General features: G+C 46.0%; 51 protein-coding genes, 1 tRNA gene and 1 pseudogene (2 of these 53 cut by a window edge). 28 read left to right on the top strand and 25 right to left on the bottom strand.

Annotated features, from left to right (window positions below; all coding sequences use genetic code 11):
• The 3 genes from RIB93_RS11750 to ahcY all read right to left on the bottom strand — a co-directional run.
• Nucleotides 1–276, bottom strand: partial view of a Uma2 family endonuclease gene (locus RIB93_RS11750; protein ID WP_446372951.1) — the start only. Its footprint begins 384 nt before the window's first position; the window shows 276 of its 660 coding nt (coding positions 1–276); the start codon lies at nucleotides 274–276; its stop codon lies off the left edge, out of view.
• 56 nt (nucleotides 277–332) lie between these two features.
• Nucleotides 333–953, bottom strand: a complete 621-nt coding sequence (locus tag RIB93_RS11745; protein WP_446372950.1) for an exopolysaccharide biosynthesis protein — start codon at nucleotides 951–953, stop codon at nucleotides 333–335.
• Nucleotides 954–1,093: 140 nt separating this feature from the next.
• Nucleotides 1,094–2,371, bottom strand: a complete 1,278-nt coding sequence (gene ahcY, locus RIB93_RS11740; RefSeq protein WP_446372949.1) for an adenosylhomocysteinase — start codon at nucleotides 2,369–2,371, stop codon at nucleotides 1,094–1,096.
• A gap of 678 nt (nucleotides 2,372–3,049) precedes the next feature.
• Between ahcY and RIB93_RS11735 the strand changes: the two genes are divergently transcribed.
• The 5 genes from RIB93_RS11735 (at nucleotide 3,050) to RIB93_RS11715 (ending at nucleotide 7,419) form a co-directional block, all read left to right on the top strand.
• Nucleotides 3,050–4,747 (top strand): mechanosensitive ion channel family protein, encoded by a 1,698-nt coding sequence (locus RIB93_RS11735; RefSeq protein WP_446372948.1) that lies wholly within the window; start codon nucleotides 3,050–3,052, stop codon nucleotides 4,745–4,747.
• A 412-nt stretch (nucleotides 4,748–5,159) separates the two neighbouring features.
• Complete coding sequence (locus RIB93_RS11730; RefSeq protein WP_446372960.1) at nucleotides 5,160–5,426, top strand: hypothetical protein; 267 nt, start codon at nucleotides 5,160–5,162, stop codon at nucleotides 5,424–5,426.
• 72 nt (nucleotides 5,427–5,498) lie between these two features.
• Nucleotides 5,499–5,870, top strand: a complete 372-nt coding sequence (locus tag RIB93_RS11725; RefSeq protein ID WP_006101408.1) for a hypothetical protein — start codon at nucleotides 5,499–5,501, stop codon at nucleotides 5,868–5,870.
• 199 nt (nucleotides 5,871–6,069) lie between these two features.
• Nucleotides 6,070–6,474 (top strand): hypothetical protein, encoded by a 405-nt coding sequence (locus tag RIB93_RS11720; protein WP_446372947.1) that lies wholly within the window; start codon nucleotides 6,070–6,072, stop codon nucleotides 6,472–6,474.
• A 642-nt stretch (nucleotides 6,475–7,116) separates the two neighbouring features.
• On the top strand, nucleotides 7,117–7,419 hold the full coding sequence (locus tag RIB93_RS11715; RefSeq protein ID WP_446372959.1) for a hypothetical protein: 303 nt from the start codon (nucleotides 7,117–7,119) through the stop codon (nucleotides 7,417–7,419).
• Between the two features lie 460 nt (nucleotides 7,420–7,879).
• Here RIB93_RS11715 and RIB93_RS11710 read toward each other — a convergent pair whose 3' ends face one another.
• Entirely contained in the window at nucleotides 7,880–8,488 is a 609-nt protein-coding gene (locus RIB93_RS11710; RefSeq protein WP_446372958.1) for a cupin, read from the bottom strand.
• A gap of 285 nt (nucleotides 8,489–8,773) precedes the next feature.
• Here RIB93_RS11710 and RIB93_RS11705 point away from each other — a divergent pair, with 285 nt between their 5' ends.
• The 3 genes from RIB93_RS11705 to RIB93_RS11695 all read left to right on the top strand — a co-directional run bounded on the left by RIB93_RS11705 (nucleotide 8,774) and on the right by RIB93_RS11695 (nucleotide 10,930).
• Nucleotides 8,774–9,070 carry a hypothetical protein gene (locus RIB93_RS11705; protein WP_446372946.1) on the top strand — a complete coding sequence of 99 codons (297 nt, stop codon included), beginning with the start codon at nucleotides 8,774–8,776 and terminating at the stop codon, nucleotides 9,068–9,070.
• 511 nt (nucleotides 9,071–9,581) lie between these two features.
• Nucleotides 9,582–9,857 carry a hypothetical protein gene (locus RIB93_RS11700; protein WP_446372945.1) on the top strand — a complete coding sequence of 92 codons (276 nt, stop codon included), beginning with the start codon at nucleotides 9,582–9,584 and terminating at the stop codon, nucleotides 9,855–9,857.
• Between the two features lie 152 nt (nucleotides 9,858–10,009).
• Nucleotides 10,010–10,930, top strand: coding sequence for an SPFH domain-containing protein (locus RIB93_RS11695; protein ID WP_446372944.1), 921 nt, complete (start codon nucleotides 10,010–10,012; stop codon nucleotides 10,928–10,930).
• A gap of 139 nt (nucleotides 10,931–11,069) precedes the next feature.
• On the opposite strand, the gene RIB93_RS11690 is transcribed toward RIB93_RS11695, so the two are convergent.
• The 10 genes and pseudogenes from RIB93_RS11690 to RIB93_RS11645 form a co-directional block, all read right to left on the bottom strand.
• Complete coding sequence (locus tag RIB93_RS11690; protein ID WP_446372943.1) at nucleotides 11,070–12,854, bottom strand: iron uptake porin; 1,785 nt, start codon at nucleotides 12,852–12,854, stop codon at nucleotides 11,070–11,072.
• Nucleotides 12,855–13,162: 308 nt separating this feature from the next.
• Nucleotides 13,163–13,336, bottom strand: a complete 174-nt coding sequence (locus RIB93_RS11685) for a hypothetical protein (RefSeq protein ID WP_006101589.1) — start codon at nucleotides 13,334–13,336, stop codon at nucleotides 13,163–13,165.
• A 380-nt stretch (nucleotides 13,337–13,716) separates the two neighbouring features.
• Nucleotides 13,717–13,789, bottom strand: a tRNA-Met gene (locus RIB93_RS11680).
• A gap of 303 nt (nucleotides 13,790–14,092) precedes the next feature.
• A complete protein-coding gene (locus RIB93_RS11675) occupies nucleotides 14,093–16,681 on the bottom strand; it encodes a peptidoglycan DD-metalloendopeptidase family protein (RefSeq protein WP_446372942.1) in 2,589 nt (862 codons plus the stop codon).
• Nucleotides 16,682–17,675: 994 nt separating this feature from the next.
• Nucleotides 17,676–18,137: a tRNA (cytidine(34)-2'-O)-methyltransferase gene (locus RIB93_RS11670; protein ID WP_446372941.1), complete on the bottom strand. Its 462-nt coding sequence runs from the start codon at nucleotides 18,135–18,137 to the stop codon at nucleotides 17,676–17,678.
• Between the two features lie 179 nt (nucleotides 18,138–18,316).
• Nucleotides 18,317–19,462 (bottom strand): glutamate--cysteine ligase, encoded by a 1,146-nt coding sequence (gene gshA, locus RIB93_RS11665; protein ID WP_446372940.1) that lies wholly within the window; start codon nucleotides 19,460–19,462, stop codon nucleotides 18,317–18,319.
• 206 nt (nucleotides 19,463–19,668) lie between these two features.
• Nucleotides 19,669–20,583 carry a histone deacetylase family protein gene (locus RIB93_RS11660; RefSeq protein ID WP_446372939.1) on the bottom strand — a complete coding sequence of 305 codons (915 nt, stop codon included), beginning with the start codon at nucleotides 20,581–20,583 and terminating at the stop codon, nucleotides 19,669–19,671.
• Nucleotides 20,584–20,997: 414 nt separating this feature from the next.
• Nucleotides 20,998–22,737, bottom strand: a complete 1,740-nt coding sequence (locus RIB93_RS11655) for a protein kinase domain-containing protein (protein WP_446372938.1) — start codon at nucleotides 22,735–22,737, stop codon at nucleotides 20,998–21,000.
• Between the two features lie 36 nt (nucleotides 22,738–22,773).
• Nucleotides 22,774–23,895, bottom strand: coding sequence for a serine/threonine protein kinase (locus RIB93_RS11650; RefSeq protein ID WP_446372937.1), 1,122 nt, complete (start codon nucleotides 23,893–23,895; stop codon nucleotides 22,774–22,776).
• 337 nt (nucleotides 23,896–24,232) lie between these two features.
• Nucleotides 24,233–24,793: pseudogene (locus tag RIB93_RS11645) on the bottom strand (CHAT domain-containing protein); the annotation flags it as partial.
• Between the two features lie 302 nt (nucleotides 24,794–25,095).
• Between RIB93_RS11645 and pyk the strand changes: the two are divergent.
• The gene (gene pyk / locus RIB93_RS11640; RefSeq protein ID WP_446372936.1) at nucleotides 25,096–26,880 is read left to right on the top strand and encodes a pyruvate kinase; all 1,785 of its coding nucleotides are present in this window, start codon (nucleotides 25,096–25,098) and stop codon (nucleotides 26,878–26,880) included.
• Nucleotides 26,881–27,159: 279 nt separating this feature from the next.
• On the opposite strand, the gene RIB93_RS11635 is transcribed toward pyk, so the two are convergent.
• Nucleotides 27,160–28,770: an adenylate/guanylate cyclase domain-containing protein gene (locus tag RIB93_RS11635; RefSeq protein ID WP_446372935.1), complete on the bottom strand. Its 1,611-nt coding sequence runs from the start codon at nucleotides 28,768–28,770 to the stop codon at nucleotides 27,160–27,162.
• 255 nt (nucleotides 28,771–29,025) lie between these two features.
• Here RIB93_RS11635 and RIB93_RS11630 point away from each other — a divergent pair, with 255 nt between their 5' ends.
• Nucleotides 29,026–29,397 carry a hypothetical protein gene (locus RIB93_RS11630; protein WP_446372934.1) on the top strand — a complete coding sequence of 124 codons (372 nt, stop codon included), beginning with the start codon at nucleotides 29,026–29,028 and terminating at the stop codon, nucleotides 29,395–29,397.
• 990 nt (nucleotides 29,398–30,387) lie between these two features.
• Nucleotides 30,388–31,356: a glycosyltransferase family 2 protein gene (locus tag RIB93_RS11625; protein WP_446372933.1), complete on the top strand. Its 969-nt coding sequence runs from the start codon at nucleotides 30,388–30,390 to the stop codon at nucleotides 31,354–31,356.
• A 28-nt stretch (nucleotides 31,357–31,384) separates the two neighbouring features.
• Here RIB93_RS11625 and RIB93_RS11620 read toward each other — a convergent pair whose 3' ends face one another.
• Nucleotides 31,385–32,566 carry an SGNH/GDSL hydrolase family protein gene (locus RIB93_RS11620; RefSeq protein WP_446372932.1) on the bottom strand — a complete coding sequence of 394 codons (1,182 nt, stop codon included), beginning with the start codon at nucleotides 32,564–32,566 and terminating at the stop codon, nucleotides 31,385–31,387.
• Nucleotides 32,567–33,071: 505 nt separating this feature from the next.
• On the opposite strand from RIB93_RS11620, the gene RIB93_RS11615 reads away from it, so the two are divergent.
• Together RIB93_RS11615 and RIB93_RS11610 are read left to right on the top strand one after the other, a co-directional pair.
• Nucleotides 33,072–33,329 carry a hypothetical protein gene (locus RIB93_RS11615; protein WP_446372957.1) on the top strand — a complete coding sequence of 86 codons (258 nt, stop codon included), beginning with the start codon at nucleotides 33,072–33,074 and terminating at the stop codon, nucleotides 33,327–33,329.
• A gap of 337 nt (nucleotides 33,330–33,666) precedes the next feature.
• Entirely contained in the window at nucleotides 33,667–35,733 is a 2,067-nt protein-coding gene (locus RIB93_RS11610; protein ID WP_446372931.1) for an AAA family ATPase, read from the top strand.
• Between the two features lie 256 nt (nucleotides 35,734–35,989).
• Here RIB93_RS11610 and groL read toward each other — a convergent pair whose 3' ends face one another.
• Together groL and groES are read right to left on the bottom strand one after the other, a co-directional pair.
• Complete coding sequence (gene groL / locus RIB93_RS11605) at nucleotides 35,990–37,618, bottom strand: chaperonin GroEL (protein ID WP_446372930.1); 1,629 nt, start codon at nucleotides 37,616–37,618, stop codon at nucleotides 35,990–35,992.
• 123 nt (nucleotides 37,619–37,741) lie between these two features.
• Complete coding sequence (gene groES / locus RIB93_RS11600) at nucleotides 37,742–38,053, bottom strand: co-chaperone GroES (protein ID WP_446339129.1); 312 nt, start codon at nucleotides 38,051–38,053, stop codon at nucleotides 37,742–37,744.
• A gap of 160 nt (nucleotides 38,054–38,213) precedes the next feature.
• Here groES and RIB93_RS11595 point away from each other — a divergent pair, with 160 nt between their 5' ends.
• From RIB93_RS11595 to RIB93_RS11585, 3 genes are all read left to right on the top strand, one after another.
• Nucleotides 38,214–38,573 carry a hypothetical protein gene (locus RIB93_RS11595; RefSeq protein ID WP_446372929.1) on the top strand — a complete coding sequence of 120 codons (360 nt, stop codon included), beginning with the start codon at nucleotides 38,214–38,216 and terminating at the stop codon, nucleotides 38,571–38,573.
• A 97-nt stretch (nucleotides 38,574–38,670) separates the two neighbouring features.
• A complete protein-coding gene (locus RIB93_RS11590; RefSeq protein ID WP_446372928.1) occupies nucleotides 38,671–39,207 on the top strand; it encodes a (2Fe-2S) ferredoxin domain-containing protein in 537 nt (178 codons plus the stop codon).
• A 389-nt stretch (nucleotides 39,208–39,596) separates the two neighbouring features.
• Nucleotides 39,597–40,247 carry a response regulator transcription factor gene (locus RIB93_RS11585; protein WP_446372927.1) on the top strand — a complete coding sequence of 217 codons (651 nt, stop codon included), beginning with the start codon at nucleotides 39,597–39,599 and terminating at the stop codon, nucleotides 40,245–40,247.
• A 97-nt stretch (nucleotides 40,248–40,344) separates the two neighbouring features.
• Here the strand turns inward: RIB93_RS11585 and RIB93_RS11580 are convergent, their stop codons facing one another.
• Together RIB93_RS11580 and RIB93_RS11575 are read right to left on the bottom strand one after the other, a co-directional pair.
• Nucleotides 40,345–40,938 carry a hypothetical protein gene (locus RIB93_RS11580; protein ID WP_446372926.1) on the bottom strand — a complete coding sequence of 198 codons (594 nt, stop codon included), beginning with the start codon at nucleotides 40,936–40,938 and terminating at the stop codon, nucleotides 40,345–40,347.
• Nucleotides 40,939–41,188: 250 nt separating this feature from the next.
• Nucleotides 41,189–42,382, bottom strand: coding sequence for a DNA double-strand break repair nuclease NurA (locus RIB93_RS11575; protein ID WP_446372925.1), 1,194 nt, complete (start codon nucleotides 42,380–42,382; stop codon nucleotides 41,189–41,191).
• A 431-nt stretch (nucleotides 42,383–42,813) separates the two neighbouring features.
• On the opposite strand from RIB93_RS11575, the gene RIB93_RS11570 reads away from it, so the two are divergent.
• Nucleotides 42,814–43,887 (top strand): radical SAM/SPASM domain-containing protein, encoded by a 1,074-nt coding sequence (locus RIB93_RS11570; RefSeq protein WP_446372924.1) that lies wholly within the window; start codon nucleotides 42,814–42,816, stop codon nucleotides 43,885–43,887.
• A gap of 152 nt (nucleotides 43,888–44,039) precedes the next feature.
• Here RIB93_RS11570 and RIB93_RS11565 read toward each other — a convergent pair whose 3' ends face one another.
• The 3 genes from RIB93_RS11565 to RIB93_RS11555 form a co-directional block, all read right to left on the bottom strand.
• Nucleotides 44,040–44,669, bottom strand: coding sequence for a class I SAM-dependent methyltransferase (locus tag RIB93_RS11565; RefSeq protein ID WP_446372956.1), 630 nt, complete (start codon nucleotides 44,667–44,669; stop codon nucleotides 44,040–44,042).
• A 390-nt stretch (nucleotides 44,670–45,059) separates the two neighbouring features.
• On the bottom strand, nucleotides 45,060–45,848 hold the full coding sequence (locus tag RIB93_RS11560; protein WP_446372923.1) for an HAD family hydrolase: 789 nt from the start codon (nucleotides 45,846–45,848) through the stop codon (nucleotides 45,060–45,062).
• Nucleotides 45,849–45,968: 120 nt separating this feature from the next.
• Complete coding sequence (locus tag RIB93_RS11555; protein ID WP_446372922.1) at nucleotides 45,969–47,288, bottom strand: D-alanyl-D-alanine carboxypeptidase; 1,320 nt, start codon at nucleotides 47,286–47,288, stop codon at nucleotides 45,969–45,971.
• 253 nt (nucleotides 47,289–47,541) lie between these two features.
• On the opposite strand from RIB93_RS11555, the gene plsX reads away from it, so the two are divergent.
• The 7 genes from plsX to psbM all read left to right on the top strand — a co-directional run bounded on the left by plsX (nucleotide 47,542) and on the right by psbM (nucleotide 53,197).
• Entirely contained in the window at nucleotides 47,542–48,630 is a 1,089-nt protein-coding gene (gene plsX / locus RIB93_RS11550; protein ID WP_446372921.1) for a phosphate acyltransferase PlsX, read from the top strand.
• Nucleotides 48,631–48,743: 113 nt separating this feature from the next.
• Entirely contained in the window at nucleotides 48,744–49,742 is a 999-nt protein-coding gene (locus RIB93_RS11545; protein ID WP_446372920.1) for a beta-ketoacyl-ACP synthase 3, read from the top strand.
• A 6-nt stretch (nucleotides 49,743–49,748) separates the two neighbouring features.
• Nucleotides 49,749–50,615, top strand: coding sequence for an oxygenase MpaB family protein (locus RIB93_RS11540; protein ID WP_446372919.1), 867 nt, complete (start codon nucleotides 49,749–49,751; stop codon nucleotides 50,613–50,615).
• Between the two features lie 138 nt (nucleotides 50,616–50,753).
• Nucleotides 50,754–52,220 carry a DASH family cryptochrome gene (locus tag RIB93_RS11535; protein WP_446372918.1) on the top strand — a complete coding sequence of 489 codons (1,467 nt, stop codon included), beginning with the start codon at nucleotides 50,754–50,756 and terminating at the stop codon, nucleotides 52,218–52,220.
• 235 nt (nucleotides 52,221–52,455) lie between these two features.
• Entirely contained in the window at nucleotides 52,456–52,752 is a 297-nt protein-coding gene (locus RIB93_RS11530) for a 2Fe-2S iron-sulfur cluster-binding protein (protein ID WP_446372917.1), read from the top strand.
• A gap of 65 nt (nucleotides 52,753–52,817) precedes the next feature.
• Nucleotides 52,818–53,033 (top strand): hypothetical protein, encoded by a 216-nt coding sequence (locus RIB93_RS11525; protein ID WP_446372916.1) that lies wholly within the window; start codon nucleotides 52,818–52,820, stop codon nucleotides 53,031–53,033.
• Between the two features lie 47 nt (nucleotides 53,034–53,080).
• The gene (gene psbM / locus RIB93_RS11520) at nucleotides 53,081–53,197 is read left to right on the top strand and encodes a photosystem II reaction center protein PsbM (RefSeq protein WP_446372915.1); all 117 of its coding nucleotides are present in this window, start codon (nucleotides 53,081–53,083) and stop codon (nucleotides 53,195–53,197) included.
• A 200-nt stretch (nucleotides 53,198–53,397) separates the two neighbouring features.
• Here the strand turns inward: psbM and RIB93_RS11515 are convergent, their stop codons facing one another.
• Nucleotides 53,398–54,246 carry a universal stress protein gene (locus RIB93_RS11515; RefSeq protein WP_446372914.1) on the bottom strand — a complete coding sequence of 283 codons (849 nt, stop codon included), beginning with the start codon at nucleotides 54,244–54,246 and terminating at the stop codon, nucleotides 53,398–53,400.
• Between the two features lie 184 nt (nucleotides 54,247–54,430).
• On the opposite strand from RIB93_RS11515, the gene RIB93_RS11510 reads away from it, so the two are divergent.
• The 4 genes from RIB93_RS11510 (at nucleotide 54,431) to RIB93_RS11495 (ending at nucleotide 56,533) form a co-directional block, all read left to right on the top strand.
• A complete protein-coding gene (locus RIB93_RS11510) occupies nucleotides 54,431–54,724 on the top strand; it encodes a hypothetical protein (RefSeq protein ID WP_446372913.1) in 294 nt (97 codons plus the stop codon).
• Between the two features lie 47 nt (nucleotides 54,725–54,771).
• Nucleotides 54,772–55,335: a tetratricopeptide repeat protein gene (locus tag RIB93_RS11505; protein ID WP_446372912.1), complete on the top strand. Its 564-nt coding sequence runs from the start codon at nucleotides 54,772–54,774 to the stop codon at nucleotides 55,333–55,335.
• A gap of 212 nt (nucleotides 55,336–55,547) precedes the next feature.
• Nucleotides 55,548–55,817: a hypothetical protein gene (locus RIB93_RS11500; RefSeq protein ID WP_446372911.1), complete on the top strand. Its 270-nt coding sequence runs from the start codon at nucleotides 55,548–55,550 to the stop codon at nucleotides 55,815–55,817.
• Between the two features lie 32 nt (nucleotides 55,818–55,849).
• The gene (locus tag RIB93_RS11495; protein ID WP_446372910.1) at nucleotides 55,850–56,533 is read left to right on the top strand and encodes a Crp/Fnr family transcriptional regulator; all 684 of its coding nucleotides are present in this window, start codon (nucleotides 55,850–55,852) and stop codon (nucleotides 56,531–56,533) included.
• A 406-nt stretch (nucleotides 56,534–56,939) separates the two neighbouring features.
• Here RIB93_RS11495 and RIB93_RS11490 read toward each other — a convergent pair whose 3' ends face one another.
• Nucleotides 56,940–57,671: the end of a GumC family protein gene (locus tag RIB93_RS11490; protein ID WP_446372909.1), read on the bottom strand. The gene runs 1,566 nt beyond the window's last position; 732 of the gene's 2,298 nt are visible here — the last part of the coding sequence; its start codon lies beyond the right edge, outside the window; its stop codon occupies nucleotides 56,940–56,942.

The following is a 57,671-nucleotide window of genomic DNA, read 5'->3' as shown; positions in this document are numbered from 1 at the left end:
AGTTTTCCGTTCAGTATCTAGCACGACAAAAAAGTCGGGTCCTCGGAAGTGTTCCGATTTGCGTTGGCGGGGACTGTAATAGATGGTGAGATTGCCAGCGACGTAGAAATCATCTCTATCTCGCCATAGCCATTCTAAACTTTTGAGGAGTAAGATAATTTGTCGCAGATGCAGTTCAGTTTCCAAGGGGGGTTCATCACTATAGAGGTCACTTGGAGGAAAGATAACATCTTGTGAGATGTCTGGGGAAGGAGCGAGTTCTTGAATGTGGGACATGGCGCATTAAAGGGAGAACAGCAAATTGCATTTTTATTTATTTTAGCTAGCATTGTTCAACGCAGAACATCTTTGAGCCAATCCACCAAACTTGCACCGCCCAACCAAACGGCAAGTAAAACAGAAATTGAGAGAATTCCGCCCAGTAAACAAATAACTAATCCGCCTAAGCTAATTGCCCCATCATCTTCAATTAAGCCAAAACCTGTGACAAAAATACCGATCGCGGGTAAGGTATTGGTTCCGGGGATGGGAATCATCATCGAGATGGACATTAGCGCGATCGCCACCCCAATTACCACACGACCCGTTAGACTGGTACAGAGATAAGCCAGACGGGGACGTGCGATCGCTTCAATCTTCTTTAACCAAGGAATCCCCCCTTTAACCAGTCCCTGCACTGTTTCCAGTTTCATCCTGCTATTCATGACTTTCTGGGGTAACCAGGGACGTTTGGCTCCAATGATAAGCTGAAAGGCTAAAATCAGCATGATGATGCCAAAGGGGATCGAATAACCCGGTGCTGGAACGGGTAAAGCTGAGGGAAGTGACAGGATAACAAACAAAAACCCAAAAATTCGCTCCCCCGCGAAAGACAGAATATCTGCCAGTTTCACCTGAGGCTGTCGATCTTCTTCAAAAAAATAACGTTGCAGTTCAACCGAAAGTCGAGCCATTTTCCTGAAACCTTCGATAAAAATTGAGAATTTGCTGAATTATATCCCCGATTTCTGGAGATCCCCGACTTCTTCAAGAAGTCGGGGATCTGGTTTTGAGGATCAAGTCAGGCATGATACCACACCCGAAAAATTCCGAACTAGGTTCCTGATGTCCACGAGTTCATATACTCAACTTGCTCAGTGGTTAAGGTATCCAGTGAGATCCCCATTGCCTGCAATTTCAACCGTCCAATTTCCTTATCAATCTCCGTTGGAATGGAATGTAGACCCGGTTCTAGTTTGCCTTTATTCTGCACCAGATATTCACACGCCAAAGCTTGATTGGCAAAACTCATATCCATCACCGCACTGGGGTGTCCTTCGGCGGCAGCTAGGTTAATTAACCGTCCTTCACCCAATACGATAATAGATTTGCCGCCCTTCAGGAAATACTGTTGGGTAAAGTTGCGAACTTGGCGATATTCCGTGGATAACTCTGCCAAGGATTTCAGGTCAATTTCAATATCGAAGTGACCGGAATTACACACCATTGCGCCATCTTTCATCACTTCAAAATGTTCTGGGCGAATGACGTGCTTGTTTCCGGTAACGGTAATAAATACATCACCATGGGAAGCGGCTTCAATCATCGGCATTACCCGGAAACCATCCATGACGGCTTCAATCGCCTTAATCGGGTCAATTTCAGTGACAATCACATTCGCGCCCATACCTCGCGCCCGCATTGCGGCACCTTTGCCACACCAACCATAGCCCGCAATGACAATGGTTTTTCCAGCTAGCAGAATGTTGGTGGCGCGGATAATACCGTCGAGGGTGGATTGTCCGGTACCGTAGCGGTTATCAAAGAAGTGCTTGGTATCAGCGTCATTCACGTTCATCGCGGGGAAGGTGAGAACTCCCTGATTGAACATTGCCTGCAAGCGGACAATTCCGGTGGTGGTTTCCTCGGTGGTACCGATAATATCACCAATCTGGTTTTGCCGTTCCTTCACCAGAGTCGCTGTCACATCACTCCCATCATCAATGATCAGATTGGGTTTGTGATCCAGGGCAATTTGAACGTGGCGGTTGTAGGTGGCGTTATCTTCGCCTTTGATGGCAAAGACAGGAATACCGTAATCGGCGACTAAACTAGCGGCGACATCATCCTGAGTAGACAGGGGATTGCTGGCAATCAGCAGCGAGTCAGCCCCCGCATTTTTCAGCGCGATCGCTAAATGAGCGGTTTCGGTGGTAACGTGGCAGCAAGCAATTAGGCGAATCCCGGCTAGGGGTTTGGTTTGGGCAAAACGTTCCTGTATTTGCCGCAAAACGGGCATTTCCCGTCCCGCCCATTCGATGCGCTGTTTTCCACCAGGCGCTAGGGATATGTCTTTGACTTCGTGTTTGAGCGCAGTAGATGTTGCTGTCATAGATTTGATTGGTTTTATTTAATTTGCATTGTCATCTTACCTAACTTAGCCGATCTCCCATAAGATAAGTTCGGTTATCGCCGGGGAGGGTGGGTTTTGTTGTTCGGTTATCGGTGGGGAGGGCGGGTTTTGTTGTTCGGTTATCGGTGGGGAGGGCGGGTTTTGTTGTTCGGTTATCGGTGAATATCTGAATTTAGTCCCTAAACCCGCCCCTACAATTGTGCCTATGTGCCTAAACCCGCCCCTACAATTGTGCCTAAACCCGCCCCTACAATTGTGCCTAAACCCGCCCCTACAATTGACTTCTTGGTGGCTGGTGAAGGACAGAGGCTTGGGCGGGGGGTAACAAGGGTGGGACAGGTTCTGGGGGTTCCTCTGGTTCTTCTACACATAAATGAAATAGATATTTGATTTGATGGATTAGGTTAGCACCCAGAGAGTTCCTTCAAACTACCTCCTACGATGGAGGATAACTCGAAAAGAGTGATTGTTAATATTTGCTTGTGACTGGCTCGAATACTATAACTTTTTTTGATCAAGAATTTGTATCCGGCTCAAACAAGGTCATATTGCCAGTTTTACAAGCTTTTACCCCTAATTGGCTACTGTTAAATTTTTTTTTAGTCTATATACTGAATTGTTAAGAAAAATAACAAGCAAACAATCAGGATGAGGAAAATGCGAATTTCAGCTTGGACAATTGCCGGATCAATTGCGTTAGCGGGCTGGGTTGTCTCTCCAGTTCAGGCTCAGATACCCGGTTTACCCAATGTGAACATACCGACTCCGAATCCCCTCAAGCAGTCATCAGAGGATACCGTTGATTCGGGTTGTGTTCGACTTGATGGTCGCTGTTTATTCGAGATTGCCGCACCAAAATCCCAGTTCCCCCAACGCATGCAAGAAATTGAACAGCGATTACAGGATATCAGCCGTACTTACTTCAAAAACCAGAACGCTGAATTAGAGATTCGTCAAGAACTAGACCAACAAAGCAATTTACCCGAAATTTACATCTCTCTTCTAGATGAGCAAGACAATCGGTTCAAAGAAGTTCGCTTGATGAGCGTTACCGATCAAGATGCTGATCTCACAGGAGTGCCGATAGAGACTAGAGCCGACGAAATTATCGAACAGCTTGAACAACAACTTCCCCAGGCAAAACAGGAACGACAACCTGATGTTTTGACGGATCGAGTGGGAGTTGCCGTTGGTACTGGCGTAGCCATGATTGTTGCCAGCTTACTCATTTATCGTTGGGAACGCCGCTTAAAACGCTCCAAACAACTGTTAGAGCCTTCCCAATCGAACACCACGCCAATATCCACTCAACTTACCCAAAATCAACAGCGAAATGTCAAAGAAGTTTTACATCGCCTGCTGCAACTGACGCAAGGGGTTATCTGGGTGGGAGGAAGTCTATTCATTTTAAGTCTATTTCCTTACACACGACCCATACAGATCTTAATCCTTGCCAGTTTCCGGATTCCAATTCGCGTGGGTGTTGTTGGCTTGGGGACTTACGTGATCATCCGGCTATCTTATGCCTTAACCGATCGCTTTTCATCTGCGATTGCTAGGAATCATTTATTGACACCAGAAAGCGCCCAGCGATCGCAGTTGCGTGTGTCAACGGTGTCTGGGGTAACCAAAAATATTATCACCTTGAGTTTTAGTGCGATCGGACTTTTAGTGGCGCTAGCGGCAATTGGGATTGACATTGGTCCGCTGTTAGCTGGTGCTGGGATCATCGGTTTAGGCTTGTCTTTGGCATCGCAAAATTTGATCAAAGATGCCATCAATGGCTTCTTCATTCTCCTAGAAGATCAGTATGCCGTTGGTGACGTGATTACCGTGGGAGATGTTGGCGGGTTTGTGGAAATGATTAACCTCCGGATTACTCAGTTGCGGGATGCTGAGGGACGATTAATTACGGTTCCCAACAGTGAAGTTAGAATTGTGGCAAATCTTTCGAGTAATTGGTCACGAGCAGATTTAAATATTCCCGTTACCTATCAAGCCGATGTTGATAAAGCATTGGATTTGGTCAGACAGGTGGCACACGAGATGCTTATGACCCAAATGTGGCGGGAGCGTATCCTGGATGAACCCGACATTTTAGGGGTAGATAATTTTGGCGATCGCGGTTTTATTATTCGCGTGTGGATTAAAACCCAGCCTTTAAAACAATGGGAAGTAGCGCGAGAGTTTCGTCGTCGTCTAAAAGTGGTGTTTGATGAAGCGGGAATCTTGCTTTCAGTGCCTCAGCAAGCGCTCTGGTTTAATAACACGTTACCGATGCAATCGTTGTCGAATGGTCACTCAAATGGTAAGAGTCACCACGACGTTCAGCCAGAGTATGCTGAGATGGAATAGACTATCACTTCAGCAACACAGTTAACGGTCAAAATAAATTCTGCATTCTTAGGAAGACGTAGCATGGCTACGTCTTTTATTTACTGTAAAATCTATTCCACTATTGTAGGGTGCGTTAGCGAAGCGTAACGCACCAAGGGTATTAGCATAAAACTGCTCAGAGCCAAGAGAAATTTAACTCCAAAACTGTATCTCCGACAAGGATCAACCAGGTTTAATCTCTTCCTTGCATCCCGATAAGGGCGGGTTTAGTAAAGTTATCGGTTTGTAGAGAAACGTTATCAGTGAAACCCGCCCCTACACCTCCAATCCCCAAAACCCCTCGTCACTACAGTACAAATGTACTATAATGGAACTATCAAAGATTTTACGCCGTGAACGCCTGACCCCTAAACCATTCAAGACTTTCGCCATGATTAAGCATTACATCCTCAGCATCAACCCCAACGCCGAGTACGAGTGGGAACAACGCATCCTACGCCACCCAATCACCGCAGAACGCCCGGATTTTGCCAGTTTAATCGCCCAAGCCGTGGGGGATGAAGCGGGATCGTACTTAGTGGAGGTGAATATTGAAGTCAACCTTTTAGAGAAAGCCCCAAATCCTCAGCCTCAGAGGAATTCCCTGGATGGAGCCACCAAGACAGTCAAGTCCCAAGCTTCGGAATGGGTGGCGTAGTCAGTTAACTGTCTAGCGGATAACCGGATAAAGGATTGTCCAGATTGATACTTTCATACAGGAAGATTGACGATGAACATGAGTCAGTACCCCGCCGCGATCGCACAAGCCGCTCAAACCGTTAATGATTTGGACTCGCAAATTCAGGCGGTGCAACTTAATATTCATCGCCTAGAAGCCAGTATTGACAAGCAAATTGCCTTCGATTCTGAGTTAAAAAATGACTCACAACGCAAGGCGCGTCGATTTGAGCTACTAGAGGTGAATTTGGAATATCAGCACGCCCTCAACACTGTAATGCGGCTAACCAATCAAAAGGCGAACGCTGTGGCTAATTTGGAATACTTGCGGAATCAGTTCAGTGTTGCCAAACTGGAAGCTCGACTGGCAATCGCCCGCCAGCTTAATGGTTCAGATATTGGTGATCTGTTGCTGGGCGTGTAATAGCCGAAATACGTGAGCAGCTTTGTCGGTAGAGAAGCTGAGGGAGATGTTTACTGTTCAGTGATTTCTGCCTTATTGCCTTAGTAGGGGACTCTTGATGAAGGGTTCCCTACTGATGGTAGTTCAACGGTGCAATAGACGAAAATAGTTATAGTTGCAAAACCCTGTTCCAGGCTGGGTAAGTTGCCCAAAATAAACTATGACTATTGTGACCTCTCAAGAAATTGCCCGATTCCGCTCTCAGCTTTCCCATAACCCCGAAGCGATGCAAGCGCTTGATGCGATTGAGGATTGCGAGGGGGATTTAGAAGACGCCGCGATCGCACTCGCGATTCGAGCCGGACAACAGCCCCAAAGTGACAATGCTCGATGGTTAGACGATTTAGCCAAAAAATGCCGTGCGGTTATTTGTAAGCCGGAATTTCGCCAAGATTTGCTCAATGGCTCTTATTCTCAGGTGATTGAATACTTAGCCGGGACACCCCTACTTCCGGCGATTCTAGCAACACCAGTCCTGATGTCGGCTCTCAGCCAAGGCGTGACTAACTTTTGCGAACCGATTGATGCTCACTTTGAACAGGTTTATGGCGATCGCTCTCCTTAATTCGGTGCATCCCAATGCCAGTCAACGCAACGCCAGTGCATCAGTCAGGGGAAGAAGGAAGCCAGTTCTGTGATATCGCGATCGCACCAGGTCACTTTAAAATCACTAGAACACTGTGAGCTAGACCAATACTCCCCCATTTTACAGTCGGTAGTATAAAGGCGTTGCACTAGACTAGACGACCCACGACCTCCAGTGGGTCTTTTTCTGTTCGTTCATAGTTACGCTTGTAGTTGCGCTGTCTTCGCCGGTTCATAATTGCGCGGTCTTTTCCATAAACCGCCCTATTCCTTTTATTTCTTCTCAACCTGTTGTATCACAGCTAGCATAACTAGCGACAGATATTCCGATTCAGGCAGAAGCATTTTTGCCAGCCACTTCAATAATCTACTAATTCAATTCATTGAGCATCAAGTTGACCCAAATAAGATTCAAGTTGCCGCCACAACGCACTCGCCCCAATTACTTAGACTTTTCAACAATAGCCAATTGTAAGCAGATTTACAGTTGTGGCAATAGTCATTAAGTCGCTATCGGTAAATCCGCGATCGTTTGGGAGAATCGATGTAATTTGTCTTATGGAGTAACAAATTTTATAATAGATCAAGCTGATGAGCATAAATGTGTGATTTTATGAGAACTATGATATTGGATGAATTTACTCAATTAACGGCGAAACAGGAAAAATGTCCTTCTCAATTACCCAAAGCATTGCAAGCGTTGTGGTATGACAAAAGAGGGGATTGGCACCGAGCGCATGATATCGTGCAGAATGCCAGCGATAGTGATAGTGCATGGGTTCATGCTTATCTTCATCGCGAAGAAGGTGACTTAAGCAACGCCCGTTATTGGTACAGACGCAGTGGACAGTCACAATTTAACGGTGAATTGAGCCAAGAATGGGAATTCATCGCGTCTAATCTGTTGGATAAAGTCAACGCCTAAATTCTAGGGCTGGGTTTAACCACTGTAGGGGCGGGTTTAGCCATTCAATTCAGATATTTACCGATAAATGCACAACAAAACCCGCCCTGATTCAGGTTCGTACTAAGAGCTTTAGCTCTTAATCCTGTTGGGTTTTCTTGACAGCTTACTTCTTTCACCCTCAAGACATCATTTGGCATAAACTTAATTCACTGTTTTTGCCCAATACCTCAAACCTCTATAATTGCATTTTCATTTGAGAGGTAAACAATCAACCCAAAGAGCCAACGTGATCCCCTCCAGTCTTCACACCCTTCAACCGAAAGCTGAAAGCCTCATTCTACCATCGCTCTCTGTCTCCTGATGGGTACAAACCAGCTTAAGTTGACACCAATGGGCAATGCCGTGTCCCTACAATAGGTTGCTTGCGCCTGATTTAACCGTCAAATCTATGCCACTATTTTAGCTGTGCCACGCCAGATTAAAAGTTTTTAGCGGTGTGAGTAATCGGATCAAACTCAAATCGTTGCTGATACTCCGTTTTTCCATAAAGATTAAATGTAATCGTCGGTTCCTCTCCCATCACTTCTACATGGTGAATCGCATCAGGCATAAAGCTGATAATATCGCCAGGAACCAGAATCTGTTCACCTACCTTTTCGATGCGATCGGGAAATTCTGAATCCATAGTCCGTCGCCAAAATGTATTTTTTTCTTCACCACTAATTAACGCTACCACTCCCCACGCCGCATGATTGTGAATCGGAGAGACTCGTCCGGGTAACCAAACCACCGTCTGCACGGTTAAGGAGAACTCTGGTTCATCATACAGCATCAAGACAGACCACCCTGTATCGGGATTAGGTTCGCGATATTCCCCCTGTAACCAGTAGGAACTCGTCAGTAAACGGCGGACTAACGGGCGAATTTTTTCTAGGCGTTGGCGATCATCTTTGGTGGATTCGAGAATATCTTCTACATCGGTGAGAAATCGATAAAGTCGATAATAGCCTGTAGATGTTTCACTCTCTTGGAGATTACAGGCTAGACAGTCTCCATTCTCTGTTACTAACCAATCACTACTTTCCATCATTTATTTTATAACTAGAGTATAATCAGGGGCAATTTTTTATCAGGTTTCGCCATACCGTCAATTTTGACAAATTAATTTAGGGAGAATCTGAGTTTTTCCTGAGAAAATCTCGGTTTATCCTGAACCTCCCTCATCCAACCAGCAATCTTTGAGCACAGTCTCAGCGAATCCCAAGCTGTTTTTAAGGATAATTTAAGTTTCTTAGGGTTAAGTATTGCCTAAGCCCCGGCAGACTTCCGGGCGATGACGTACCAATCCTTGTATCATAGAAGCCAGAAGAGAATGAAAGTTAACTACATTGCGACACTCACCATTGCCTCTATTCTAGGTCTGGGGCTAGCAACGGGCTGTGGTAATCCCTGTGCTGCTAAACCTGGTCCTGAAGGCGGGACTGAAACTCAAGCGAATCCCTGTGCGGGTAAAGAGAACCCTTGTGCGGGTAAGGCTAATCCTTGTGCGGCGAAAGAAAACCCCTGCGCGGGTAAAGCGAATCCTTGTGCCGCGAAAGAGAATCCTTGTGCAGGTAAAGCGAATCCTTGTGCCGCGAAAGAAAATCCCTGCGCGGGTAAGACGAATTAATCAGCATTTAGATTGACGACTTCCGTTACGCTTGCTTTACTATTGAACCACCATCTCTAGGGGTACGACATGTCGTACCCCTACTCTTTTTAGAATTGCCTGTTGCCTATTCCTTAACATCCATCCTGTTACATTTGAAGTGAAGCATGGGGAATATAAGTAGTCGGACAAAAGAAAACAGCACTGTAATAGTTTTGTAAACAAGCCTCAAACCCTTACATAAACGTAGCTTGCTTCTCAAGGGTAGCGACTATGACGAATGACGTAGCTTGCTTCTCACGAAGCGAGTTCTTCACCGTTCACGTTAATTATGTCCACCTACTTAGCGATACACGCCTGTGGACGCAACACCGACTTGTGAGTGTTCATACACATCTATTTGTTGTGTATGAATGAGTATAGATAATTGAGATAAGAATTAAATTAAACATTGTTTCTGGTTGTTCAATAGGACAGCATAACCGCTGTTAATTTAGGCTAATACCAGAATGGATTATCTCCCTCAAAACTCATGAAAACCCTAACAAAGTGGATAGCAATAGGCACACTCGAACTTATCTTCTGTTTTTGGATTTTAGGTAATGCCGCAAATCTAGTTAGTTCTCCCAGTGACCAAAAAGTTTGGTTAGGCGTCAGTTATTACGTCGTCGGATTACTCGTTGTACCGGGAGTTTCTGTCAGTCATGTCGCCGCAAGACTTCATAATGCTCAAGTTCGACACAAGCAGATAAAAGAAGCTTTCCCCAATTGTGATGTTTCCTTGGTTGAACTTTTGGATGTCAACTGAAGAAATTATCACTTTTATCTCGTCATCAGTTTTACGATATGTAGAGCCACATTGAATGGCATGATTTAACCAAAATTTTGTCCTGTAATTTCCCAAAAATTGTGCATAATTTAATTTGCACTTTAGACAGGTTTATTCACCCCTTAAAGACCATGAAAAATATACCTCGTCGTTTCTTTAAACTTACTGGAATAACGGCTGCTTTAGCAATTATTGCATCGGGTTGTGGTACGGTTCCTGGAAGCAGTGTTAAGCGGATACCTGCTGGCTATGTCGGACTAAAAGTTGAGCTTTATGGTGAAAATCGTGGCGTCCAAAATGCAACGATTAGTACAGGAAAGGTTTGGTATAATGGCTACACTGAAGAAATCGTCGTTTTTCCAGACCACGTTCAGTATTATATCTTAACGGCTTCAACGGAAGAAGGCTCTCCAGTTGATGAAAGCATCAGCTTTGGTGTCGGTGGTACAACGGTTAATGCGGATGTCTCCCTGTCGTATTTTTTCAACACCCAGAAAATTAAAGACTTTTACGGGAAGTATCTGAAAGATCCGGAACAGTTTAAAGCCACTTTAGTTCGCAGCGAAACCCGTAATTGCTTTAACCAGTCAGCTACTGGCTTGAAACCTGAAGAAATTGTGGGAAACAAGCAGGCACAATTACTCAAAGATGTCCAAACTTGCTTGAACAATAAATTTGGTGCTGTTGGCGTTACGTTTGATTCCGTCGGGTTTGTCAGTAAGCCTCGATTTGACGAGTCCATTGAAGCCCAAATAACCGCTCGTTTCCAAGCTGAACAGCAAGCCGTAGCTGCTAAAGCACAGCTTGAAGTCGCCGAAGCCGAATCTAAGCGGAAAATTGCTGAAGCAAGGGGAGAAGCTGAAGCTTCTCGGATTAAAGCTTCAACCGTTTCACCGTTAACGATTCGTTTGCGAGAGTTGGAATTGCAAGAGGAAATGATTAAGAAATGGGATGGGATTTTACCCACGTATTTAGGTGGAACTGCACCATTTCCTTCCTTTGATCCGAATGCGGGTCATTCGCTACCGTCGGCGAGTACAGCGAAGAAGTAATTCGTCATTTGTCCTTTGTCATTTGTCTAAGAGTTTGATGCCCATGGAAAAACTCCACAAGTGATAAAGGGAGTTACTTAAGCGGATTTGGTATTAGATACCCGACTTCTTTAAGAAATCGGGTATCTGCCAGCAACGGTTAAAAAGTGAAGGTAGTTCTCACCGTACCAATAACCGCATCGCTGTTATCGGAATTTTGGTTGGGAGCGGTTAACCAAATGATACCCGGTGTAATTGAGAGATTATCGCTCACTTGATATTTGTAGAACCCTTCTATGTGATACGCGAAATCTCGATTAAAGTCGTTGGTTCCACCAGGAACATCTAATCCTCTCAACGTTGGTTCTGCACCCGCAACAATAGCGCCTAAGTTTCCTTCTTTTCCTAAGTCAGGAAACACTAAGCCTAAGGCAAAATTCCAAATATCTGCATCACCTAATCCAATTAAACGGGCGTCGGTTTTACCCACCCAACCATTCACTAAGAATTTAGGACTGAATCTGAGTGAGGTTTCTAGTCCATAGGAGTTACTGACAACAGGAGTGCTGAGAGTATCGGCTGACAAATTGGTTACATTTGCCAATTGAGCCGGATTGAGATTAGCAAAGGCTGTACCTGTTCCACCTAACAGAAAGCGTCTAGCGCTATCTCCACCATCATCGTAAGCGTGGACGTAGGTTAATCCAATCTTAAACCGACTGCCATAAACAATTTGGGCAATTCCGGAATAATTCCCGTTGAATAACCCATTATCTTCTCCAGGATTACTGGCAGTATTGGAAATGTAGCCCAAATCTACTCTGAGATTATCACTCGGCTTTAGCGCGATCGCAGCCCCTGCACCAAAGGGTCCAATCCGATAAATAGGGTTCCGTTCAGCGAAGCGGGAAATGGCATTAGAACCCCCGGCGGCACCTTCTAAGTAAGGGTTCACCGTATCTGAGTAATAGTGGTGTAAGCCATTATTTGCCACGATTTGTACGGTGGCTTTGTCTCCCAAGGGAAAGCGGTAGCGCAGGATGTCGATAACAACATCATTGCCAGCCGGACCATCGTAGGTAAAGCGTCCTTCTTGACTACCACTTGATCCATCGTCATACGTTACACCGCTTCTTGCCAGTAATGGGGTTGGATTGCCCGCTTGCAGACGAGTTTGCAGCATATCCTTCCCGGTGAAGCTCGTTAGGAAGTTGAGGCGCACGCGATCATGAAAAACGGTATTTACGTCGTCACCAACGTCATCCCCAAACGCATCCGCCAAGCCAAAGATAACTTCCCCGGATAGTTTTGTGGTTGTGGAGAATTGATGGTCTTCCAAAAACGCCACTCGACCTTCTAAATTATCAACCCGCGCTCCTAAGGTGGCAAGTTCTGCTTCAAATTCTTCAATTAAACGCCGTAGCGTGGGCAAGTCACCCCCATTATCGGGAACATTGCCGATTAAACGTTCAATTTGCTGTAAACAAGCATTTAATCCCGCCGCAAATTCATAGCGCGTCATCGCCCGATTACCGCGAAATGTGCCATCCGGATATCCCGCAATACAACCATACCGTTCAACTAGCGATCGCAAGGCTTCATACGCCCAGTCTCCGGGAGAAACATCTCGCAGTTGGGAAACGTTGGTTACTTGTCCCATCCCTTGATTTTCCATGGAGTCCAATTCTAACGACGGTACAGGGGTTTCCGGTGTCGCGGATGGGTTTAATGTCTCTTCTGTCTCCATCGCCGCATCTGGAACTGAAATCTCCAGATTCAGGGGCGTTTGGGCAATTGAACTCGGCTGTTGGGTATTCTGATCGGTGATACCTTGAGTTGATGGGGTTGGTTCACCTGCGATCGCGGCGGTAGACAGCCCAATTATTATCCCTAAAATTGTCGGAACATTAAGTAAGGCAATCCTAAAAACTTTAGCTTGATTCACGTTCGTCTCTCACACCAAATAGAGTTTTTTGTGAGATTAGCCAACCGAATAACCGTCCCTGGAATTTTTTGTTCCAGAGATTTTATCCTGTCTGGGTTAATCTCAGGTTAACCTTATCGACGCTATCTGCTTTTTTTGTATTAATTGATGCAAAGTGTCCTGTTTATATGCAAAATTTGAATCAAATACATCCGTTTACTGCAAATCAAGCTCCATCAGTGCAGGTTGAGAGGTTTTAAAAATCCTATAACCAATAAAGCTATAGGAGTTATTTTGCTAAATTATCAGCAATTTAGGAGCTAATTGCTTTATTCTTCTTGCTCAAGTTCCTTCAACTCCTCTCTATACTTTTCTACTGCTGACTGCAATAGCATCTGAGCCATTGGAATACCTATTTTTGTCGATATAATTTTCAGCTTTCTGTGGAGGTCATTCGGTATCGTCACTTTGAGTTGCTTGTTTTTCTCGCGGTCAATAGGCATTTGAATAAGGACTTAGACACCCTATAAGAATACCCTGAGTAGGCTATATCCTGCTCAGAGTCTTGATTGCATGGACTTAGTAGGGTTTACTGAGTCTACCTAATGACAAAAAAAAGACAGACCTCTCAGCATTCAATGCGTTGAAGGTAATAGATAATCGATGGCTGAAAATCTTTTAGGATAGGACTTTCAGTCATTTAACTCAAACCCAATAGTCAAATCGATAAAATACTGTAACTACGGCTATGAACACCTAAGCTTTAATCAGAGTCGATTCATAGTCAAAGTCAATAGTCAAATTCATAAAAATTCGGTAGAACAGCCCCACCGTAACTAAGGCTATTCCCCCGAAAAGCTTACTCTATAAAGTTTCTAACAAATGGCTCAGGTCGGATTTGAACCAACGACCTTGGGCTTATGAGTCCCCTGCTCTAACCACTGAGCTACTGAGCCGTTTTTTTTCACAGCCTCCTTAATTTAGCATAAAGCTTACGTGAACACAAGCACATTTTCCAACATCTATTCCAGATGAATGCCACTGGCTTAAGGGTGGTGGGCAGTGCCCACCCTACGGTATATCAAGGGTTTCGCCAATCCCGAAAGACTTGGTTCGTAGTCAGGGCTTTAGGTCTAGATTCGGTTGGGTTTCGACTTCGCTCAACCCAACCTACTCTAACTACACCATTTGAACTGTGTCCCGCCAGAAGAAACGTTGCAGGCAACGCCTCTACACACTTCTGTCGCTGGGAGAACCAACTACCGATTCTTGGGTAAAAAAGCCATTGGATTAACGGCTCCGCGTCCTCCTGGATGAACCTCAAAGTGCAAATGGGGTCCGGTACTGTAACCCGTACTACCCATTTCCGAAATTTGTTGCCCTTGGTCAACCTCTTGACCCCGACGCACCAAAATTCGATGGTTGTGAGCATAGAGGGTCAAGCTACCATCCGGATGTTTGATTTCCACCAATTTGCCGTAGCCACCGGAATTCCAACCAGCGGTGACGACAACACCAGGGGCAGCTGCCACAATCGGTGTACCGATAGGAGCTGCAATATCAATCCCCTTGTGCATACGTCCCCAACGCATCCCGTAGCCAGAGGTTAAAACCCCCTTGCTGGGCCAAATATAGCCATTAAATGGGGCAGGGCTGTCCGGCAAGTACATATCCGGAGCGGACAGAGGAGGCAATTGAGGTGCAACCGTTGTCCCAACCGGGGTTTGCAGCATGGGGTTATAACTTGCTGGTGGGGCTGGGGCGGCGGCTACAACCTGCTCCTTCGGTTCAGATGGGGTTGCCGCAGGTGGCGGTACTGCGATGGAAACTGAAGTGGCTTGAGTTTCTTGTTCATACCGCTGCGGATTGAATTCCGGATTGACCCTAATGGGTGTTGATTGCTCAGCTACACTCGGCGCAACTGGCACAGATGGAACCACCACTTCGCTCGGTGAACTGGTTTGACCCGTGGTTTGCTGACGGCGATATTCTGCCCGCATTCTCAGAATATCCGCCCTCAAGCGTTCAACGTAGGGGTTGTCCCCGGCGTTAGCGGGCTGATTCCGTTTCGCCTCTAACGCGATAGGGGTATTGGTTGGGGCGTTTTCACCAACGGAGGATTGGGCAAGAACAGTTGATGAAGCGGTTGGCGGTTGAGATGTGGGTACTGTTGGGGTAATCGGTGAGGCGGATGTTGCTGTGGTGGGAACAACGACTCTGGGTGCTTCAACCTCTGGTTGGACTGAGCGAGTCACCGAATTGTTGGATTGCTCCTGAATCCCTGGTAAAAACGTGACTCGTTGCTCAGATGACTCAGCCGATGGCGGCGTGGGAATGGTGAGTTGTTGATTGACCCGAATCAGGTTGGGATTATTTAAGCCGTTCGCTTGAATTAATTCAGAACGGGATAAACCATAGCGACGTGCGATCGCGTCTACTGTATCTCCAGGTTTAACCGCGTAAGTACTCGTCGCCGCTCTATTCGCTACCACCGTTTCCATCACCACGGGCTGCGGTGTTGGGGGTTGAGCAGTGATTTCTGGCGTTGTGACGGGTTCCAGCTTTGAATTGGGGAAGGTGATCGGTGTTTGGTCTTCCGATACCTCTGGTGAGGTCAAATGCTCTGGACTTGGCGTAGGAACCGGAATCATCACGGATGACGGTGATGGCTTCGGTGTGTTTTCCTCAATCGCCAGAGACGCGGCTGTGTCTGGAGTGGGAACCGGAATCACCACAGACGATTCCGATGAGCGAGCCGCTTTGGATTTGGAACCTGAGGCGGCTTCGGAGGCTGGAGTGGGAACCGGAATCACCACGGGTGACTGGTACGAATTGACCCCTAGGGAGTCCACCGTCGGTGAGGCGGCAATTTCTGGTGTCGGAACGGGAATAACGACAGGAGATTGAGATTGGTTGACCGCCGTTGAGTCTACTGTCGGTGATGCCGCAATTTCCGGAGTGGGAACTGGGATACCAATAGCACTGTTAGAATTCGTCGCCGCTGACGCTGGGAGACGGGTTGCTGACGCCGATGGCGTCGCTGCTGTTGCTGTTCGGTTGATGGACTCCTCAGACCTCAACTCCGCCAGACTGTTATTTAAGCGGTTCCGTTTGTGCTTTAAATTATCAACAGCAACATCTTGTCTCGCCTTGAGCCGGTCATCGACCTGACCCGGAACGGTGACGGATTCACCCGTTTTGAGCTGACCGGATGCGGATATCCCGGTAGAGTTCCGTAACTGATTTGGCTCGACTCCGTAAGATTTGGATACGGATTCGACCGTTTCTCCCGGTTTAGCCTCGTGAACAATACCGTTCACGGTCGGGATTTTTAGCTGCTGTCCAACTGCCAGATTGGCGTTGGGTTGGACAGGATTCGACGCCGCGATCGCTTCTGGAGCTACTTTATAGGTTTGCGAAACCTCCCATAGCGTTTGCCCTTGCTGTACATTGTGTTGTACGACAGGTGCCGATTGGGCTGGGGTTGGAGCTGGTGTAGCTAGCGGCAGTTTCGAGAGAGTGGCAACGTCTGGTTCGCTTTCTGTTGGCACAGACGCAGGCGTTGACACGCCAACAGGCAAAGTTGTCAGCGTTGGCTCAGAGGCAATGGGTTCCAAGGCTACGGCTTCATCACCTTGTTGGGGTAACAACAAGCTGGAAGCTCCCATGGAAATTGCCAATCCAATCATGGCTGCAGACGTCCTAGCTCTGCGGTTGCCTTCGGTCGGAATGGTTGCGCCGACTGGCGGCTTCTCCCCAGAAAGCTTCAACAAAGCCTCAAAGGAGTGGGCGGAGTTGGCTGCACACGAAGGAACCTGTTTAACCTTCTGCGTAAATGTCCGTTTCAAAAACGACCTCCTAGTGTGTGACGAGCACTTAACAGTTCCTAAATGGTTTTCCCAGTCAATGAGGGATCTCACTCTAAAATGTGATTTAGATCACGGACAGTGAACATACTTAGGCAAGAGTACCCTGCTTTTTTGATTTAGACAAGCTAATCTGACTGGATAAATTTCTAGTTGTTGACGATCACCGCTCGATTCACCCTTTATTAAGCCATAACTCGCTGTCTCTGGACGAATATATTTTCATACTTGATAAACGAGACACGGTTGATAGTCGGGCGGTTTTTGCCAAGGGTTGTGCATAGAACATACAGACTTGACAGGCTTTTCTCCGGAAGAGGGCTAGAGTTTCAAACCGAACTCTAAAGTCGGTTTGTTGCTTTCTCAGCCTTTCAGGCTATCCGGTGATCGCAGGATTTAGCAACTGTATAGAGCTCAAGCTCATAGTCTAGCAACCGATAGTTTAGCAGTTAACGATTACAGACGGCACTCTACGTGAATTTTTGGTAAAGAACAACCGTACAGTCTTCCCAAGCTTCCCCGGGTTGGAAACGCTGTTGTCGGTGACTTTCCCTCTGCTAAAATCGCGCTTCCTCCTGCGGAGATAGGGTTTGAGACTCCTAAGGTAATCGGCTTGGGATGATTAAAATCTATCAATCCGCCTCGATTGGGCAGGACTCTTCTGTATAGAAATTTCTTATCAAAGGAGTGGCTTTTCCGTATTCTAGATAGCTGAATTCAGCGTCATTAATTTTTAGGCAGAGATAAATCAAGAACATTGCCATCTGCACAAAGGGGGAACTTGTTAAATTTTAATTAATTTTAATTAAACCTTGATCCGATTAAATAAAGTTATATATACGGCAGTATACATAAATGTAGTATCTTGTTGTACGTTTAAACGCTTCAGGTCAAGCCAAGTCTCAGGAATTAGCGGCTGCTGAAGGTGGAAGCTTCTTCTGATTAAATACTTGAACGCTATCCGGGAATGGTCTTCCTAGATCAGGTATCCCAATTGACGCCGTGCTTCAAACAAACCCAAAGCCGCGCTGACCGAAAGATTTAAACTGCGAACACCGGGTTGTGTCATTGGAATAACCACAGTTGCGCCACAACGGGTTAAAACAGATGGGGACAATCCTTGGGTTTCGCTGCCAAATAACAACCAGTCATTCGGTTGAAATTGGAATTGAACATAACTGCATTGCCCAGAAGTGCTGAAACCAATCCATCGCCCTCCCAGCTTTTGGGAAACCTGATTAAATGCCTCCAAGGTTTCATGGTAGTGAAACTTGACATAGGGCCAATAGTCAAGTCCGGCTCGCTTGAGGTAGCGATCGCTAATTTCAAATCCCAAGGGTCCAACTAGATGTAACTCCGTGTCTGTAGCGGCACAGGTACGGGCGACATTGCCTGTATTGGGCGGAATTTGGGGGCAAACTAAGACAACCCTAAGCATAAAACCTCAAATCTCTTTTCAATCCTACCCTACACACTTAGGGAGACTGAATGAATTGGATTAGACCCATTGGAAATAGTGATAGTATATGTTTTTTTTATATCAGCTTTTGGGAAGAACCTGATTAGATATTTTAATTTTTAGCCCGAATAGTCTTGACAAATCATCCCTCCTGGTTATTAAGCCACCAAAGCCTGACATAACTTATCTTCAAGTTCGTTTTCTTGTTCCGTCATGTCTTGAATCGCTCGGTTGAGAATTTGCTGCGTGTCAAAGCCCACAGATTGCAGTTGTAACCACTGTCCGGCTGTATTCCCTTGGCGGAGAATCTTTTTCAGGGGCGAGAGGAAGCAACTGAAGCCTTTTGCTTTGGCAATGGGTAAAACCTCTTGATAGAGTTCATCAATCCATTCCCGTGCCGAAATCGTTCTGCCATCCTGCCAATGGGTGAGTTTTGCATCTAAGCTAGACTGGGCAACCGCCATTTCATTGGCTTCAGTGAGGGCGACTAAATCACCTGCACGAGTGGATACATTACCGTTATAGAGCGGATCAAGATGCGGATCGTTTAAAACCTGGGTTAACCGGGCTTCCAGTAAAGCTGTTATCGCTAGCAACGCAATCGGATCAACGACTAAATCACAAATTCTCAATTCCAGACGATTTAAATCATAGGGGCGTCGATTACCATTGGGACGAACCGATGACCAAAGATGGCGCACGTTACACATGGTTCCGGCTTCGAGTTGGGCTTCTGTCCACTCAATAAAGTGAGCATGGCTTTCAAATAGGGGAACCTGAGACGGCGTTTGCGGAAAAATCGCCCAGCGAGTGGAGTGATACCCTGTGGCTTGTCCGTCGAGAAAGGGAGATGATGCGCTTAACGCTAGGTATAAGGGGGCTTCTACTCGTACCAGACGGCAGGCTTGCATCAGCACTTCTGGGTCAGAAATGCCCACATTGATATGAACACTAGCGGTGACCACATTACTTCCATAGGTTTTCTCAATGTAGTCATGATAAGGATTTTGCGGGTCAGAGCGGTAGAAGCGATCGCTCCCTCCTAGAGACAGGGTACTGCCGGGAATCAGGGTGTAGTTTCCCAGAGTTTTCAGATAAGTGCGGAGGTGCTGGCGTGGGCGTACCAAAGCGCATAAGAGGCGGTCATAGCAGCATAAAGGAGCCGTGGTATATTCGACATTGCGGGTATCGGGTTCCCGCATGAAGCCATCCAAGGATGCCACAATCCGATCAGACAGACCAACAATCTCCCCAAGGGGAGTGCCAGTATACATCTCAATTTCAAAGCCTTTCGATAGCAGCACAGTATCTCCTAGAGCTGGGTAGAGCAACCTCTTAACTCTTCAAGTGTATCAGTGCTGAGAGATTGATTATAAATTTTGAATGATTCTAGACAAGCGCGGCATTGCCGTGCCTCTAGAGGTAACGCCTTCCATTCCCTGTTCTCTTCATACCCGATGATGATAAACATCATTAACCGTATGTCAGGTGGGCAATGCCCACCCTACGTCTACGTCTGATGACGATAAACATCATTAGCGGCACGATGGAGGAGAGAGTGACGGTAGATTAATGCTTTCAGGTCATCTCCATAGCCGCCTCCAATCACACTGGCGACAGGGTAGCCTGCGGCGATACAGGTGCTGAGTACCTGCATTTCACGTCGGTAAATTCCCGTATCGGTTAGGGCTAGCTTACCAAAGCGATCGCAAGCGTGGGTATCTACTCCAGCATCATAGAGAACCAAGTCAGGCTGGAAGTCAGAGAGGATATCGGGGAGATAGTGGGCTAAGGTTTGTAGGTAAGCATCGTCATCCATACCCACAGGGAGAGGAATGTCAAGATCACTTTTTTGTTTCGTGGCGGGGAAATTGACCTGACAGTGCATGGAGAAGGTAAAGACAGTGGGGTCATTTTGGAAAATAAACGCCGTACCATCTCCTTGGTGAACATCGAGGTCAAGAATTAGGATTTTTTGGACTAATCCCAGAGTCTGGAGGACACGAGTCGCGATCGCCAAATCGTTAAAGATACAAAAGCCTGATCCGTAGCTGGGAAACGCATGATGAGTTCCTCCCGCCGTATTACAAGCAATACCATGACTCAGGGCAAGTTGAGCCGTCAGAATTGTCCCCCCAACCGCCGTACAGGTTCGCGTCACCAAGCCGGGACTCCAGGGTAATCCAATCCGACGCTGGGCTTTCGGGTCAAGTGTACCGTTACAGTAAGCCTGGATGTAGTCAGGGATGTGGATGAGTTGAATCCATTCTGTGGGTGGGGGGTTGGGAGTGTGGATGTCTTCAGGAGTGACAATCGTATCGGCGAGGAGGAGTTCACAGAGTTTGCCGAATTTGGACATGGGAAAGCGATGTCCGGGTGGAAGGGGGGTAACGTAGTCGGGGTGATAGACGATTGGCAGGTTCATGACGGTAGTCAATAGTCAGTCATGAACTATTGTCATTGATTGGTTCCTTCCCGTTTCATTGATCGCTGTATAGGCTTATTTCTCGCCTCTTTGTAGAATGTCGCTAACATTAAGAGCCTGGAAATAAATTTCCGGCTTAAAGCTAAAGTAAGCTAAAGCTTACTGGGGAAGCCTTTGATATCATGTCCTGACGATTGCCCATAATTGCAATGCGGTAAAAACCAAGGTTTCAGGCGTTTTATTCAGAGGTGTTTGACCGGACATAATATGAACCCGTTTTAACGGGTTTAAGCTTTTAGCCCGTAGACGCGGAGCGGCTTCTCTTCGAGTACTTGAGTTCAGGGCTTGAGTTCAGGGCTTAATTCTCTTTCAGAAGGAAGAGGCTTAGGGTAATGTAAACTTGGCTGGTGTTGCTTACTGAGAATTTTCATAGTTCGCGATCGCGTCTAACATTTTCTCCCTACTACCATAGTACGATTGGATGGTTTCAGCGATTTCCATGGCACGATCCGACTTACCCGCAGCCGCTAACTCGCGCACGATTGTATCCAAGGTACTGACTTTTACCCAGAAGTTTTCAATGGTTTTAGCTACGTGAATGGCTTGTTCATACTGTTTGGCTTTTATTAACTCGTGTATAATGGCAGCGGATGCCTTATCTTTCGCCACGTCATTTTGTATGGTTTTAGCCCTATTTAGCGCTTGGGTATATTTGCTATTTTGGGCATAATTTAACGATTCATAAATTATTTTTCCGTCTTCTCCCAAAGTCGTAGACATTTCTGAATAATCAGAATCTACTCTTGTTGTCCCCACTCCGCATTCTAGTACACCATTTTTTACAACTGGATCAGCAGGAGGTGTTTTTCCGGAATATTTCGACTCACAAAAAATTACTACTGTTGTTAATTTATTGGTATCCGGTTTGGGTTTCCCTAAGAATACACCGCCAACAAAGCCTTTAAGGTAACTTTTCTTAGAAATTGCATAGTTAAAAGCATATAAGGGAGTAGCCTGAGTTGAATAGATGTAAGATTTTGTTTCCGTTGCTATTCCTAAACCAAGATCATCCATGGAATCAGAAAATTCATCTTTATCCCGGAAATAAGATTGTTGTGCTCGATTCATTGAACCACCATAATCTTGTGCTTCTGATTCAGAGTATTCTGTATCTATTTTCTTGAATGTGGGCAAGATTAAGCCAAAAACAACCCCAGCAGTAATACTAAACTGAAGTGTTATTAAAACGAAGAGACGTAGATGGCGAGATTTACGTCTATTTTTTTGGTGAATATTTTGTACAGTTTTAGCAATTATTTCTCGACGAATTGCATCAATTTCTAGCAATGCTGATTTAGCTTTTCTGGCTTGAGGAAACCGTTTTTCTAGCGCTGGTTCAGTCATCATCTCAAGCCATTTCGCAAAAACATGATTTAAATTAACTTGAATATTTGTCTGAAAGTCCAGTCGCATATCAGATTGCGGTAAATTAGCAGGAGCAATACCTGTCAATAGATGAATTAATGTTGCTCCCAAGGCATAAAGATCACTGGCGGGTACAGCACGCCCCCAGAGTTGTTCTGGTGGCGTATAGCCGCTAGTTCCGACGACAGTAAACGTGACACCTTCAGCTTTAGCTTTATCTTGCACCGCACCAAAATCAACTAGATAGATTTGATTGTTTTTTCCTAAAATTAGGTTACTTGGCTTAATGTCGCGATGGATAATAGGGGGACTCAGTTCATGCAAGTCGGTTAAAATAGTCAGAATCTCTTCAGCCAAGCAACGGACTTGATGTTCGGGAAAACGCTTACCTTGATCAAGCAACTGTTGTAACGATTGACCAGGAATGTATTCTTGTACTAAGGCAAACCAACGTAATCCAGTACCATCTTCCTCGTCCACTGAAAAATAGTCGAGATAGCGAGGAATCCGGGGATGATTGATATTTTTGAGTACCTGAGCTTCCCGTTCAAATAATTTGAGATGCTCCCATTGCATCTGAGGACTAAAGGGGAGTAATTTAATAATAACTAATTTTCGTTTAGATTCGGATGCTAAATCAAGGGCTCGCCAAGTCTGACGACTCGGTCTTTCGCTAATTTTTTCTCGGAGTTGATAGCGTTTATTTAAAACATATTTCGTTGTTTTCATGTTTTTACCTCCTGCTTTAATCAAATAATGTTTAATTTATTTGACTTGTTTTTTAGATGATTCTGCTAGTATTTTGCAGGTTAGCACTGATGTCACAATAAAAAAAGGAATCATTAAAAACATGAGAACTCCTTCTCCGGCTCGACATTCTTGCATACAAAATCCTATCATTGTACTAAAAAACATCATAAATGGAATCACGAGCGACGCGGCAATACCTAGTACAATGTATATTTTAATTATCCATGACCAGAATATTGTCAAGGATGGTTTAACCAAAACTTTATTTCGATCAATGCGACGATGATTTTTATATAAATAGTATCGATTAAGATTATTGAGTGTGGATGTAGCTTGAGACGCACAATTAAATCGCCGCTCCAAATTTGGATCAGTCAGGGATTCCAGCCAATTCACAAAACTAGGACTTAAACTGACCCTATCGCGAAAATGAATACGTAAATTTTGCTGAGGTAAATCAGCGGGTGCTGTCCCCGTTAATAAATGAATTAATGTAGCGCCCAACGCATATAAATCTGAGGCGGGAACTGCTTTACCCCAAAATTGTTCGAGGGGGGCATAACCTGCTGTACCGACAACCGTAAACGTGACGCCTTCAACTACAGTGGGGTCAGCAACAGCGCCAAAATCAACTAAATAGACAGATGCACCTTGAGCCGCATCGACATCCTCTTGAAAAATTAAATTACTGGGTTTAATATCGCGATGCAGTACAGGTAGATTCAACCCATGTAAATAGCTCAAAATCTCTAAAATTTGAATCGCGATGGAACGTACCTGAGCGAGTGTGAAATGCTTTCCCTGATTAAGTAATTGCTGAAGCGATTGACCGGGAATATAATCCTGTACTAAACAAAACCAGCACAATCCTTGACCCATCTGTTCATCTAAGGAAAAATAATCCCGATGTTTCGGGATGCGGGGATGGTTCAAGGTTTTGAGAACCTGCGCCTCACGTTCAAAGAGTTTAAACTCGTCCCACTCCATCTGAGGACTAAACGCCAGTAGCTTGACGATTACCTGTTGTGGTGGTGTTTGGGTGGTATCTTCAGCTAGCCAGGTTTGACGCCCCGCATTTTGGGATAAACATTGTTGTAGTTGGTAGCGATTCTGTAAGAGTTGTTTGGCTTTTAGCATAGGAGGGCGCTTCCAGAATGGGGTTACTCAGAGCTATCTCTGAATCTAGGAAGCTTATGCAGTTTGTAGAGACGTTCCATGGAACGTCTCGCCTCTACACCAATTTTTTGCTAGCCTTTTGGAAGCGCCGAAACCATTGATATATGTGACTCATAAGGGGATGTGGAAAACCTCTCCCTAGCCCTCTCCTACAAGGAGAGGGAAGCGGAATATATTTTTTTATTGGGAGAGGCTTTGAATCTTGCTCGCTACTAATACCCAATTTAAATGCATGACAGCTTATCCTCCAGGGAGCGAGTAAGACAAACGACAAATGACCAATGACCAATGACCATTCTCAAGCCAATCCCTGAGAGACAAAACCAGCCCAATAATAGGGATGAGAAAAAGGCTGTTTCTCCTGCGCCAACGACTGCAAATGCTGCTGTTGTACCTGAATTTTATCCGCTAAATCCTGCCACTTCTGGCACTCAGCCACATCACCCTTAACGTTGGCATCATTCCGCCGAGTCATCGCCTGATCATACTGCTGTTGCAACGACTTGCCCATCTCCCCTTGATAATTCCTGGCAAACTCCTCTCCGGTTAAATTCCGCAATTTAATCTGCCCCTGCTGTAACGCCTGAGAACGGCTCATCCCCGCCTGACGGAAATTGTAGTAAAAAATCGCTAATAGGGCGCTGGCTAAGTCCTCTACCGACCACTGCGTACTCACTACACTCCTGGCTCCAGCACAGAGAAATCCGGTGGCTAAACTGAGTAAATCATCGGTAACTTCGTTAACACTAAAATTAACTTCGCAGCAGCAGGCAAATACATCGGATAAATCGGGCATTCGCCAACCGGGGCTGATGAGTTGACTCAGGGTTAGGGAACCATCCCCTAATACTAAATAAGAGTTTAGAGGTTGTGCAGGATTCGATGTGGCATGATGGCTAGAGTGGAGAAAGGGAGCGTCTCGACACTAATCCTTACCAATATGACAAAAGACAAATGACAAATGACAAAGGACAGCGATACAATCATGTATCTCTACTTTCGCTGACCCATTTAAGACAAAGGACATAGCGTGCTTCTAGCGATATGTAGGGGCGCATGGCGTGCGCCCACGAGTATAACGAATAACGAATGACAAATGACAAATGACAATTCTCGCCGTTAACGTTACTCCCACCTACTGACTCATCCCGTTTTCTGCTTATGCAACTGTACACATCCCGGCGTCGAACCAAGATTGTAGCCACGATTGGTCCTGCTACCAGTCATCCAGAGATACTCAGAGATCTGATTAAAGCAGGTGCGACAACGTTACGGCTCAACTTTTCCCATGGCACTCATGATGACCATCAGCGTAGCATCCGCCTGATTCGCCAAACCGCCTTTGAACTGAATCAACCCGTAGGTATCCTGCAAGACTTACAAGGACCGAAAATCCGCTTAGGCAAATTTGAGAACGGTTCGATTACACTAGAACGAGGCGATCGCTTCACCTTAACCAGTGAACCTCTAATCGGCACTCAGGAGATCAGTTCTGTCACCTATCAACCCCTTGCTGATGAAGTCCCTAATAATGCCACGATTCTCTTAGATGATGGCAGAGTGGAGATGCAGGTGGAAGAGATTAATCGAGAGAAACGCGCCTTACATTGTCGGGTCGTTGTCGGTGGTAAACTTTCCAATAACAAAGGGGTCAACTTTCCAGGGGTCTACCTCTCCATTCGCGCCCTCACGGATAAAGACCGCCGGGATTTGATGTTTGGCTTAGACCAAGGGGTCGATTGGATTGCCCTTAGCTTTGTGCGTAATCCCCAGGATGTCCTGGAAATCAAAGAACTGATTACCAGTGCTGGGAAAGATGTTCCAGTTATTGTCAAAATTGAAAAGCACGAAGCCATTGAACAAATGGAGGCTATCCTCTCCCTCGCTGATGGGGTGATGGTGGCGAGGGGTGACTTAGGGGTAGAATTACCGGCTGAGGATGTGCCTATCTTACAAAAGCGGCTGATTACCACCGCCAATCGTCTGGGAATTCCGGTGATTACCGCCACCCAGATGCTGGATAGCATGGTCAACTCTCCACGCGCTACCCGTGCAGAGATTTCCGATGTAGCGAATGCCATTTTAGACGGCACCGACGCGGTAATGCTGTCCAATGAAACCGCCGTGGGTAACTATCCCGTAGAAGCCGTCTCCACGATGGCAAAAATTGCCACCCGTATCGAACAAGAGGAAATTGTGCGGAATATGGAAGATACCCGCCGTTCAATTCCCAATGCGATATCTCAGGCGGTGGGTCAAATTGCCGAACAGTTACAAGCCTGTGCAATTATGACCCTAACTAAAACGGGTTCCACTGCGCGAAATGTCTCTAAGTTTCGCCCCTCAACTCCGATTCTGGCAGTAACACCCCACGTCGATGTGGCGCGACAATTGCAACTGGTGTGGGGAATTCGCCCCCTATTGGTGCTGGATTTACCGTCAACGGGTCAAACCTTCCAAGCCGCAATTAATGTCGCCCAGGAAAAGCAGCTTGTCGCTGAGGGGGATTTGGTAGTGATGACAGCAGGGACATTGCAAGGGGTGCCGGGTTCCACGGATTTAATTAAAGTGGAAGTGGTCACGGCTGTACTGGGTCAAGGGATTGGCATTGGTAAAGGGTCAGTGAGTGGTTTAGCGCGGGTCGCCTATAGTGCGGCAGAGGTGAATAACTTTAATCCGGGCGAAATCTTGGTGGTTCCGTCAACCAGTGCGGATTTTGTTGATACCATGCGTAAAGCATCAGGGGTAGTGACGGAGGAAGATAGTTTAACCAGCCACGCGGCGGTGATTGGAATGCGCTTGGGAGTTCCGGTGATTGTCGGCGTGAAAAATGCGACTCAGCGGATTCGGGATGGGGCGATTATCACCCTGGATACCCAGCGCGGTTTAGTCTATTCTGGGGCGATGGCAGCGAGTCCAAGTAGCAGTGGGGCGGTCATGGTGTGATAATTACCGTGTGGCGTAGGGGCGGGTTTAGGGATTTGGGTTTCGCGATTGATGATCACCTTTGTACAAAACCCGCCCTGAGATGGTGGTGTAGGGGCGGGTTTAGGGACTTGGGTTTCGCGATTGATGATCACCTTTGTACAAAACCCGCCCTGACCAATTGAATTAACACACCTTCGAGTTAACATCGGTGGGTTACGGCGGATAGGTTCACTGAAGGGCGATTGCTTCTGTGAAAATACCGCCTAACCCACCCTACCCCTGTACATCTATTCCAGACTATCGCTGGGTTTGATAAACTTGTACAGGTCGATCAATCCCTTTGAAGCGATACTCGTCCATTAATTTCAAGCCTTGCTTGTGCGTCAGTAAGGCATAGGTATCTTCACTGATCACACATTCCCCAGGCTGACAAATCGCTTCCATTCGCGCCGCCAGGTTAATGGTTGCGCCTAAGGCGGTATATTCGACCCGTTGAGAACTGCCCACATCTCCCACCACGGCTTTGCCACTATTCACGGCAATCCGTAATTGTAAAGGTTCTAGTAATACTCCATCGCCATTAAGTTTATCTAAACGATTCAGCATTCCCTTCGCAGTCGCCAAGGCGCGGTCAGCATGATCCGGTTGAGATTCGGGAGCGCCAAAAAATGCCATAATGCAATCGCCAATATATTTATCGAGGGTGCCATTAAAGGCAAAGAGTTCTTGCAGCATCTCCTCAAATAAACTATTCAGCAATTGAGCAATCTGGACTGGACTTAACCGTTCTGAGAGCGCGGTAAAGCCGACAATATCGGCAAATAGGATACTGATTTCGCTTTCGGCGACGGGTAAACGACCATCGGGTAATGTTTTATAGGCAATGAGTTGTTGAACGACGGCGGGGGAGTGATAGCGTTCTAACCGTTGGCGAATCATTTCTTCGCTGGTGAGTTTCTGGGTCAAGAGCCAGCGTTGTACACTCGATGCGACCAGATTGGCTAAGGTGGAAAAAAAGCTGAGGTCTTCTTCGCCTTCTTGCGTCCAATGGGTTGACGAGTGATGGGCATCGGCATATAATACGCCAACTACCTTATTTTCATCCCAAAGGGGAACCGCGATCGCGCTGCGAATTCCTTTGTACAGGATACTGACTTCTCCCTCAAAGCGTTGGTCAGCTTGGGCATCGGCGGTTTGAATCGCGACTTTTTCAGTAAAGACTTTTTGACAGATACTCCGACTAATCCAATGGCTGGACTCGGCTAAACTTTGCTGCTGATTGACGTTTCTGGATGCGGCATTGAGTAACTCTAATTCCCGTGAACCCGTTACATCGACCAATAAAGCAATCCGTTCGATGCTTTCAAGATAGCGAAAGACCACATCCTTGACCCGTGAGAAAATGGCTTCGATGGATTCAGCCCCACTTAAACCCTTGGCTATCTCAACCAAGTCCTTAAGCCGAGCAATGGTTGTTTCCTTGACGCTAAGCTCATCCCCTTTATCTTTCGCTTGTATCCATTGCTGTTGCAATTCTTTAACACTGCGAAGGATAGTGGCTTCTGCGGGTATCTGTTCGACTGGTGGGACGGTGTTGGTTCGTCGAGACGGAGCCGCTAAAATAACCACAATGCTGACATCCCCGAACCAAATCACATCTCCGTTTTTCACCAGTTGCGGCGAGGTAATCTGACGTTCGTTCAGTAGCGTCCCGTTTTTGCTCCCCATATCCTTAATCATCCAATTGTCGGTTGCCGTTTTCAACAGCCGAGCATGATATCGGGATACCCCTTCGTAGGGTAAGGTTAGGTCGCACTCCGGTAAGCGACCAATAGTAAATACATCCTGATTTACTGTCACCGTTTTTTCGGTTTTTCCTTGGTGCAGGCGCAGTTTGAGTTCAGCCATACTTAAGATACGTCCTGGAAGCGAATATGGGGCGCAAAACGTTTTTCGATAATCCTAATCCCGTAGATTAATCTTAGTGCATTGATTTAGGAACACCCGCCGTTCGGATCGAATGAGATAAAACCCCCACGATCCGGATCTCACAGCTTCTGCGGTGAAAAACTGATTCGGCTAAACGTTTACGCCCGGGCAGCGATCAATATTATAATGATAGGCACATTACTAGACCAACGTTAGACAATAACGGTTGCTCCGGTGAATCGTTCGCGATCGCCAGTCAGTTCCTCATCTCACCCGAATCCGATTACTCACTCGCCTTGCACCTTATCCATATTAATCGGTGTCGGTGTGTTTACTCTAGGCGCGATCGCGATTTTGGGGATTAACCGATTATCAACATCGCCAACGACGCCACAAAACACCGTAGAACTCACCCAGAATCAACTTCAAACTGAACCTACAACCCATCCACCTGAACCTGAACCCGCCCAGAGTTACGTCATTGTTACCACACCCACTAATTTACGCTCGTTATCTGGACGCCAGAAAACGGGGACTGTTTTGCAAAAAGATACTCAATTAACGGTAACGGGAAACGAAGAAAACGGTTGGATCGAAATTAGTTAACCAGAGCCAGGTTGGATCGGGAAGGGTCGAACCAAAAATACTTGCCCTGCCAATTAAGATGTTGTTAGGGTTAAGCTGTCATGCATTTAAATTGGGTATTAGTAGCGAGCAAGATGCAAAGCCTGCGGCATGGCTTCGCTAAACGCACTACACGGCTTTCACCATTATTGACATTAAGGTTTAAATGCCGAACAGCTTAATTTACTTATATTATTATTTCTCTGGAAAATTTGTTTGGGTAATAAACGCTCCATAATAACTGCTGAAGCACCAGAATTGTATTAGAGGAGCCATTATAAATTTATGAAATTTTTCTAAGATATAGTGTTGAATTGCTTCAAGTCTTAAAGAACTCGTAGCAGTCATGTCAATCGGTGTGAATACTTTCATGATTGAGTCTCCGAGATTTTCCGAAGAGAGCCGACAAGATTTTTGCATCCCTGGCAAGTTGTTGCTCTGGACGTGCCAGACGGGAGTAATCAGGGATAAAGCGCATGATCAAAACCCCCTTTATTGTATTTTAGGTTAAATTCGTTACTTTTTTTCCTCAATCCATGGGTTATTTGCAATCCTTACGGTTCCCTGTGACGCACCGAGCGTGTTACCGAGCGTGTTACTGAGCGAAGCGTTCGACTGAACTTCGACAGGCTCAGTTGCCGCGCTCACGCCGAAGTCCGAAGTAAGTCGAGGTAAGCCGAGGTCTTCCCTCTTCCCTGGTACTCATGATCGCAATTGAATGAAGAACAGGAGGTCAATTAAGTCTTCTTTCTGATTTTTTCCGTAAAATGGCGGATGCCACTTGAGTCAAAAAAGGATAAGTTTATTATTTAATGGTTGAAATATCAGTAATTTCCCGTAGATAGATAAATGCACTTAAGTATGGGTATCAATAGGTATTGTGGAAAATACCTAAATCTTTATCCTGGCTTTATGGGAATTTAAGAAAACCTGTTAGATAATGGTCTATAAGTCGAGGCGGATCTTAACATTGTGTTTAAATTTACGATTGTCATCACCACCTACAACCGTTTGTCTCTGCTAAAACGAGCCGTTGAATCAGCATTGGCACAAACGTTACCCTGTGAAGTGATTGTTGCTGACGATGGTTCCTCAGATGGTACAGAGGCATACATCCATAGTTTAGGCGATCGCGTGGTTTATCACCGCAATCCGGTTAACGTGGGACATTGCGCCACGATGAACGCCGCCGTTAAGCTAGCGCAAGGGGATTGGATTAAACCCATTGACGATGATGACTATCTTGCCTCCAATTGTATTGAGGAATTAACTAAGGCGATCGCCAGATATCCTCAAGCGGTTCTCTGTTCAACTCAGGCGATACAAGTCAACGAAAAGGGTCAAGAAGTATCACGTACTCAACCAATTAAAAATGCTCCGATTAACTATGTGCCTCAGTCTGAGATCCATTATCGGATGCTTTTAGAGCAACTGCCCTTTGGGACACCTGTACAAGTTGCCTTTCGCAAAGATGCCTTTGTCAAATCCGGGGGATGGGATTCCAGCTTTGAAGTGAACTACGATGATATTGACTCGTGGGTGAAAATTGCCCAATATGGAGATGCCATCTTAGTGAATCAGCATCTCGCCTACCGGACGTTATGGCATCAAGGGAATCATCTCAAGTTTTCCCTCCAACAGCGCCTGCAAAAGCATATCTCGATTAAAGAAAAAATTTATAAATTTGTCCATCCAAAGTATCGTGATTCTCTACCCTCGTTGCAAGATATTCAGGATTTTTTGACGTTGTACTGGAGTTTAGTGGGCTTCAAGCAAGGGAAATTTGCTCAGGCGCTTCCCCTGTTATTTCCCGCTTTGTTTTCTCGGAAAGGTTGGCACCTTTTAACTCAAGTTATTTACGCTCGCAAAGTTTATCAAACGTCCCAGCAAGATTGCCAAGAACCAAGACCCAAGCAAATGCCTTTATTCTCTGAAATATAGAGACGTTGGCTACAACGTCTCTACACGATTACTTGAAACTCTTCTCTTTTGTCTTAGAGTTCGGCTGGGATTTTTCAAATTTCTTGTGAACGAACCAACCGAGTCCTAACAATCCAAATGCGGCGGACGAAACCGGTTCAGGAACCGACTGGGGTTCTGAATCTAGGGCTTCTAGAGCATCGTCAGCGAGTTGTGCATGGGCAACTGTGGTTGGGTGAATACCATCCCAGAACAAATACTCATCTGGGTTATCACAGACTTCAAACTCTTGTGTTCCATCTAATTTACCGTCATCCTTGAGGGGATGAATGCAAGAGTCGGTAACATTGGTGAAACCCTTGACTTCGGGATTGGCGATGGTTTTATTCAGGAGCGAAAAAGCATCAAGCTGTGCAATATTGATGTTATTCAATTGGCTCAAATTATCAAGACTTGCGTCTAATAGAGTGTTATGGGTTTGAGATAATAAGCTAAGATTCATGGATATCTCATCACCCATGCTCAGTGCCCGAGGAGTTTTACCCAAATCTGGCAAGTTAGGGACAAGGAAATTACGCCCTCCTAAATCATAGAGTGTTTGTACCGCTTCAGCTAAATTCCCTACTGTTTCCATCGGGTCAGGGTCGGGTACAAGCTGGTAATCGTTAGGACCTCCCCAAATCACGTAAAGTGCATCCTCATCGGCTTGTTGACCTGCTGCGGCTAGATCATCTTCAAACCAATCAACCTGAGTTAACATTCCCGGTATCAGTCCACCCAACTCACCAACCCCTTCGGTACCCGTTTGAGCCCCACCGAAGGCGAAGTTCACGCTGTTGGTCGCCGTCGCACCATTAAAATATGGGCTAACTTGAGGTTGACCGTCATCAGTAAATGCGATCGGGGAAGGTATATTAGAACCGGGAAACAGCACGGATAATTCCGTAGAGGGGATCAGGTTTATTCCCAAATCCTCTGCCAAATAATCGCTCCAGACTAGACCATTAGAAAAACGTCCGTCCTCATCGTAGGGGGGAACAGGAGGTTCAATCGGTATTTCATTTTGTTCAGGTAGTAGGATATTGGCAGCGGTTGTGGCATTGAAAATGTTACCCGGATCAGAGAGACTATCACCAAAGACGTACATTTTGCTAAATGTAGCCGCTAAAGCCTCTGTGGGCAACATGAACGAAAATACAGTAAATCCGAGGGCGATAATTGGTTTTTTCATGAGAGGTCTTTACAGTTGTTGCTAATTTGGACAATGAGGGTGTGGCATAGACTCCCTGGAAAACCGAGGGATATTCTGTGCCTCAATGGGTTTGTATGCAGACGATTTTGATAAATCTTGATGCGGTTATAACCTACCCAGCCTACCCACCATGAGGTCTGGGATTGTTATAGTAGAGAGTGATATCAATAAAAGGTAAAGGGTGATGATCAAGAAGTTTTACTGAGTCTTACCCAATATCCTATATCCGTACTCTGTACAAATTACCGAATATGAGCAAAGTTCTCAAGTCAGTTTTCAATTTTACTCCTTAAAAAGATACGAGGTGGCGATTGTTTAAATAAATGCATAATTCTTTACCAATAAACACCCTGCTTAAACAAACTATATATTAGATTATCTTAATAAAGCTGTAAGCGCAACACAAATCTTAAAAATTCTCTCAAGATAAACGTAAAGCGATGAATTATAATAACAAGTTTAATTTCCGTCAACCCCCGATATGATGACTTTTAAATATCCGGACATAGCCACTCAAGCAATCTCCAGAATTTTATCGGAAAAGCGTTCCGCCTATAATCGAAATGCGGCGCTGTTTGACGTACAAGAACCCATTACCAGTGCGTCGCCAGAGGTACGTCAGATTATAGAGAGAGTGTTGCAAGCCGAAAAAGATAAACTTTATATGAAGACCCCCCGCCATATCAATGATGACATCTTGAGAATTGTCAAGGAAGAAGTGCAGTCAACAACCCACCACTGACCCTAGGGGTACAGTGGGGGCTTGAAAGAAAGCCCTAGTTGACCAGTCTAAGTACTTTTGTACTCCGTTTTTTGAGTCAAGACACCTACAAATACGACGCCAGTTTGTTGCTCTGTCATCTAATGTTAAACAACCATTTGGGAGGTACTGCGTTAGGTCTAACAAGTTCAAAAGCAATCAGAAAAAGGGCAATCAGGACATTAAGGATGGGTATTCATACGCAAATTAAGTTGGATATTTTCGGGGTATTGAACCCCAGAAAATATCCCCCGTTTCCTCCCGCCACTGACCCTGACCTAGATACAGGTTCAGTGGGGGTCTCCACGGGGGAAGACAGATGAAGCTGAGGTCAATCCGGCTGTGCAATTTTCGCCAGTTTTACGGGAAGACACCCGAAATAACTCTGGCAACTGGCGATCGCAATACGACGGTGATTCATGGTAACAATGGTGCTGGAAAGACGACCCTATTAAATGGCTTCACCTGGGTTCTGTACGAGAAATTCACGGCGGCGTTTGCGTCTCAAGAACAACTGGTCAACAAACGGGCAATTAGTGAAGCCGCCCTAAAGGAATCGGTAGAATGTTGGGTGGAAATTGGGTTTGAGCATCAGAATAAGCGTTATCAGGCAAAGCGACTCTGCCGCGCTTACAAGACAGAAGCGGGCGTGGAACAGGGTAAAAGCGAATTATACCTGCAAATTGCCGATGATGATGGTCGCTGGCTGCTACCGCAACAACTGCCAGAAGATATCATTGGGCGTATCTTACCAGCAAGCCTACATCAATACTTCTTCTTTGATGGAGAACGCATCGAGCAAATTGCCCGATCTGATAAAAAAGCCGACATTGCGGAAGCGACGAAGACATTGCTTGGCGTTGAGGTGTTAAATCGATCAATTAAGCATCTCAAGGAAGCCAGAAAAACCTTGGAAGCCGAGTTGTCCTTGATTGGCGATTCACAAACCAAAAAACTACTCAAAGAACAAAAGCAACTGGAGCAAAAAAGTCACAATCTAGTAAATCGTCAAGTCGAAATCGAGCAGGAATTAGCCCACCACGATGAATTAAAGCAAACCTTGAGTAGTCGCTTATTAGAACTCGGTGGCGCTCAAGAGTTGCAACAGCTACGGGATGAACTAGAAGCACAACAAACATTACATCGAGACCAGCTTAAACAGGCAAAAGATAACCTTAAACGCGCCCTATCTACACGCAGCTATACTGTATTATTATCCCCCGTGATCGCAGCGTTTCAGTCCATTGTCGAAGACTTGCGATCGCGCGGCGAACTTCCGGTTGGCATTAAACAGCAATTTGTCCAAGATTTACTGCACAGTCAGCATTGTATTTGTGGTACTCAACTACAGGAAGGAACCCCAGCCTATCAACAGGTTGCGGCTTGGATGGATAAAGCGGGATTAGCCGATGTGGAAGAAACCGCGATTCGCTTAGGGGTACAGGTTGGTGAAATTGAACGGCAAATTCCCGATTTTTGGGCAGAAGTAGATCAGCAACAGATGATCCTCTCTCAAGAACGATCCGAACTCTCGCGCATTGAAACCCAACTGGATGATATTAGAAAAAAGCTGATCACGTTTCCAGATGAAGATATTAGCAAACTGCAAAAGCGCTTAGATGAAATTGAGGTGACGCTTCGGGATTTAACCTTAGAAAAGGGAGCAAATCAGCAGCAAATTGAACAGTTAGCCACTGACATTCAAGCCATCGTCAAGCAAATTTCCAAACATCAAATGAATCAGGCAAAGCAAGCATTGGCGCAACGGCGGATTGTGGCAACTCAGGACGCGATTGAACGATTAATTGAAGTTAGAACCCGACTAGATAATCAGTTTCGCACGTCTTTAGAAAAGCGAGTTCAGGAGATTTTTACCGGGATTTCGTTTACCCCTTATCTGCCTAAACTGAATCAGAACTATGAATTAACCTTAGTGGAAAAAACCTCTGGAAACGAAGAACTCGTGGCGGCGTCTACGGGAGAAAACCAAATTCTCAGCCTGTCATTTATTGGCGGAATTATTGATCGGGTGCGGGATTGGATTCAAGAACAGGCACTGATGGGACCTGATAGTAGTACCTTTCCTATTGTCATGGATTCACCTTTTGGCAGTTTGGATGAAATTTACCGCCGCCAAATTGCCCAAACCCTGCCCACTTTAGCCAATCAGTTAGTCGTGTTAGTCACTAAGACTCAATGGCGAGGAGAGGTGGCGCAAGAGATGGAACCCTATATTGGTCGAGAATACGTTCTGGTTTACAATTCACCGAAACCCGAGTGCGATCGCGATCGCATGGAACTTGGAGGCGTTGGCTATGATTTAGTCAAACCGAGTCCGAATGAGTTTGAATATACAGAAATTGTTGAAGTGGAGTATGTTTTTTAGCTAACCCGGCGATTCATCCCACGCTCAATCAAAGATTAGAGCGTGGGATGAATCGCCAGTATTAAAAGTTAATTTGTACCTGATTACTGGAGAGCCACCGTAGTAAGTAATTCCAGCTTTAACCGCCTTGACATAATCGCCCTTCCTAAACCCGTGGCGGGTAACTGTGCCGCCGTAGTCTCGCCGTTCCCCCCCCTTGCTGAGCACACGTTAGTAGCGTGGGGTTGTTGAACAATCGCCCCCACACCATCAGCGATTAGTAATCGAAATCGCCCATACCAGCGCCAGCACCAGCACCTTCCTTGGGTTCAGGCTTGTCAACTACGATACATTCAGTAGTCAATACCATACCCGCGATTGAGGCGGCATTTTGCAGGGCGGAACGAGTCACCTTAGCGGGGTCAACGATACCAGCTTCAAACATATCAACGAACTCATTCGTCGCTGCGTTGTAGCCAACATTGAAGTCTTTCTCTTTCACCCGCTCAGCGATAACCGCACCATTTTGACCCGCATTCTCAGCAATCCGCTTCAGGGGTGCTGGGAGCGCACGGGACACAATAATCGCCCCAATCAAACCTTCACCGCTCAGGTTTTCATTTGCCCACGATTCCAGGGTTGGGGTCAGGTGAGCCAGAGTTGTACCACCACCGGGAACAATCCCTTCTTCTACCGCCGCTTTTGTCGCGTTAATCGCGTCTTCTAAGCGCAGCTTGCGGTCTTTCATTTCGGTTTCGGTAGCCGCCCCGACTTTGACCACAGCAACGCCACCGGACAACTTCGCCAAACGTTCTTGTAGTTTCTCCTGGTCGTAGGAGGAATCGGATTCTTCAATCTGACGACGGATTTGTTCACAACGAGCTTTAACACCCGCTTCGTTGCCTTCCGCCACAATCGTGGTGTTGTCTTTGGTGATGGTAATGCGACGTGCCTTACCCAGCATCTCTAGCTTGGTGTTTTCCAGCTTCAGACCCGCGTCTTCGGTGATGAGTTGACCACCGGTCAATACGGCGATATCTTCCAGCATGGCTTTACGGCGATCGCCAAAACCAGGAGCTTTAACCGCCGCGACATTCAGCACACCGCGCAGGCGGTTGACCACCAGAGTCGCTAGGGCTTCTTTTTCAATGTCTTCAGCCAGAATCAGCAGAGGGCGACTGGAACGGGCAACTTGCTCGAGTACAGGTACTATGTCCTGAACCAGGGTGATTTTCTTGTCGGTGATCAGGATGAAGGGTTCTTCCAGAATCGCTTCCATCCGCTCCATGTCGGTAGCGAAGTAGGGCGAAATATAGCCCTTGTCAAAGCGCATCCCTTCGGTGATTTCTAATTCGGTGGTCATGGATTTCCCTTCTTCCAAGGAAATCACACCTTCTTTGCCCACCTTATCCATCGCTTGGGCAATCATCTGACCGACTTCTTCGTCATTACCGGCAGAGATGGAACCAACTTGAGCAATGGCTTTAGAATCTTCAACAGGACGGGCATTTTCGGCAATCTTGTCCACCAAGAAAGCAATGGCTTTGTCAATCCCCCGCTTCAGGGCGATCGCATTCGCACCAGCCGCCACGTTCCGCAAGCCTTCTTTAACCATGGCATGAGCCAGCACGGTAGCGGTTGTAGTACCGTCACCCGCTGCATCATTAGTCTTAGACGCAGCTTGACGAATCAGGGCGACACCCGTGTTTTCAACGTGGTCTTCTAATTCGATTTCTTTAGCAATGGTCACCCCGTCATTGACAATTTGAGGAGCGCCAAACTTTTTCTCCAGAACCACGTTGCGACCTTTTGGACCGAGGGTAACGGCAACGGATTCTGCCAGAATGTCCATACCCTTTTCCAGGGCGCGACGAGCATTTTCGTTGTAAATGATGCGCTTAGCCATAGATTTCAGTGATGTTGAGTCTTAGAGTTGAATTGTGGATTGTTACTAGTTGTTATGAGTTCATCATTCAGGAGAGTTGCCAGAGAACTGGCTTGTATACTCCTGAACGTTTAGCGATCACGACTAGGAAACGACAGCGAGGATGTCTTTTTCTGAAAGTAGAACATACTCTTCGTTGCCTAGCTTGATATCAGTACCGGCATACTTGGAGTAGAGAACCTTGTCACCAATTTTGACTTCCAGTTCCGAGCGAGAGCCATCATCGTTGCGCTTGCCCGGACCGGTGGCGACAATTTCCCCAATTTGAGGCTTCTCTTTGGCGTTGTCAGGTAACAAAATGCCACCTGCCGTTTTTTCTTCAGCGGCACTGACCTTGACAAAAACGCGATCGCCTAATGGCTTGACTGTAGAAACACTCAGAGATACGGCTGCCATTGAATTCCCTCCTAATTAGCGTAGTTTAGTCTCACTTTGCACTTTCTGCTGTCGAGTGATTAGCACTCTCTGCTTCTGAGTGCTAATTTACTCAACTTAGGTATGAAACTGCAATCAATTTCCGGGTACGGGTTCCCGAACTAAAGTATGGGGGTTTGGGGTGTGGGGTGTCGGGGTGTGGGGTGTCGGGGTGTGGGGTGTCGGGGAAGCAGGGGAAGCAGGGGAAGCAGGGGAAGCAGGGGAAGCAGGGGAAGCGGGGGAAGCGGGGGAAGCAGGGGAAGCAGGGGAAGCGGGGGAAGCGGGGGAAGCAGGGGAAGCGGGGGGAGCAGGGGGAGCAGGGGGAGCAGGGGGAGCAGGGGAAGCGGGGGGAGCAGGGGGAGCAGGGGGAGCAGGGGGAGCAGGGGAAGCGGGGGAAGCAGGGGAAGCGGGGGAAGCAGGGGAAGAGAAAATTATCTGTTTGAATGCAACCCCGTATAAGTACCTAGACATAAATTCTGTCTGCTGTACTCACAAATGTTAACAAGCGGCAAATCCTTACTGTTCCCCGTTCCCTGTTCCCTAGACGTGTAGTGAAGCGCTACCCTACAGGATAGTGGGAATGTTTAGGGGTCAGACAGATGAATAAAGCCTCAGACCAAACGCCGTTGGCAAAAAATGTAAATAGCCTCGGACTGAATCAAATTCAACGCCATGTTTTGCTATGCGCTGACCAGACTAAACCGAAGTGCTGCTCTAAACAAGCGGGTCTTGATTCCTGGGACTACTTAAAAACTCGTTTGAAACAGCTTAAGCTGGATCAACCCACTCAGGAGCGACCAAGCTGCATCTTCCGTACCAAAGCTAACTGTCTGCGCGTCTGTGCCAGTGGTCCAATTCTGGTGGTTTACCCGGATGGTGTTTGGTATCGTAACGCGACACCAGAGGTGATCGAACGCATTATTCAAGAGCATCTCATTGGCAACAAGATTGTCGAAGACTATGCCTTTTTGGTTCATCCTCTCCCAGAAAGCGCTCCATCTCCTATCTCCGACGCAGCAGGAGCTAAAAGAGCGAACCGTCAATCCCAACCGCAGATAACTTCCCAAAAAGTTGCCAGTGTAGATCAACCGAAAAGCCTTTGGAGAAAGATTTTCCAGCGATTCTGGAAAGACTAGTGCAGCATGGCGCAAATACGTGAGTAGCTCGTTCTCAGGCGGGGATCAAGAGAGCTGGGGAGATGTTAGCAGATTCGTTATTTCTGCCTTCTTGCACTAGAACATCAGTCCAGTAATCGAAACAGTGTATGAGTTCTTGCCTATTTAGGTTTCAGGTTAGATAGACTAACATAGGACGTGATAAATCTATAATCCTTGACGGACACAGCGCGATCGCTCGCGTCAGCCAATATAGGCTATAACATTGACAGCTAATCCTTGGACTCAGCAAGTACCCTTACACCCGATCAAGTTGGAGCCGCTCAATAACGTCCGGTTAGCAGGCGTGGAACCAGAACAACGAAATTTTTAACTATCCACCTAAACTTCCGAATGACCAGTATCAACGTATGAAAGACAACGGTGTCAGAACTAACAAGCGACTGCTGCTGATTGACGATGACCCTAATCTGATTTTGCTCGTTAAGGACTACCTAGAGTTTCGCGGGTATGATGTGATCACAGCGGAAAATGGTCGAGAGGCGTTGGACGTTCTCGCTCAAGACATTCCGGACATGATCATTTGTGATGTAATGATGCCAGAGATGGATGGCTATGCTCTAGTTGAGTATGTTCGGCAAGATCCACGCATGAACTGGATTCCTGTCCTATTTCTCTCTGCCAAAGGACAAAGCAATGATCGGGTTAAGGGACTCAACACCGGTGCTGATGTTTACATGGTCAAACCCTTTGAGCCAGAAGAATTAGTCGCTCAAGTTGAATCATCCCTGAGACAGGCTAGCCGCTTAACAACTCGCCCTCAAACACCTGGAGGAGAGCCGCCATCTAACATTCAGGTTCCCGCCAATGTGGAATTGACACCAACGGAACTGAAGGTGGTACAGTTTGTCGCACGCGGGTTGGCAAATCGGGAAATTGCCCAGGAACTTAATGTGAGCCAGCGCACAATTGAAAGCCATGTGTCTAATATGCTGGGCAAAACCGGATTGCATAACCGTACCGAATTAGCGCGTTGGGCGATTGAAAGTAGTCAGGCTTAGTTGTCATGGATCATTGGTCTTATGCCAAAAACTTCTATCCCTCAGTAAGGGATCTCGCGAGTTAAGTTCGGGGTTTTCTCCTGAACGTTATTGGTGATTAACCCACTAATTGCAACCCAGCATGTTTGACAAAGGCATACCAATCTTGATTGAAACCTTTAAATTCAACGTCCTTTAGGGTAAATTTTATGTGAGAATCTTCAATTGGCAACGAGACCATATTATAGGCATCAGGTTTATTGGTTAATAGCACCAGTTCAGTACCTGCGGGAATCGGTTGCAGAGCATTGGGACTGAGATACATCGATTGAACAGGGGCACGCTTAATGACAGTATCCACGTTAAATACAATTTTGAGTAATCCCCCTTCAGGTGGCAAACTTTGTCGGTAAACCATCATTTTGACAACATCTTTTTCTATTTGCTTCGAGAGCATCTGTGCCACCGTTTCTGTTGGTCTCAGGGGTTCTTTGGTGATTTGAACATGATCAATAAATGCATACCAATTTAAATTTCTACCCTGAAATCCAATATCCTGGAAACTGATCCGAATATGTCGGGTTAAATCTGGGGGCGTGTAGGATTGTAGAACTAATAATGTGCTAGCCGGAATCGGCTGAAGTTTATAGCTTGGCAGTAAACTGGATTGAACAGGTTCTTGTTTAAGAATTGTATCTTGGGTAGATAACATTCGGACTAAGCTAACCATAGTTTGATAGTTCCTTTAATTGTTATTTGTTATTTGTTATTTGTCATTTGTAGAATTATTCTTGCTCTTCACACTTGATCGGGGCGGGTTTAGTCGCATCTGGGTGAGACAAGAAAGTTTAATAGTGAAACCCGCCCCTACACACGCGCCAGGTTTCTTTGAGCGAAGCGAAGGGTCATGCGCCATACCCTCGAAGGTTATGAAGGGTCAAAACTATTCTCTCCCTCCCTGTTTAAGAAATACTGCCACGCTTACGGGCTTCTTTGTAGGATGTTCCCACATTTTGTAACCCAGCGCGAATCATTTGCTGTTCTAATAGGGTAAAAAAGCGGGCGCGATCGCCTCCTCGAACCACAGCCTGATTATGGGCTTCTGCTATGGCAATGGGATAGCCATAGCCTTTGTAAACTTGTGCCAGCATTAAACTGAGGGCTTGATTGAATAACATAGTATCCTGGGCTACCCATTCTGGAACTTCAACGCGGGCAATTTCTGTACCAACGTGAACATAGCAGAAGTAAATTCGGTGATGATCATAGAGATCTAAAATTCGCACCGAACTGCGAAACAAAGGACTACGTTGTCCGGGTTGCAGTAAACTCGACCAGAGCATCGTATCACGTAAGGGTTCCACAACCTGACAAGGCAATTTATCAGTAACCGAGGCGCAATGGCTGAGACAGTTGGGGGTGTCATAAGCACAGGCTTGTAAGCGGAGAAAATGCAGGGCTTCGTTGCTGCGAGATGCACTCAAATAGCCCATCAGTGGCACATTCACCGATCGCAACTGATCCCAAGCGGCGAGAATTGGGGGTAGGATGCGATCGCGGGCTTCTGTGGGTAAGGACTCCAGAAACCAGTAAATCAGTGATCCATCCACCATCGCCAGATTAGGAATATCAAAGTGAGAACCGGGCGGATTGACCCAACGACACGCCATTTCTGCCAATATCGACACCTCAGACACAGTGCGACGATACCCCATCCATTCTTCGGTACGAATCCCCCATTGGCGAGATATGTATAAATCTTCGGGTCGGTAAAAGACTTCGGGTAAGCTATCCAAGAGTGGGTGTAAACTCTGCCCATAGTGCAACATTACCCGACCGACGTTAATTAAATAACAATAGGCGATTTCGTGATGGGAGGGGGACATTTGAGACCCATCGGTGGCGAAAATCGTGTGGCTTTCGGGCGGGGAATCCAGATCAAGGCTGGTATCCAGGGATTCAACCGGAACAGCCGCCGTGAAGATTATGCGATCGCGCCATTGCTGTTGGGATTGAATTAACTCACTTTGTCGGGTATTAGCCTCCAGCATCAGCTTTTGCGCCAGTTCCCAGCGCTGGCGACTTGCCAGCGCCTCCCCTTTCAGATGCTGGCTAATTCCAGGGATTTGTTTCGCGAGTTTCGTGAGATCGAGCATTGAATTATAGTACCCGATGCCGGATATGTATATTTATGTTATCTTTATTTAACGATTTCAGTAGTAATAATTAGAACTATTGCTTAAACGAAGCAAACCTTCGACTTACTTAGGAATCATTGTAACCAATTTTACAGTTTGTGATCTTCTTCAGGCATGGATTGTAAGCTTAAATCACCAAATATTAAGTTATACAAAATAAGCTTGAATTTATCTCGGTAGCTGTCCTAAAGTAAAGTCAATCTAATTAGCTCTCATGAGAACATTGTTTAACCCCGATTGAAAAAGCTAGATAACTAGAACTTAATTTGACTCAAAGCTGTGTAAGCAATAAGCTGAAAAGCTTTTCCCCTGACTAAGGATACCAGAACAAGGAAATTGGATGCCATTGGCATAAAGTTTATAAACAAATAGTACCGACGAGGTGCATTATGGATGTTGCAACCCTTTCAAAACTCGGTGTAAAACATGCTGAAAATGCCGTAGCCGAATCCCTGCGGATTCAAACCGGATTAGATCGGACAAAGCCAGTCACGTTTTACGGGATTATCAATGAACGTTGTAATGCGAAATGTCGCCAGTGTGAGTATTGGCGACTCCCTCAAAACAAAGAGGAAATGACGATTGAGGAGTGGAAACGCACCCTCCTCAGCATAAAAGACTTTGTCGGTAAGTATTCCATCAACTTTAGTGGCGGTGAGCCTTATATTAAAAAGGGATTTATCGACATACTGGCGTTTGCCAATAGCAATGGTATTCACTGCGGTGTGACCACAAATGGTTCTTGCATGACCCAGGAAAATTCTGCCAAAACTGTAGCAGCGCGTCCCTTTAACGTAAATATGTCTGTGGATGCACCCAATGCAGAACTGCATGATTACCTGCGTGGTTATCCCGGTTTATTTGCTAAACTTTCTAACGGTATTAAGTATCTACGTCAGGAACAGGAAAAACAAGGCATAAGTTTTCCAATTATTGTCAAACCGACATTAAATCGCCTCAATTTCCGCTTAATGCCTGAACTGGTAGAATGGGCGCAACAAATTGGCGCTACTGCTGTTAATTTCCAACCCGTCAATCTCTGGACACCCGAAACCTATAATGAACTGTGGCTCAAAGCCGAAGACTATGAGGACTTTGCTCAGGTAATTGAGCGCCTGATTGAAATGAAGCAAAAGGGTGCACCCATTATGACAGGTGATGATGTTCTGCGGCTTTTCTTACCCCATTTCCGTGAAGAAAAAGCTCCCGAATCTGTTCGCCCCTGTCGAGTCGGACTTCGCAATTTCTGGATTGAAACAGATGGGAATGTGAAACTCTGTAATGATTATCCAGTGATTGGTAATGTTAAACACCAGAGTGCTAAAGAAATCTGGTATGGAGAAAAAGCCAAAGAGATTCGTCAGCAGACATTGGACTGCGGTCAACTTTGTTTAATTACCTGTGTATCGCAAAAGACGCTTAAGGATAAGGTTCTGATGGGAATGAAGCTGCTGAAGAATTGACGAAAAGTTAAGCGTATCCCTCGCCTAGAGAACAGAACAAGACTATGTTCTCAGGTCGAGGGATTTCATTTGTATTTCACATAACAGGTTCGATAGAGACGTCCTGTACTTGGGGTGATAAGAACATTTTCTTATAAATTTGCATAAAGCTTTTACGCAGGTTTCATCAAGTACGCCCGCTGCATATCCCTTGCGTTAATATAAATACTTACTTGATTAAGGTTAAATTTATTGGAAAAATCATTGAGTTTATCTTTGATTAGTTTATTTTTACTCATAACACCAAAATTATAAAAAAGCCTGTCTAGAGTTAGGGAACGACCAACATAGTCTAACTTCAGCATTGTCAAGCCAGCTTGAGTTGCCATTTTTTCTAGAGTACTGCTGGTAAAAAAGTAAATATGTCCATTGCAACTTAGGCTTCTTTCTCTTTTGCCCAACAATTTGAACACTAACGTGTCGTATCTGGGCGTTTCTACAACAAACACACCACCTGGCTTCAAGAGGCGATAAACTTCTTTAAACGTCATATACGGATCAGGTACATGCTCTATAACATGCATCATTAATACTACATCGATTGAATTATCGCTAATTTCTGCTTTTTCTAAGGTGCTAGGAATAGCTTTTATGCCAAAATGAGATTCGGCATATTTACATTGACCTAAGTTAGGTTCAACTCCCATTACCTGCCATTCATCTTTTTTAAGAAAGTTTAATAAGTAACCAAAACTACTGCCTATCTCAAGTAGTTTGCCTTTTTGGGGATAATATTCATTCAGGAATTTTTGGGTTGATTCATAATCTTTAACCTGAAGTGATTCTTTTTCTAACTTTTATCGATCTGGATTAGATAAAACCCAATCTGGATTCCACGTCTCGATCCCTACATGATCCGCATCTTTTGCCCTAGGGTTAGCATACATCAAATTACAACAGTTACACTTAACAATTTGATTGATTTGAGCTACACCAGGTTCAAATAAGATACTGTAGTTATCGCTACCGCAAAGATTGCATCTAACATATTGCATACCTCATCGCTCCATAATTAGCTCGATTTTTAATGTCCATGATACATGAAGCTGCACTAGATGTGACGTTGTTAAGCAAAACTTTAGCTTTTTTCCAAGAGTGCAAGACATCAATTTAAGTAAACCATTATCTGAACTCTAGTTAGACCAAGTGGAGAAATCCTGAGCAAACTCAGACAAAGACAATAACTGAATTCTGGGATGATGGCGAACCTCGTCTCGATGCGCTGCTGTATTATAGCCCCAATCCGCTAAATAGAGTCTCACCTGAGCTAAGTCTGTTTGCTGTTCCACTGATAGTAGGGTATTTAATCGATCCTCTACAAACCAAAGACTTGCAGATTCATCTGTAAATTCTTGTATAAGTTCTCGTAGAGTTTGGTGTTTGGGACGTTTAATTTCTTTGCCGATAATTCTATCCTTTGATAATTCGATACCTTGTTGTTGTAATAACTGTTTAGCAAAGCGCCCTTCTTTAGTGGTGACAATAAAGAAGGGCGTCGGTGTTTCTAATATGCTCTGTAGGCGCTCAATTACCCCAGGATAAAAGCGGTGCAGTGCTAACCAGCCTTCTAGATCATTAGTAATCCATTCATCGCGAATTTTATCGACTTGTTGACCTAAGTCGCTTGGCTGTAGGTTTTCGGAGTCAATACATTGGTGTAAAACGGTTGACCAATCTGGCAAAATCTGGGATTCTGAAACGCCTAAAAGTAACACTCGTAGTAAAACAGGCATTTCCCACCCGGATTCAATTACAGGGCGCAAGCGGTAAAATTTATCAGCTAAGTCTGGTGGGGGTGTTGTGGTTTCCGGTTGCCAAATTTTGCAGTAGGTACGCCAAGCGGTTTGGAAGTATTCCAGAAGTCCGTCACAGATGACGCCATCAAAGTCGAGGGCGAGAATAGTGGGAGCATCAGTTGACATAAAGTTATTTGAATGATGAATAATGATCGAGCTGATTTAAGGGCTGGTGGGCAATGCCCACCCTACGGGATATCAAGGGTGTTGGCGCTCCAACACTGCAAATTTTCAGTGCCATTGATCTTAATTTGCAACAACTTTATTGCGCTTGGGATCACCCAGTTTGGAACGGGAGAGAGTGGTTTTCGGATTGAGACTGGGTTGATTGCCCCAGTTTTGGGTAAGCTGGTTTAACAGTTGGTCTTGCTGTTGGCGAAATTCCCAGACGTTATTGCCACCATTTATAATCGCAAACCACACGCGATCGCGCTCTTGTGTGGGCATTACCCCCGCTAAAGCACTCACCTGGCGTAGGGTTCCGGTTTTCATCGCGGTTCCCTCTGGCAGATTGCGAGCATAAATTGTCCCGTTTTTATCCCTCCCGGCTAGGGGGAATACATCAATGACACCTAAGTTATGGGGTGTTAATAATTTTTCCAGGGCGATTAGCATAGCTGTAGCCGCACGGGGAGAGATTTGGTTTTCTGTTCCTAATCCTGATCCATTAATCAGTTGAATTTCCTCTGGAGGGACATTGGCTAACTTGGCGGCTTCTTTGGCAACCAGATCAGCCCCACCAACAGCATCGGCTAAAATTTGAGCCATGCCATTGTTACTGTAAATATTCATTTCTAGGAGGATTTCCGCCAAGGGTAGGGATTGATGACGTAATAGTATCCTAGTTTTATCAGGTGGAATTTTTACCGTTTTGACTTGACCGCTGATCACCAGTTCAGGTTTGGGGGTTCCCGGAGACATTCTGCCATGGTGACGAATCACCGAACGAGACCAAGTTTTGCCATTTAATCCTTGTTTGAGTAGCTCTCCCGATCGCGTCGGATTTTCTTCGTAGTTCATCGAAAAATTGCCCGCAATGACTAAATTGCCATTGACGCGGCGAATACCAAGCTCGTTGAGACTGTTGCCAAGTGCGATCGCTTCTTCCCAGACAAACAGGGGATCACCACCGCCTTTAATTACCAAATCTCCCTCTAATACGCCATCACGGATATCACCTGTGGCACCTACTTGGGTTTCAAATTCATGGTCGGGTTTCCATTGACTTAACACGACCAATGTGGTAGCAATCTTGGTCAATGAAGCAGCAGGGCGAGGAATTTTACCCTGATGTTCTGCCAGAACATTCAGCCCAGATTGTATCCAGATTCCTTGATTGTCTGCGAGTGAACCCTTGTTTCTTAGGTCTTGGAGATATTGATTAATCGTGGTTTCGGCGCTCGGGTCAGGCTTGGGTAGAGTAAATAAGGATGTTTCTTGCCATGGCAAGGGTTGGATAGTCTCAACCTGATCTAAATCCAACGTGGCAGCCTGCATTCCCACAATCTTGACCAATAACGCGGCTATCGATGAAGCAATCAATCCAGAACCAATTCGTTGTAACATTACCGTTTCTCCTCCACGGTGCTTTATTGTACGAAGTGAATGGCACCGATGAAAAGGTTTCTTCAAGGGTTTTTCTGGGAGATCAGCACTCTTGAGAGGGGGTGTGGGGTGTAGGGTGTAGGGTGTGGGGCTTCTCGCCAAATAAGCTAAAACAAGATTACTCAATCAACGTTCTCCAGGTGAAGGTAGGTTTGGTAGAGGTTTTCCGTAACGGCTTCTGTTAAAATCTTTAAGGTTTCTATCTCTTTGAGCAATGGCATCTCGCGAACGGATCGCAATCGACGCGATGGGAGGGGATCACGCTCCCTCAGAAATTGTGGCTGGAGCTATCCGAGCCCAAGCAGAGTTGGGCGTAGAGGTTATATTGGTTGGCGATCCTCAAGCTATTGAAGCGTCCCTGAAAGAACACAGCAGTCCGCGCCAGCTAGAAATAGTCCCGGCGGAAGACGTAGTTTCCATGGAAGAGGAACCCTTGGTGGCGATTAAACGCAAACCCAAGGCGTCAATCAACGTGGCGATGGATTTAGTTAAAACCAAGCAGGCACAAGCTGTAGTGTCGGCGGGTCATTCTGGCGCAGCTATGGCAGCCGCATTACTGCGTTTGGGACGGCTCAAGGGCATTGATCGCCCAGCGATTGGCGCTATGTTCCCCACCCTCATAGCTGGAAAGCCAGTGATTATTCTAGATGTGGGGGCAAATGTGGATTGTCGTCCCAAATATCTGGAGCAATTTGCGGTGATGGGGACGGTATATAGCCAGTATGTGCTGGGAATACCAGAACCCAAAGTCGGATTGCTCAATATCGGGGAAGAAGACTGTAAGGGGAATGATTTAGCGATTCGGACTCATCAACTGCTACAGAAGAATCCCAGAGTCGCCTTTCTGGGTAATGCTGAAGGCAGAGATGTACTCTCAGGTCAGTTTGATGTGATTGTCTGTGATGGCTTTGTCGGCAACATCTTACTCAAGTTTGCCGAAGCGGTGGGAGAAATCGTCTTACAAATTCTGCGGGAGGAATTGCCCCAAGGCTTACATGGTCAACTGGGAACGGCGATTCTCAAGCCGAATCTGAAGCGGATTAAGCAGCGTATCGATCATGCTGAACATGGGGGTGGGTTGCTCTTGGGCGTGGATGGAGTCTGTATTATTAGCCATGGTAGTTCTCAGGCACCGTCTATTTTTAATGGGATTCGCTTGGCAAAAGAAGCGATTGATAATCAGGTACTCGAGCGTATTCAGTCTACTGAGATCAAAGCGGCGAAACAATCGGCAAAAACCAGGACTATGGGTAGTGAACCGTTAGATGTGACCAATGAGCCATCAGAGGATGCGACAGGTTAGGGTGGTGCTATCTACCTAATACTGGACAACTGTGGACAAGGCAGTCATTTGGTGACGGATAGCCAGTCTAAGCAGGGGAGAGTGAACGGCAGTTTCTTTGATGGAGAATCATTTTGAATCAACTAGGCACAGGAATTGCGATTACCGGGAGTGGTTCGGCGACACCCGATGTGGTTTTGGATAACCATCAACTCAGCCAGATAGTTGAGACATCAGATGAGTGGATTGCCACGCGCACAGGAATTCGTCAACGGTGTCTAGCTGACGCTCAAGCCAGTTTAAGTGGGTTAGCGGCTGAAGCGGCGAAGCGGGCGATCGCGATGGCGGGAGTTGAGCCGGAAGCGTTACAGCTCATTATTCTGGCAACGTCTACACCTGATGATCTGTTTGGTACGGCGAGTCAAATTCAGGCGTTACTCGGCGCATCTAATGCTGTTGCGTTTGACCTCACGGCGGCTTGTTCGGGTTTTGTGTTTGGTTTAGTGACCGCCGCTCAGTTTATCCGGACTGGAGTTTATCAAAATATTTTATTAATTGGTGCGGATATGTTGTCGCGCTGGCTGGATTGGTCCGATCGCGGCACCTGTGTGTTATTTGGGGATGGTGCAGGGGCTGTGATGTTACAGGCTTCTTCACGCGATCGCTTGTTGGGTTTCCAGATTCGCAGTGATGGGAGTCAGAATAAATGTTTACAGTTGGCTTATAAACCACAAACCCAGGAACTTGTCAAGGGAATTGAGGTCGGTCAAGGAAATTTTGCATCGATCACCATGAACGGCAAAGAAGTCTATCGATTTGCCGTGCAGAAGGTGCCAAAAGTGATTGAGAAGGCGCTATTTCAGGCGAATCTGACCGCAGAGGATATAGACTGGCTGCTATTGCACCAAGCCAATCAACGGATTCTGGATGCGGTGGCTCAACGGTTGAAGATTCCTAGCCATAAGGTGTTGAGTAATCTGAGTCAGTATGGGAATACATCGGCGGCGTCGATTCCCTTAATTTTAGATGAAGCCGTGCGATCGGGAAAAATTCAGCCCGGTGATATTATTGCTAGTTCCGGTTTTGGTGCAGGATTAACCTGGGGAGCGGCTATTTTTGAATGGGGGCGATGAGGGGTTATGAATATTTGGAATCGCAACCAACGTCTTCAGCAGATTCAACAACTCAACCCCATTACTGACCATAGTTTAATTGGTCGCCTTGTCGCTGGCTACGAATTTCCCTGGGATATCACCCGTGCGTTGGAATTAGCTATGGTGAAAACGTTCTGTGTTCCCAGTATTTCTCGACTGCTGACTCGCACCGGAGAATTTCATCACCACACCCAAAAGCGCTACGATGATACAGGTTTACTGATTGCCGAGATTCTCCAATGGGGTTACGAAAGTGAACGGGGTGCAGAAGCGATTCGGAGGATGAATGCGATTCATGGGCATTATCCGATTAGCAATGAAGATTTTCTCTATGTGCTTTCAACCTTTATCTATGAGCCGATTCGCTGGAATAAACGCTTTGGTTGGCGGTTATTTTGTGAACAGGAAAAGCTAGCAATATTTTATTTTTGGCAAGCGGTAGGGGAAAGGATGCAGATTCGCGATATCCCCTCAAGTTATGAGGAATTTGCCCACTATAATCAGAAGTACGAACAAGAAAATTTTGTGTTTTCTGATAGTAATCGTGCTGTGGGAGAATCAACGATTAATTTATTCCTAAGCTGGTTTCCGGCTTTGAGTCATCCTCTGCTGAAACCTGCTATTTATAGCTTGTTCGATGAGCGAACGCTGGCGGCGTTTGGTTTTACTAAGCCTTCGACTCTTATAGTAAGCGGTGTAGAAAATAGTCTCAAGTTGCGGGGATACTTGCAGCGTTGGCTTGTGCCGAGAAGAAGGTCAGATTTCTTTACAGAGAGTCAGTTGAAAAGTTATCCTCGTGGTTATCAGTTAAGGGATATTGGTCCGAGTTGGATGCTGGATAAACTTGAGTGAAATTGTAGGGAATCTAGGCTGGCGATAAAAGATTATTGACTTATTCTTATACCATTTCTCTTATAGTTTAGTCCGCGTAGGCGGACTTAGTTTGTGTAGCTGCGATTTTAATCGCCATAGCAAAAAGGAGGTTACTCTGTGAATGAACAACGAATTCTCCTCTGGTATCGCAATGACTTGCGCCTGCACGATCACGAACCCCTACACCAGGCGCTACAGACAACGGCGCAGGTGATTCCCTGCTACTGCTTTGACGATCGCCTATTCCAGACGACATCCTTTGGATTCCCCAAAACTGGGGCATTCCGCGCTAAATTCCTACTGGAAAGTGTAGCCGATTTGCGAGAGGGTTTGCGATCGCGTGGCAGTGATTTGCTGGTGCGTCGGGGTTTACCGGAGAACGTCATTCCCACATTGGCAAAAGAACTTGATATCATGACGGTTTACTTTCACCAGGAAGTTACCTCTGAAGAAGTGGCGGTAGAATCTGCACTCAAAAAAGCATTATCTGAGATTAACATAACCGTACAAACGTTCTGGGGAAGCACCCTCTACCATCCCGACGATTTACCCTTTAGTCTTTCAAAAATTCCCGAACTTTTTACCAATTTTCGTAAGCAAGTCGAGAAAAAATCCACAATTTATCCCCCCTTTCCCACTCCAAAACGTTTACCATCTCTCCCCTCTGTAGAAGTTGGTGAATTGCCCCAACTCGCTGAATTTGGACTAGAACCGCCTATATTTGACGAACGAGCAGTATTACAATTCAAAGGGGGAGAAACCGCCGGATTAGCCAGACTCGAAGACTATTTCTGGCAAAAAGACTGTCTCAAAATTTACAAACAAACCCGCAATGGCATGTTGGGGACAAATTACTCCTCTAAATTTTCTCCCTGGCTAGCCTTGGGGTGTTTATCGCCGCGTTTTATTTATGAACAGGTTCAGCAATACGAACAGGAACGAGTCAAAAATGATTCAACCTACTGGTTAGTGTTTGAGTTAATTTGGCGCGACTTTTTCCGATTTATTTGTGCTAAGCATGGGAACCGAATCTTTCGCCAATCTGGGTTACAGGGTATCCCCATTCCCTGGAAAGAAGACTGGGATCGCTTTACCCTTTGGCAGCAAGGAAAAACAGGATTTCCCTTAGTTGACGCCAACATGCGGGAACTTGCCGCCACTGGATTTATGTCCAATCGGGGACGACAAAATGTTGCTAGTTTTCTCACCAAAAACTTAGGAATTAACTGGCAAATCGGCGCGGAGTGGTTTGAATCGGTGTTAATTGACTATGATGTTTGTAGCAATTGGGGGAACTGGAATTATACGGCGGGAGTGGGAAATGATGCTCGTGGGTTTCGTTATTTCAATATTCAAAAACAGTCGAAAGATTATGATCCCCAAGGTTACTATGTCAAACATTGGCTACCCGAACTGGATTCATTACCCGCCACTAAAGTACACCAACCTTGGACATTAACCCCAGCCGAGCAAAAACAGTTTGGGGTGAGACTTGGCGTAGATTATCCCCATCCGGTTGTAGACTTAATCCAGTCGGTGAAAGCAAACGAAAAAGTTTACAACGCCGCATTGAACCGTCGATAACATTTCGGCGCAAGTCAGGGCGGGTTTAGTTAGGTTAGTGGTTTGAGCCGGAGCGTTATCGGTAAAACCCGCCCCTACACAATCAAAACGATATGCCGTGAAAAGTCAGAGACCCCACGACTGTCTTTATAATTCGCTAGCCTAGAAGAAGGTCAAGTCGATTGAATCAGAGGATTAAGTATCCTGAGTGCAAATTCTTCTAGGATATATCAGGAGTGACGTAGCGGAGAACTAGATGGCTAATATCAAATTTGTCAAGGAAGACCAGGAAGTCATTGCAGCAGATGGGGCGAACTTACGGGAAAAAGCCCTGCAAAACAAGATTGACCTGTATACCTTGAAAGGAAAATTGATGAACTGTGGAGGCTATGGTCAATGTGGCACCTGCATTGTCGAGGTTGTCGAAGGGATAGAAAATCTCTCACCTCGAACTGACGTAGAACAGCGTAAACTCAAGAAAAAACCGGAGAGTTACCGATTAGCCTGCCAAGCCTTGGTCAATGGACCAGTCAGCGTGAAAACTAAGCCCTGAAGCGGCGAGGAGCAGGGGAAGCTGGGGGGGCTGGGGGAGCTGGGGGAGCCGTGTAGAGACGTAGCATGCTACGTCTGGGAGCTGGGGAAGCTACAGTACATTTTCACGCGATCGCGGTGCAAGGGTTTGGATGGGTTAAATCTTATGTGCTTGAAGATAAACCAATGTCAATGCCACTCAAAACATTGATAGCTAATGGTTTTGGAGTTGTGCAGCCAGCCCGAAGTGATGTAGCTGATCAATATTTGCACTCAAGCTACACGATTGGCAGAAGCCAATGATATTCTAAGAAGAGCGGTTCAAAACCAATTGTAGAGGCACTATTTCAATGCAAGTTAATGAGTTAGGGTTCGTTGCCAGTCTTATGTTTGTGCTGGTTCCCACAGTTTTTTTGTTGATTCTGTATATCCAGACAGCTAGCCGAGAAAGCAATAAAAATTCTTAGCATTGGCTGTCTAACCTCCGCCCATCAGCTCCCCGACTTCTTCAAGAAGTCGGGGATATTACATTTGCGCCCCTATAGGAAATTCAGGTTAATCCGGTGTCCGAGCTAACAACACGGGACAATTCGCATACACCCGCACATAGTCCGACAGTGAGTAGGGTGGGCATTGCCCACCAACCTTAAGGAGCGTGCCATTTTACTCAATCCGGTGTACGGGTTAATAGCACGGGACAATTCGCATACACCCGCACATAGTCAGACAGGGAAGTCCCCAGCAATCGGTCTAAATCAGGGAGAGACTTAGCAATGGTGGGACGGCGTTCAGGAGAACCCAGGACTAACAAGTCCACATTCATTTCATCTGCCAAGCGACAAATCTCTCGTCCCGCCTGACCCTTACTATTAATACATTTATAGGCAACACCTTGCTTTTTCGCTTCTGCTGCAGCCGATGCCAAAACCGGATCGGTTTCAGGAGTGGTTATCGGTTCACCCGATGGCGTTTTTTGGTCAGGGTTGACGTGAACCAAATACAGTTGACCGCCTTTGACGTCCCGAATCAGAGACAGCGCCAAATCCAAGCTTTGCTTGGCACTCTCTGATTTATTCATAGACACCATGACTCGGTTGATCCGTTTGACGTAGATCTCGTCTTTCACCAATAACATGGGACGAGAGGACAATTGGAAAACATATTGGCTAACCGAGTTTTCCAAGATGGATTCCAATCGTTTGAGTCCTCTGGAACCCATAATGATCAGGTCAGATTGCTCTTCCTGAGCTACTTGCAGCACTACGTCTTTGGGATCTCCCTGTTTGAGTCGGGGTGTGATTTTGTTGGGATCGATTTTGAGAGACTTAACGGCGTCTGCCAAAATCTTGCCGCCCTCTTCTAGTTTGGCTGACATGGCGTCAGCACTAACTTGGGGGGTGACTACATGGAGAACCGTAACCGATACTTGTTGCATGATCGGGATTTCGGTCAACATATTAAACATTTCTTCACATAATCCCCGACCGGCAACAGCAAGCAAAATTTTTTCAATCATGGTTTCAATCGTTGTGAGTGGTTAAGATGCGACTTTCGCCATTGCAGGAGAGTCGGAGCCATATTGGGGTAAATTCCCCAAGCCCCGGAAGTAGTAGTTGTTTCCCTGACAATGCATCAGTCCTGAACGTTATCGTATTTGTGCCTTCTAAAAATAAGGATACTGGGTATCGGGGTTTCAAACTTTGACAATTTGTCAACGACTGGGGGGAACGGAAGATGAGGGAGCGGGGGAAGCAGGGGGAGCGGGGGAAGCAGGGGGAGCGGGGGAAGCGGGGGGAGCGGGGGAAGCAGGGGGAGCGGGGGAAGCAGGGGGAGCGGGGGGAGCAGGGGGAGCGGGGGAAGCAGGGGGAGCGGGGGGAGCGGGGGGAGCGGGGGAAGCGGGGAAAGCGGGGAAAGCGGGGGAAGAAAACACTCAATTACGGGGGAGAGGGAGACTTCTTGGCGGATTATTAACCAACTTTCTCGGTCAACGTTAACATTCGTTAGGGTAGAACAGTTATGTATCCATAAAGAAGAAATCTCCATGAACCTTTCAAGACTCTGGCAGGTAATTATTACAGTAGTATTAGTGCTGGGACTCTATATGCCCCCGGTGACGGCGGCTGAAACCCTTTCCCCTAGAACTGATACGTTTAATGCTTTGGTGCAGGAATGTTTGGAACTCCAAGGAGAGACATCTCTGAGTGCTTGTGATCAAGCCATTGAAATGCATCCAGATGACGTGATTCCTTGGTATGGGCGTTCTCGGGTGTTATCGGCTTTAGGACAACAAGAAGAAGCCAATCAGTCTTATGCGCGGGTGCGGGTGATTCAAGCGTACTACAATGCGATCGCGCAACTGCTTGCCCAACGAGAACAGATTGAGTCGTTGATGCAAAATGATGAGCAATTCTCTCAACTCGAAGCCGCGATTGATAGTGAGGATGTGGAACAAGAGCAGTTAGAACAACTGCAACAGCTTAAACAACAGATTCTCACACTCCGGGAAAACCCGAGCCTTCTTGATCAAGAAATAGCGGATGCGATGCTTCAGGTACGCGATCGCTTGGCTGATATTATTGGACAAATTTCCGCCACAGCTTCATAACTGGGCGCAAACCGGGCGGAATTTAGGGGCGCAAGCGGAATTTAGGGGCGCAAGCCTTGCGCCCCTACGAGGATAATCCTTAAATTTAGCTGTAGCTTTTTCCTATTCCCTTTCCCTGTTCTGTTTATATTCAACTTAAGATAGATGAGGTTACTTTCAATTTATAGAAAATTAGGGGGTGTATAGAAGTATTAAAGGAGGAAGTAGATCCAATGAACTATCCGAAAAAAACGTGGCAACTCCTAGGATTTACAACCATCTACTCACTGGCACTGACCATTTTTCCAAAAGTTGCTAGTGCCAATCAATCGCCATCTGTACAGGGTTCTGATGAGTATCAGATTGCCCAAATGAACGATTGCCGAGAGGTTGATGTTAATACAATGCTGAATATACGACAACAGCCGAATGGTTGGGTGCCAATTGAAAGACCAATAGACGGCTATGTTAGTTCGGCAAATCTGGGCTACTGTTATCAGTAAACCGTTTTCAGCCAAGTAACACATTTTGCACCGTGAGTCAACCCTCTCAACAGCGTGACTTTCTCGCCAATACGCAACTCTGGCGAGGTTTACCGGATGAGCAGTTAGACGCGATCGCGACCATTGCGATCGCTAAATCCTATCACAAAGGTGAGGTAATTTTTGTTGAAGGGGAGGACGGTAGCGGATTCTTTGTCGTGAAATCCGGTCGAGTAAAAGTATTTAAGTTATCAGCGGAAGGGAAAGAACAAATATTAGAATTTTTTGGGGTAGGAGAACATTTTGCCGAAGTCCCCGCTTTTGATGGCGAATGCTTTCCCGCATCGGCTACAGCGTTAGAGAAAACGGAATTGTTATTTTTTGGGCGCGATGCTTTCTTAGAATTGTTAGAAAAACAGCCAAAGATAGCGATTAATATGTTAGCCGTTTTTGCGCGGCATTTGCGACATTTTGCCCGATTAATTGAAGATTTATCGTTAAAGGAAGTACCCGGACGTTTGGCGGCTTATTTGCTCTATTTAAACGCTCAGTCTGAGCATTCCAATCACGTAAAATTAGATATAACCAAGACTCAGTTAGCCTCTTTATTAGGAACGATTCCTGAAACATTATCACGGGTATTTGCCAAATTGAGTCAGGAAGAATTGATTTCAATTCAAGGGTCGAGAATTCAGATATTAAATCCAGAAAGATTACGGATTTTATCGGAACGATAACTACGCCCATAAAAGTAGAATTCGTTGGAATTTGTAGTGGCGTGGCACACCTTAATTGGTGGATTAGCATTGTAGGGGCGCAAGGCTTGCGCCCGGTTTAAACGTCAAATCTATTCCACAATTTTAGCTGTGTCAGTCCGGTAGGGTGGGTTAGGCGGGGACTTAAACAACACCAATAACCATTTAATGAACTATCCGCCGTAACCCACCAAAATAAGGCTTGTAGAAGAGGTTTGCATTTGCATTAAAAGTACTGCCACCCTGGAGAAGGGCGGGTTTTGTTGAGAGGTTAACGGTTAGCTCATCTGACTGAGTGGCTAAACCCGCCCCTACAATTTCCCTTGTCTCCCTTGCACAGTAAGAAATATTTCACCTTACAAATAACAAATAATGATTTTCACCTACTCTACACTGTCGTTTCCTGGGGCATCTTCCCATAATAGCGATGATAATAATCATAAGAACTCGTAGTGTAATTTTTAACCCCATTCGCCACCACTCCCAAAACTCTGGCATGAGAGGTTTTCAATCCAGATAACACCTGCATTAATACCGTCCGATCCGTTCTTCCTAATCCCACCACCATAACAATTCCATCGGTATGCGCTGCCAATAACCGCGCATCGGCTAAACCTAACATCGGGGGTGTATCAAAAATCACTAAATCAAACATTTCTTGAAACGACTCAACTAAATGCTGCATTTTTTGAGAACAGAGGAGTCGAGTCGGATCAGGGGGAATTTGTCCGGCGGTTAACACCAATAGATTCTCCTCCAACGGTGATGGCTGAATCACATCTTTCACATTAATGTCACTGGAAATAACATGACTCAATCCCCAAACATTGGGTAAATCCGTCCTCAGATGGAGCTGCGGACGCCGCAAATCGGCATCCACCAATAATACCCGTTGTCCCATGGCGGCGGCAGCTTGTGCCATAAAAGTCGCTATAGTGGATTTGCCATCAGCGGGAACTGCTGAACTGATTACCACCGAACGAATCGGTTGATCGGGACTAATAAACTGAAGATTCGTCTGAAGCGAACGAAAAGCCTCTAAAAATGGAGAAGCATGATAGCGATAAGTGGATTGACTTATAGAAGATGCCAATAGCGGAGTTTCCGGTTTCCCGGCTGT

Origin of the sequence: Coleofasciculus sp. D1-CHI-01 (genome assembly GCF_040218875.1) — a bacterium.
Lineage (GTDB): Bacteria > Cyanobacteriota > Cyanobacteriia > Cyanobacteriales > Coleofasciculaceae > Coleofasciculus.
This window is presented reverse-complemented; position numbering and strand designations above follow the sequence as displayed.

Excerpts from the sequence above, each read along its gene's own strand:
- RIB93_RS11745 (WP_446372950.1), bottom strand. The coding sequence starts at position 953 with ATGGCTCGACTTTCGGTTGAACTGCAACGTTATTTTTTTGAAGAAGAT.
- ahcY (WP_446372949.1), bottom strand. The coding sequence starts at position 2,371 with ATGACAGCAACATCTACTGCGCTCAAACACGAAGTCAAAGACATATCC.
- RIB93_RS11735 (WP_446372948.1), top strand. The coding sequence starts at position 3,050 with ATGCGAATTTCAGCTTGGACAATTGCCGGATCAATTGCGTTAGCGGGC.
- RIB93_RS11730 (WP_446372960.1), top strand. The coding sequence starts at position 5,160 with ATGATTAAGCATTACATCCTCAGCATCAACCCCAACGCCGAGTACGAG.
- RIB93_RS11725 (WP_006101408.1), top strand. The coding sequence starts at position 5,499 with ATGAACATGAGTCAGTACCCCGCCGCGATCGCACAAGCCGCTCAAACC.
- RIB93_RS11720 (WP_446372947.1), top strand. The coding sequence starts at position 6,070 with ATGACTATTGTGACCTCTCAAGAAATTGCCCGATTCCGCTCTCAGCTT.
- RIB93_RS11715 (WP_446372959.1), top strand. The coding sequence starts at position 7,117 with ATGATATTGGATGAATTTACTCAATTAACGGCGAAACAGGAAAAATGT.
- RIB93_RS11710 (WP_446372958.1), bottom strand. The coding sequence starts at position 8,488 with ATGGAAAGTAGTGATTGGTTAGTAACAGAGAATGGAGACTGTCTAGCC.
- RIB93_RS11705 (WP_446372946.1), top strand. The coding sequence starts at position 8,774 with ATGAAAGTTAACTACATTGCGACACTCACCATTGCCTCTATTCTAGGT.
- RIB93_RS11700 (WP_446372945.1), top strand. The coding sequence starts at position 9,582 with ATGAAAACCCTAACAAAGTGGATAGCAATAGGCACACTCGAACTTATC.
- RIB93_RS11695 (WP_446372944.1), top strand. The coding sequence starts at position 10,010 with ATGAAAAATATACCTCGTCGTTTCTTTAAACTTACTGGAATAACGGCT.
- RIB93_RS11685 (WP_006101589.1), bottom strand. The coding sequence starts at position 13,336 with ATGCCTATTGACCGCGAGAAAAACAAGCAACTCAAAGTGACGATACCG.
- RIB93_RS11670 (WP_446372941.1), bottom strand. The coding sequence starts at position 18,137 with ATGCTTAGGGTTGTCTTAGTTTGCCCCCAAATTCCGCCCAATACAGGC.
- RIB93_RS11660 (WP_446372939.1), bottom strand. The coding sequence starts at position 20,583 with ATGAACCTGCCAATCGTCTATCACCCCGACTACGTTACCCCCCTTCCA.
- RIB93_RS11655 (WP_446372938.1), bottom strand. The coding sequence starts at position 22,737 with ATGAAAACAACGAAATATGTTTTAAATAAACGCTATCAACTCCGAGAA.
- RIB93_RS11650 (WP_446372937.1), bottom strand. The coding sequence starts at position 23,895 with ATGCTAAAAGCCAAACAACTCTTACAGAATCGCTACCAACTACAACAA.
- pyk (WP_446372936.1), top strand. The coding sequence starts at position 25,096 with ATGCAACTGTACACATCCCGGCGTCGAACCAAGATTGTAGCCACGATT.
- RIB93_RS11635 (WP_446372935.1), bottom strand. The coding sequence starts at position 28,770 with ATGGCTGAACTCAAACTGCGCCTGCACCAAGGAAAAACCGAAAAAACG.
- RIB93_RS11620 (WP_446372932.1), bottom strand. The coding sequence starts at position 32,566 with ATGAAAAAACCAATTATCGCCCTCGGATTTACTGTATTTTCGTTCATG.
- RIB93_RS11615 (WP_446372957.1), top strand. The coding sequence starts at position 33,072 with ATGACTTTTAAATATCCGGACATAGCCACTCAAGCAATCTCCAGAATT.
- RIB93_RS11610 (WP_446372931.1), top strand. The coding sequence starts at position 33,667 with ATGAAGCTGAGGTCAATCCGGCTGTGCAATTTTCGCCAGTTTTACGGG.
- groL (WP_446372930.1), bottom strand. The coding sequence starts at position 37,618 with ATGGCTAAGCGCATCATTTACAACGAAAATGCTCGTCGCGCCCTGGAA.
- groES (WP_446339129.1), bottom strand. The coding sequence starts at position 38,053 with ATGGCAGCCGTATCTCTGAGTGTTTCTACAGTCAAGCCATTAGGCGAT.
- RIB93_RS11590 (WP_446372928.1), top strand. The coding sequence starts at position 38,671 with ATGAATAAAGCCTCAGACCAAACGCCGTTGGCAAAAAATGTAAATAGC.
- RIB93_RS11585 (WP_446372927.1), top strand. The coding sequence starts at position 39,597 with ATGAAAGACAACGGTGTCAGAACTAACAAGCGACTGCTGCTGATTGAC.
- RIB93_RS11580 (WP_446372926.1), bottom strand. The coding sequence starts at position 40,938 with ATGTTATCTACCCAAGATACAATTCTTAAACAAGAACCTGTTCAATCC.
- RIB93_RS11575 (WP_446372925.1), bottom strand. The coding sequence starts at position 42,382 with ATGCTCGATCTCACGAAACTCGCGAAACAAATCCCTGGAATTAGCCAG.
- RIB93_RS11570 (WP_446372924.1), top strand. The coding sequence starts at position 42,814 with ATGGATGTTGCAACCCTTTCAAAACTCGGTGTAAAACATGCTGAAAAT.
- RIB93_RS11560 (WP_446372923.1), bottom strand. The coding sequence starts at position 45,848 with ATGTCAACTGATGCTCCCACTATTCTCGCCCTCGACTTTGATGGCGTC.
- RIB93_RS11555 (WP_446372922.1), bottom strand. The coding sequence starts at position 47,288 with ATGTTACAACGAATTGGTTCTGGATTGATTGCTTCATCGATAGCCGCG.
- plsX (WP_446372921.1), top strand. The coding sequence starts at position 47,542 with ATGGCATCTCGCGAACGGATCGCAATCGACGCGATGGGAGGGGATCAC.
- RIB93_RS11540 (WP_446372919.1), top strand. The coding sequence starts at position 49,749 with ATGAATATTTGGAATCGCAACCAACGTCTTCAGCAGATTCAACAACTC.
- RIB93_RS11530 (WP_446372917.1), top strand. The coding sequence starts at position 52,456 with ATGGCTAATATCAAATTTGTCAAGGAAGACCAGGAAGTCATTGCAGCA.
- RIB93_RS11525 (WP_446372916.1), top strand. The coding sequence starts at position 52,818 with ATGCTACGTCTGGGAGCTGGGGAAGCTACAGTACATTTTCACGCGATC.
- psbM (WP_446372915.1), top strand. The coding sequence starts at position 53,081 with ATGCAAGTTAATGAGTTAGGGTTCGTTGCCAGTCTTATGTTTGTGCTG.
- RIB93_RS11515 (WP_446372914.1), bottom strand. The coding sequence starts at position 54,246 with ATGATTGAAAAAATTTTGCTTGCTGTTGCCGGTCGGGGATTATGTGAA.
- RIB93_RS11505 (WP_446372912.1), top strand. The coding sequence starts at position 54,772 with ATGAACCTTTCAAGACTCTGGCAGGTAATTATTACAGTAGTATTAGTG.
- RIB93_RS11500 (WP_446372911.1), top strand. The coding sequence starts at position 55,548 with ATGAACTATCCGAAAAAAACGTGGCAACTCCTAGGATTTACAACCATC.